Raw genomic sequence first — 56200 nt, 5'->3', positions numbered from 1 at the left:
CGACCACCACGGCTGGGGCAAGATGAGCTATTACGACAGCGCCTATCACGTGCCGCTGATCATCTGCGACCCAGACCATCGGAACAGCGGCGGAACGGTCGTGACGGCCCCGACGGAAAGCGTTGACGTCACCCCGACGATCCTTGACCTTCTGGGGCTCGATATCCCCGACACGATGGACGGGCGCAGCCTGCGGCCGTTTCTGGAGGGCGCACAGCCCGCCGATTGGCGCAGCCACAGCTATTCCGAGCTGGATTTCGGCGATCCGATCAGCCCGACCCGCTGGCAGGCCGATCTGGGGCTGGACAGCGACCGCTGCAACTTGTCAGTGCTGCGCGGCGAACGGTTCACGCTTGTGCATTTCAATGGCGGCCTGCCGCAGATCCTGTTTGACCATGCAGAGGCGGGCGAGGCCCGGAACATCGCCAATGATCCGGATGCCGCGCCGATCCTGCTGGACCTATCCCGCAAGCTGATCGACCACCGGATGACCCATGCGCAAGGAAGGTTCAGCCAGACAATGATAACGCCAGACGGCGCCCGACGCCGATCTGGGCCCTAGGTAGACACCCCGCGATCGCGGGGCTTTCCGGTCATGGCGCGGCCCGGGCGTCATACTTCTGTTTCACAATCCGGGCAGACCAGCCACCGTCGGCCATCACGGCCCTGATCAGGTGGTTCGAAACGAAGGGGGAAAACAACGAACCAAAACCTTGGCGCGCCGGTCAAAAGATCAGGCCAACTGGATCGAAACTGGACCCTAATTGGACCTATCGCAAACCACCCCGCCGCTCTAGCATTCCCATGCTCGGCAAAGGGTGGGTCGCAAAGAAAACAACAGACCCGCACGAAAACCTTGTCTGACAACAGGAGAGAACATGAAGAAATATTTGCTTTCGGGCGTAGCCACGCTGCTGATACCAGCCGCCGCCTACGCCAATTGCCCGGCGATCACTCTCGCCGATATGCAGGGGGTCGCCGAGGGCGCATTCCCGCAGCAGTATAACCTTGACGAATTCGAAGCGGCTGCAGGCTGCGACATGGAATTCTCGGCCAACCCGGACGCGGCGGCCCTGAACGCCCGCATTCAGGGCAACGGCGACCTGCCCGCTGTGGAAGACCGCTTGCCGTCGAACCCGCTTGTCATGGTTCCCTATGCCAGTGTCGGCCGCTACGGCGGGACGCTTGACGTTCTGTCAAACGCGACCGAAGCAGGCACCTCGGACTTCCTGTCGGTTCGGCACGTGAACCTTGTGCGCTATTCCGACGACCTTCAGACCATCGTGCCGAACGTGGCGGAATCCTGGGAATGGAACGACGACTTCACCCAGCTGACGTTCCACCTGCGCGAAGGCCACAAATGGTCGGACGGCGCCCCCTTCACCAGCGCAGACGTGAAGTTCTGGTACGACAACCTGCACATGGATTCGAACATCTTCGAAACCTGGAAGGACTATGTCACCGTCGCGGGCGAACGGATGACCGTCGATACGCCGGATGAAACCACGGTGGTCTTCAACCTGCCCGCGCCGAAGCCCGGCCTTCTGGCCCACTTCGCCACGCACTTCGGGCAAGGGTTCCAGCCGCGGCACTTCCTTGGCCAGTTCCACCCCGACATCAACCCGGACGCGGACGCCTATGCCCAAAGCCTCGGGTTCGAAAATGGCTATGACGCCATCAAGGCCTACTGGGGCAACTCGGACTGGACCGACACGCCAACCCCGATGCTGTCGCATCCCGACATTGCCGACAGCCTGCCCAAGGCAACCCTTCCGACGCTGGAAAGCCACATCTACGTGACGGACACCACCGAAGGCCGTCACCTTGTCGCCAACCCCTACTTCTTCCAAGTTGACCCGACCGGTCAGCAGCTTCCCTACATCTCGGAACAGGACGAAGTTTACATCAACGACAACGAGGTCCGTATCCTGAAGCTGGTCAACGGCGAAGTGGACTATAAGGCCCAGTCGCTACAGCTTGCCTCGGCCCCGATCCTTCTGGAAAATCAGGAATCCGGCAACTACACCATCGACCTGCGTCCTGAAATCACCATCGGCGCCTTCGGGTTCAACGTCACCCATGACGATCCGGCCCGCCGGGAAACCTTTGGTGACCTGCGGTTCCGCGAAGCGATGTCTGTCGCGATCAACCGTGACGAGTTGAACGAGGTCGGCTTTTTCGGCCTTGGCACCCCGCAGCAATATGTCGGCTTCTCGCCGCTGCCCGCCTTCATCGACGAGGCATGGCTGTCCTACAAGGCGGAATACGATCCCGCCGCAGCCAATGCCCTGCTTGATGACATGGGCATGGTCGATACCGACGGCGACGGGTTCCGCGAAATGCCCAATGGCGAGAAGCTGGTTCTGAACATGAACTTCTCGACCCAAGGTATCGCGGGCCAGACCGTTGAACTGGTCGCCCAATACTGGGCCGATGTCGGCATCCAATCGGTCGTGAAGGAAGTGACCCCGGACGAATACCGGTCGGCACAATCGTCCAACCAGCTTGACGTGGTGATGTGGCGCAAGTCGCAGCCGCTGGCCATCGTTTTGGGCAACAACGAACTGTGGGTGCCGCCGTTCGAAAACTACTTTGGCGTCCGCAACGGGATGCTCTGGGCCGAATGGGTCGACAGCGGTGGTGCGTCTGGCGTGGAACCGCCGGAATACGTCAAGCAGCTGATGGCCGACATCAACGCGTTCCAGTCCGCCGCTCAGGGCAGCGCCGAATTCGAAGCGCTTGGTCAGAACCTCGTCAAGAACATGGTCGAGAACCTGTTGTTCATCGGCACGGTGCAGGCACCGGCCCCGATGTATCACCACAACAGCCTGCAGAACTTTGCAGACTTCAAGACCCACTCCTACGAGTACTACCGGACCTACCCCTATCGGGCGACCCAGTGGTGGCTTGACGAATAAGGCCCCGGCCTTGTCAACTTGAACCCGCGGCGGGCGACCTGTTTCGCCCGCCGCCACCAAGGCCGAAACCGGCCAAACCGACAGGGGACACGGGGCGCGCAGATGCTTCAATTCGGAAAATTCGTGGCGACACGCGCCAGCATGGCGATGATCACGCTGATCATCGTGTCGCTTGTCGTCTTCACCCTGATGGAGCTGGTGCCCGGCGACTGCGCCGAACGCTACCTCGCCTTCAAGAACACCCAAGGGTCCGGCATCTCGGTCGAGGATATCGAGGTGGAACGCCAGCGGCTTGGGTTGGATCGACCCTTCATGGAACGTTGGGTCAGCTGGATCGTTGGCGCCTTCCAGGGCGAATTCGGCGACAGCTGTATCTTGCGGGTCAACATCGCCCAGCTTCTGGGCACGAAATTCTGGCTGTCACTGTCGATCTGCCTTGCCTCTCTCGTGCTGGCCTATGCCATCGCGATTCCGGTCGGCATGATCTCGGCGGCGACCAACAACCCCTACCTCAACAACACCCTGCGGATCGTCAGCTACCTCGGCCTTGCCATGCCGAACTTCCTTCTGGCGCTGGTGATCATGCTCGTGTCGACCGTCTGGTTCGGGGAAACGCTGACTGGTCTTTTCTCAAACGAATTCCGCGACGCGCCCTGGGGCTGGGACAAGTTCGTCGACCTGATGAAACACGCGTGGCTGCCGATCTTCATCCTTGGCTGGTCGGCCACCGCCTTTGCCCTGCAAACCGTCCGCGCCCTGATGTCCGACGAGGTGGGCAAACTCTACGTGACCGCCGCCGCCGCGCGTGGGGTCCATGGCCGCAAACTGCTGTGGCGTTACCCGGCCCGGCACGCGCTGGGGCCGATCGTCAACAGCCTTGGCTTTGACCTGAACCGTATCTTCAACGAACTGCCCATCGTGGCGCTGATCCTCGTGCTGACCGATGCAGGCGCGCTACTGATCGAGGCGCTGGCGCGGTCCAACGATCAGCAGCTTGCCGGAGCGATCATCTTTCTTCTCACCGCGTCCATCGTGACGCTGAACTTCCTGACCGACGTTCTGCTGGCCGTGCTTGATCCGCGCGTCCGCAAGTCCATCATGCGGTGACCGAAATGACTGACCAGACCACCGACACCCCGCAATTCGGCGCCGACCAGAAGGCGAAAGAGGCCTATTTCACCGCGTCCCAGCGACAGCTGATCTGGGCCCGCTTCAAGAAGCAGCGGTCGGCCATGATCGCGGCCTGGGTTCTTGTGGCGCTTCTTCTGTCCGGGATCTTCGCACCCTTCCTGTCCCCCTACGATCCGACCATCGCGGGCCGAAACAAGGACTATACCAACGGCGCGCCCCAGATCCCGCAGTTCTGTGACGATGCGGGCTGTTCATTCCGCCCCTTCGTCTACGGGGTCACGCGAGAACGGTCGATAGCCACCAACTTCCGCTGGGTGACCAAGATCGACCCCGAACAGCGCCACTACATCTATTTCTTCGAGGAGGGCTGGGACTACAAACTGTTCGGGATCATCCCGATGGACACGCACCTGTTCGCCACAAGGTCCGAAGGCGGGTTCGTCCATATCTTCGGGACCGATGCCAGCGGCAAGGACATCTTCAGCCGGACGCTGCACGCGATCTGGACCTCGATGCAGGTGGGGACCATCGGGGTCTTCATCGCCTTCGTTCTGGCGCTGATCATCGGCGGCATATCCGGTTATTACGGCGGCTGGATCGACAGTATTATACAAATGATCACCGACGCGGTCCGAACCGTCCCTGCAATCCCACTGTTCATGGCGGTCGCCGCCTTCATGCCTCCTGAAATGACGGCAGAGGCGCGGTTCTTCTACATATCCCTGATCCTCGGGCTGATCGGCTGGCCGACACTTGCCCGGCGGGTGCGGACCCATCTTCTGACCGAACGGAACCAGGAATATGTGCTGGCCGCGCAACTGTGCGGCGCGCGGCCCGGCCACGTGATCCGCAAACACCTTCTGCCCAGCTTCACCAGCTACATCATCGTCGATCTGGTGATTTCCTTCCCCTATATGGTGCTGTCCGAAACGGCGCTGTCCTTCATCGGGTTGGGGCTGAAGGACCCGGTCAACAGCCTTGGCGTCATGCTGCAGAACGTGACCTCGGCCGATGTCCTTCTGAACTATCAATGGTACTTCATCCCGGTGATCTTCTTCATCGCCCTCGTGATGGCCTTCGTCTTCTTGGGCGACGGGCTTCGGGATGCTGCAGACCCCTATTCGGACACGCACAAATGACTTCACTGATCGACGTAAAGAACCTGACGCTGCGGTTCCACACCGACGAGGGGCTGGTGAAGGCCGTGGACGACGTGTCCTTCTCGCTCAAGAAAGGCGAGGTGATGGGGCTGGTCGGCGAAAGCGGATCGGGAAAGTCGGTGACCGCCAAGGCGCTGATGCACCTGAACGCCCGGAACGCTGTCTATGACGAGGGCAGCAAGATCACCCTGCACACCGACGACCACGGAGAGGTGGACGTTCTGTCGCTCAAGCGGCCCGCCGATATGAAAATCGTCCGGGGCGGGGCGATCTCGATGATCTTTCAGGAACCGATGGCCAGCTTCGCCCCCGCGATCACCATCGGCAGCCAGATGATCGAACAGTTGATGCTGCATTCCGACATGACCAAGGCGCAGGCCAAGGCGCTGTCCATCGAAATGCTGGACCGGGTCGGGATCTCGGACCCGGCGAAACGGATCGACCAGTTTGCCTTTGAACTGTCGGGCGGGATGCGGCAGCGGGCGATGATCGCCATGGCCCTGTCGACCAAGCCCAAACTGCTGATCGCCGACGAACCGACGACCGCGCTGGACGTGACCATTCAGGCGCAGGTCATCGACCTGATGAAAGACCTCGTGAACGAATTTCACATGGGGATCATCTTTATCACCCATGACCTTGGCGTCGTGGCGCAGACTGCCGACAAGGTCTGCGTCATGTATCTGGGCCGGGTGGTCGAGGAAGGCCCGGTGCGCGAGGTGATCCGAAACCCCAAACACCCCTACACCCGCGGGCTGATCGCCGCCCTGCCCCAGCTTGACGATCTTGACGCGCCGCTGGTGCCGGTTCCGGGCGATATCCCCTCGCCGCTGGAACGCCCGTCGGGCTGTGTCTTTCACACCCGTTGTCAGGAACTGGTGGGCGACATGTGCAAGGCCCGCCTGCCGCAAGATATCTGGGTCGACCCGGACCACCGCGTCGCCTGCCATCTGCACGATCCGAAGGAGACCGGGAAATGACCGATGACATCCTGATTTCCGCCCGCGACCTGACCGTCGGCTACCAGATCGGCAAGGGCATCTTCAACAAGACCATCCTGAACGCCGTGAACGGCGTTTCGCTGGATATCGAACGCGGTTCATTCTTCGGGCTGGTGGGCGAATCCGGCTCGGGCAAGACCACGCTGGGCCGGGCGCTTCTCAAGGCCGCACCGATCACCGGCGGTCATGCACGCTACACCGACGGCGAGGTCGACTACGACCTCGCCACACTCGACGGCCCGGCATTGAAGGACTACCGTAAGCGGGCACAGCTGATCTTTCAGGACCCCTATGCCGCGCTGTCGCCCCGGATGACGGTGCGGGACATCATTGCCGAACCGCTCGAGGTGATGGGCCTGACCAAGGGCCGGGCCGAAACCGACGAACGCGTGCGCGAGATCGCCGCCAAATGCCGTCTGAACCTTGAACACCTGCGCCGCTTTCCACACGCCTTTTCCGGCGGGCAGCGGCAGCGGATTTCTATCGCGCGGGCACTGGTGGCCGGGCCGCAGTTCATCGTGGCCGATGAAAGCGTCGCCGCGCTGGACGTGTCGATTCAGGCGGATGTTCTGAACCTGCTGAAACAGCTTCAGGCCGATCTGGGCCTGACCTTCCTGTTCATCAGCCACGACCTCTCAGTCGTTGCCCACACCTGCGACCATGTGGCGGTGATGTATCTGGGGCGGCTGGTGGAAACCGCGCCGACGCGCAAACTCTTCGCCGCGCCGCGCCACCCCTACACAAAGGCGCTGTTCTCGGCGATCCCCTCGCTTGACCCCGACGACCGGGGCAGCGCGCAAAAGCTGACCGGGGAAATCCCCTCGCCCCTGAACCAGCCGCCGGGATGCAAATTCCACACCCGCTGTCCCAACGCGATCGACCGCTGCCGGAGCGAGGAACCATCGCTTGAAAACACCGGCGACGGGCATAGCGTCAGCTGCCACCGCTGGCGCGAATTGCTGGAGGCTGTCCCGGCCTGAGACTGGTAGGGTGGGTCAGGACCCACCTTACATCCAGCCCCGCCGTCGTAAGGTGGGTTTCAACCCACCGTGATGGCGTCGGCGATCCGCTGGGCCAGCCTGCGGGCGACCTCATCCTTGCCCATGCGCGGCCAGTCCTCGGCCCCTTCGGCGGTGATCAGCGTCACCGCGTTTTCCGTCCCGCCCATGATCCCGGTTTCCGGGCTGACATCATTGGCGAGAATCCAGTCACAGCCCTTTCGCGCCCGTTTCGCCGTGGCGTGGCCGATCACATCGTCGGTTTCGGCGGCGAACCCCACGACCAGACCGGGCCGCCCGTCGGTCATCTGGCTGACGGTGGCAAGAATATCCGGGTTCTCGGCAAATTCGAGGGTTGGAAGCCCCTTGCCGTCCTTCTTGATCTTGCTGGCCGAGGCACTGGCCACCCGCCAATCCGCCACGGCGGCGGCAAAGACTGCGGCATCGGCAGGCAGCGCAGCCTGCACCGCCTCCAGCATCTCGCGGGCGGTCTGCACCCGCACGACCCGCACGCCCTGCGGCGGCGGCACATCGGCCGGGCCGGTCACGAATGTCACCTCTGCCCCCAGCGCCGCGAGGGCAGCGGCAATCGCCGTGCCCTGCGCCCCGGATGACCGGTTCGCGATATAGCGGACCGGGTCGATCGGTTCATGCGTCGGGCCAGAGGTCACAAGGATATGCTTGCCCTTCAGCGGTCCAGCGGCCAGCGCAGCCCCGATTGCCGCCACGATTTCCAGCGGTTCGGCCATCCGCCCCGGCCCATATTCGCCACAGGCCATGTCGCCTTCGTTCGGGCCAACGGTCAGAACCCCGTCGCCGCGCAGCGTCGCCAGATTGCGCTGTGTCGCAGGGTGGTCCCACATCCGCACGTTCATCGCGGGCGCGATCAGCACCCGTTTGTCCGTGGCCAGCAACAGGGTGGACGCCAGATCATTCGCCAGCCCGCCCGCCATCTTGGCCATTAGGTCCGCCGTGGCCGGGGCCACCACCACAAGATCGGCGGACCGGCTCAGTTCGATATGGCCCATCTCGGCCTCTGACGTCAGATCAAACAGGGCATCATGCACCTTGACCCCGGCCAGCGCCGACACCGACAGGGGCGTGACGAACTCTGCCCCGGCCTTTGTCAGAACGGGCGTGACGGCACAGCCGCGTTCCTTCAATCGCCGGATCAGGTCCAGCGATTTGAAGGCGGCGATGCCGCCACCGATGATCAGAAGAACGCGCTTTCCCTGCAACATGGCCGGTATCCTTGACTAGGTTCGGCCAAACTTAGGCACTGCAAGGGTGAAGGGCAATCAGCCTTGGGAAAACACCGCGCAGGGGTCTTCGCGATCAACCGGCGGGGCGACAAGAACGCGGTCGAAGGGCCGGTCGCCCCCGGACAGCGGGCCTTCGATCTGCCCGATCGCCTCCACCTCCAAATCGGGCGCGGCCAGTGCCAGCAGGGCGGGCACCCCCCAATCGGTCCGGGCATGTCCATTGCCGGTGATCAGGACAACCGGGGTGCCGTGGGCCTCTACCGCCTGCAGAACCGCTCGCGCCAGAACCGCGTCCCGGAACCGCTGCGCCTCGACCATGCCGGGCAGCATCTCGGGCGGCAGGGCGTCGCAATGGGCCTCGGCCTGCCCCGCCTCGCGCGCGGCCTGCTCTGCGGGATCAAGCGGGTGGTCGAGCCCGAACCGCGCGGCATCTGGTCCGAAGACCGCCGCCGCTCCTTCCGAAATCGCGCGCCGCACCTCGGCCCGTGGCGCGCCGCCTGCGACAATCGGGGCCGAGCCTACGGCATCGAAGACCGGCTGATAGATGTCGAAGGCGGGCCAGCCACTGTCGGCCCAACCTATCGCCTCAGGATCGACCCGGCCCATCTGAGCAATAATCGCGGCCTGCTCCGGCAAAATCATCTCGAACACGACGGCCGAGGGCGACAGATCGCGGATCATTTCGGCCTGTGTCAGGTGATGCGTGGGATTGTCATGCACCTCGCCGATGATCACCACGTCCTGGGCCCCGGCCAGTCCGGCCGAAAGCGCGATCACAACAGCAGGGACTAGGGACTTCATACGAGGAAGTTGAACACTTCCTTCGACTGGCCCTCAAGCGATTTGCGCATCTTGGCAAAGGCCGCAACCTCCAGCTGCCGGATGCGTTCCTTCGACAGGCCCATCTCCTCGCCCAGACTTTCAAGCGTCCGGGGATCATCGCGCAACCGGCGTTCCCGCAGGATGAACCGCTCCCGATCGTTCAGCGCCGACATGGCCGTCAGCAGCCATTGGCGCAGGGTTTCAGTGTCATGGGCATGTTCGACACGGTCTTCGGTCGCAGGACCATCATCCTCGATGGTGTCGATCCATTCGCGCCCCTCGTCATCGGTGGACTGCGTCGCGTTGAGCGAGAAGTCAGACCCACCCAAACGCCCCGACATCATCTCCACATCCGCCACGCTGACGCCAAGTTCCGCCGCGATGCGGTCATGCAGGACATCGGTCGAAAGCTCCTCTCCCGTCGCCATCGCCTCGCGTTCGATCCGAGCCTGCACACGGCGCAGGTTGAAAAACAGAGACTTCTGCGAGGAGGTAGACCCGGTGCGCACCATCGACCAGTTGCGCATCACGTAGTCCTGAATCGACGCCTTGATCCACCAGACCGCATAGGTCGAAAACCGCACGCCGCGATCCGGGTCGAATTTATCCGCCGCCTTCATCAGGCCGAGGCTCGCCTCCTGGATCAGGTCGTTCATCGGCGCGCCGTAGCGTTTGAACTTGGCCGCCATGGAAATGGCCAGCCGCATATAGGCGGTGATCAGGCGATGCAGGGCCTGTTCGTCCCTTTGGTCGCGCCAGGCATAGGCCAGCGCCGCCTCTGTTTCCGCGTCCAGCAGTTCGGCTTTCATCGCCGCCCGCGACATTCTCCGGTCATTTCCCATATCGAGTGCCATTCTTCGCGCTCCCCCGCTGTTTCGCTGGCCTGTCTCGTGCTAGTCACAGGGTGTTACGCAGGGACATTTGGCCCGGATCAATATTTCTGACCAATTCACACAGGGATTTCAGGGGCGGACATGGTGGAAACAACCCGCTGGTTCTGGGTCCGGCACGGCCCGACACACGAGGACGGTTTCGTCGGCCAACGCGACGTGGTCCCCGACCTGTCCAACCATGCCGCGATCGGGCGGATGTCGGCCTTTCTCCCCTTCGGTGCAGTCATGCTGACCTCAACTCTGCGGCAGGCCTCTGCCACAGCGCTGCGCCTTGGGGCGGGGCGCGCGCCCCTGACCATGGCGCCAGAGCTGCGCGAATTCGACTTTGGCGACTGGGACGGGATCACGGCGGCCGAGGCGGCGGAAACAGACCCGGAGCTGTCTGCGGCCTTCTGGGAAACCCCGGGCATGGCGGCGGCCCCGAATGGTGAAAGCTGGAACCGCGTGGCGCTGCGGGTGAACATGTTCATCGACCGGGTGAACATGGCGCATAAAGGCAAGGACATTGTCGCCGTGTCCCACATCGGCGTGATCCTCGTGGCCCTGCAGCGGGCGCTTGGCAACCGACCCGACGAGGCGATCAAGATGCATGTGAACCCCCTTTCAGTGACCGAAATGACGTTTGCGGGCGGGGGCTGGCGCGTTGGGCGGATCAATCACCATCCGTGATGGGCACCCCAACAAATGATCGTTTCCAGTGTTGCGCGGACCGCCACTATGGTCCGGCCAAAGCAATCGGAGACGGATCATGAGTGACGAGACTTTCATCGGCGACCGCAGCTATTCCAGCTGGTCGTTGCGCGGCTGGCTGATGTACCACGCCTTTGGCATCGACCATCGGTTCAAGATGGTGGGGCTTTATTCCGGCACCATGCAGGATGACCTTGCCCCCTTGGGAATTGCCCGGACTGTTCCCGCCGTGCGGACCGACGCCGGCGTGGTTTTGACCGACACGATCTCAATTGCCGAAACGCTGGTCGAACGGAACCCGGACGCCGGGCTGTGGCCCGCCGATCCCGCCGCCCGGGCGATGGCCCGGAACCTCGTTGCGGAAATGCATTCGGGCTTTGGCGCACTGCGGGGGGATTGTCCGATGAACATTCGCACTTCTTGGGCCGACTTTGCCCCATCCGACGCGGTGCGGCGCGACCTTGCCCGGATCGAACAGCTTTGGGCACATGCCCGTGACCACTTCGGCGGGGATGGCCCGTGGCTTTTCGGGGCCTATTCGCTCGCCGATGCATTCTACGCCCCGGTCGCGGCCCGGATCGCAGGTTATGGCCTACCGGTCAGCGAGGCCGCGGCAGCGTATGTTGCGGCCCATCTGGCCCATCCGTCCTTCCGCCGTTGGCGGGCGCTGGCCCTAACCGAAACCATCGAGCCCCCGCAATACCAGCTGGGCCTGGCAACGCGGGACTGGCCCGGCCCAGTTCCCCTTGCGGCCCATGCGGTCGAGGGCACGGACAGCGAAAACACCGTATGCCCCTATTCCGGCGATCCGGTCACCCATGTGATGGAACTGGACGGGCGGCAGTTCGGGTTCTGCAACGCGCATTGCCGCGCCAAGACCATCAACGACCCCGAAGCCTTCCCTGAATTCATGGCCATTTACCATTCGTAAACCAAAGCCCCGTTAACCATTTCATAGGACGTGGTTAACGGGGACGGTCATGGGCGCGATCACCTATACGGTGGCATTCGAAGGGGTAGAGGCCCGGCTGGTCGAGGTGCAATGCGCCGTCAGCCCCGGCATGCCCGCCTTTGCCGTGGTCGGCCTGCCGGACAAGGCGGTGTCGGAAGCCCGCGAACGGGTCCGCGCAGCGATCAACGCGCTGGGCATATCGCTGCCCTCGTCCCGGATCACCGTGAACCTGTCGCCCGCCGACCTGCCCAAGGAAGGATCGCATTTCGACCTGCCCATCGCGCTGGCGCTTCTGGCCGCGCTCGACATCCTGCCCAAGGACATGGTCAGCGAAACCGTGGCGCTGGGGGAATTGTCGCTGGACGGGACGCTCGTGCCCGTCACGGGTGCCCTGCCCGCCGCCATGGCCGCCGCCGCCGAAGACCGTCGTCTGCTGTGTCCCAAGGGCGTCGGCGCCGAAGCCGCCTGGGTCGGTGGGACCGAGGTGATCGCGCCTGCCTCTCTGTCCGAAACGATCCGCCATTTCACGGGGCAGGCCCCACTGTCCCCCTCTGAACCGGGCGAGGTGGCGACCACGGCGGGCGGGCGCGACCTGCGCGATGTGAAGGGGCAGGAACGGGCGAAACGGGCATTGGAAATCGCCGCCGCCGGACGTCACCATATCCTGATGGTCGGGACGCCCGGATCTGGTAAATCCATGCTGGCCGCCCGCATTCCCGGCATCCTTCCACCCCTGACCGCGGCCGAGGCGCTGGAGACCTCGATGATCCACTCCATCGCTGGCTTGCTTGACGAAGGCGGGATCAGCCGCACCCGACCGTTCCGCGAACCGCACCACACCGCGTCGATGCCCGCCATCGTCGGCGGCGGGCGCGGCGCGAAACCGGGCGAGATCAGCCTTGCCCACAACGGTGTGCTGTTCATGGATGAATTCCCTGAATTCCCCCGGACCGTTCTGGAAACCCTGCGCCAACCGATTGAAACCGGCGAGGTCATGGTCGCCCGAGCCAATGCCCATGTCCGATACCCCTGCCGGTTCCTTCTGGTGGCCGCCGCGAACCCCTGCAAATGCGGATATATGTCGGACCCGGCCCGCGCCTGCGCCCGCGTTCCACATTGTGGCGAGGATTACCTTGGCCGTATTTCCGGCCCGCTGATGGACCGCTTCGACCTGCGGGTCGAGGTGCCCCCCGTGGCCTATACCGACCTTGACCTGCCCGCGTCAGGCGATGCGTCCGAAACGGTCGCCGCGCGGGTCTCGGCCGCGCGCGACGTGCAAACGGCGCGGTTCAAGGGACAAGAAGGGATGCGGGTGAACGCCGATCTGGAAGGGCAGGCGCTGGAAGAGGCCGCAACCCCCGACCCGGAGGGCAAAGACCTGCTTGTGCGCGTGGCCGAGAGATTCGGGCTGTCCGCGCGGGGCTATCACCGGGTGCTGCGTGTCGCCCGCACCATCGCCGATCTGGACGGGGCGGACACCGTGCGCAAACCCCATGTGGCCGAGGCGGTCAGTTACCGGCTGGCGCTGTCGAAGGAGGTCTGAACAAAGGCCCCCACCCGGCGCAGCGCTGCCCGCGCCTCTGGCACCCAGGCCGCGCCCATGTGCCAGCCGTGTGGCGCGCCATCCCAGGTTTCCACCTGAACCTCGCCACCAGCGTCACGCAGGCGGTTGGCCATTCGGTATGTGTCGTCTTCCAGAATTTCCGGGCTGCCCACCTGCAACAGAACCGGGGGCGGGTTGGGAAAATCCGCGAACAATGGCGACGCGCGCGGGTCATCCGCCGACGCCCCATCCAGATAGGCCGCCGCCGCCTCTTTCATCCGATGCGCCGGAAGAACCGCATCGGCACGGGCGTTCTTGCCAATGCTGTCGCCTGAAAGGCTCAGGTCCGTCCAGGGCGACAGGGCGAACGCCCCCGCAGGTGGTGTTCCACGCCCGCACAGCGTTGCCAGAAGGGCCAGCATCAGCCCACCGCCCGCGCTGTCGCCCCCCAGCACGATCCGGTCGGGAGACCAGCCACGCGCAATCAGGTCGTCCCACGCGGCAAGGGCATCGTCATGCGCCGCCGGAAAGGGCGCGTCCTGCAACAGCCGGTAATCCTGCGCAAAGACCGGCACCCCGGCATACCCCGACAACCGGGCCAGCATCGGGCCGTGGGTAATGCCCGACCCGGCGAAATAGGCGCCGCCGTGAAGGTAAAGGATGACGCGGGTCGCATCGGTCCCCGGCCCGGCAATCCAGTGTCCCGGCCTGCCGCCCAAGGGACGGGGCAAATGCAGGGACAACGGCGGATACCCCCCGGCCAGCGCCGCCAGCCGGTCGATCCGCGCCCCATCGCGGGCCGGGTCCGTCACCCGCGCGAACAATGGCTTCAGCGTCAGCCGGTTGCCAAGGGCGTAGAGTTTCAGGCGCAGGGACATCAGGCCCGCCGCGCCTCGATCGACTGCCAGATCTTTTCGGCAATATTGGTGCCGTCGAACCGCTCCAGCTCCTGAATACCGGTGGGCGAGGTCACGTTGATCTCGGTCAGCCAGTTGCCGATCACGTCGATCCCGACAAAGACCTGGCCCTTGTCTTTCAACAGCGGCCCGATCCGGGCGCAAATCTCGCGGTCCCGGTCGGTCAGGGCGACCTTTTCGGGCCGCCCGCCCACATGCATGTTCGACCGGGTTTCACCCTGCGCCGGCACCCGGTTGATCGCGCCCACGGGTTCGCCATCGACCAAGATCACCCGCTTGTCGCCCGCGCTGACATCGGGCAGGAATTTCTGCACGATCAACGGTTCGCGGTTGATGCCCGTGAACATCTCGTGAAGCGAGGCGAGGTTCCCGTCGGATGAGGTCAGCTTGAACACCCCCGCCCCGCCGTTTCCGTAAAGCGGTTTGAGGATGATATCGCCATGCTTGGCCCGGAAGGCGCGCAGCGTGTCCAGATCGCGGGCAATCGCGGTGGGCGGGGTCAGGTCCGGGAACTGCAGCACCAGCAGTTTTTCGGGATAGTTCCGCACCCAGAACGGGTCGTTCACGACCAGCGTGCCGGGGTGGATCATGTCAAGGATATGGGTCGTGGTGATATAGCCCATGTCGAAGGGCGGGTCCTGCCGCAGCCAGACAACGTCATAGTCCGACAGGTCGACCTCCTGTTCCTCGCCCAGCCGGAAATGGTCGCCTTTCACCCGCTGCACGGTCAATGGCCAGCCGCGTGCGGTCACCCGGCCTTCCTGATAGGCCAGCCGGTCGGGGGTGTAGTAGAACAGCTCGTGCCCCCGCGCCTGCGCCTCTTCGGCGATCCGGAAGGTGCTGTCGGCGTCGATGTTGATCGGCGCGATCGGGTCCATCTGTATGGCAACCTTAAGCGGCATATCCGCGGTCCTTTCACTTGGTTGCCTGATACATGGCGCATGGGCGGCGGCGGTTCAATGGCCCAGCGCCCGGCCAGTCAGTCGAACCAGACCGCGTTTTCGATCACCCGCACCGCGCCTGTCCTGTCGACCAAGGCAAGATCAAGCCGCATCGGGTTCAGCAACCCGCCCTCACGCCCGCCCAGAAATTCCTGCGCGGCAAGGACGATCCGTTCGGACTGGCGGCGGGTGTAATGTGCCTGCGCCGCCTCGAAGCTACGCGATGTCTTGATCTCAACGAAGACATAGGATCGCCCGTCATGGCAGATTAGGTCGATCTCGCCCCCCCTGCCGCGCCAGCGCCGCGCGATTTCGCTGGCCCCCGCCCGGTCGTAGTGGCGGGCGACGATATCTTCGGCGGCAAGCCCGGCCAGATAGCTGGTCTTGCCCTTGTCGCGGCGCGTTCGTCCAACCGGATCGGCCAGCGCCCGTCGCGGCGCGTAGTCGTGGAACAGGTCGTCCTGCGTCACCCGTCGTCCTCTTTCCCGAGGCTGAGGGCAAGCTGATAGATCTGCCGCCGGGGAAGGCCCATCGCCCCTGCCACAGCGGTGGCCGCATCCTTCACCCGCATGGTCTGCATTGCGTCACGCAAGGCCGCCTCGATATCCATGTCCTCGACCACGCGGGCCCCGGCCCGGCCGACAAGGACGACGATTTCACCCTTCACCGACCGCCCGTCAAAGGCATCGGCAAGTTCGGACAGGGTGCCGCGGCTGATTTCCTCGAATTTCTTGGTCAATTCGCGGGCCACGACGGCATCCCGGTCATTGCCTAAGATTTTACACATCGACACTAACAAGTCGTGAACGCGCTTTGGCGATTCATAAAAGACGATGGTGAAGGGCAGATCGCGCAGGGCGGCCAGTTCGGTGTCCCGTTGCGTCGCACCGGACGGCAGGAACCCGGCGAACAGAAACCGGTCGGTCGGCAGGCCCGACACCGCCAGCGCGGTCAATACGGCCGAGGCACCGGGGGCCGCGATCACATCCAGCCCCGCCTCGATCGCCGCGCGGCCCAGTTCATAGCCCGGATCGGCAACAAGTGGCGTGCCCGCTTCGGAGACATAGGCGACGGATTGCCCGGCGGACACCTGCCCGATGATCCGGTCGGTGACGGCTTGTCCGGAATGGTCGTGAAAGGCGACAACCTTGCGCCCGTCCAGCGGAACCCCATGAATATCCATCAGTTTTCGGGCCGTCCGCGTATCTTCGGCGGCGATCACATCGGCCGAGGCAAGCACATCCAGCGCCCGGAGCGTGATGTCCCGCGCGTTTCCGATGGGGGTCGTGACAAAGTAAAGGCCCGGCGCCAGCCGCTGTTTCACGAAATTCATCCCTAGACCCTTCGCCCCCCGCCACTATGATAGACCCGCATCTGGCCCAGGGGACGGGCCGCGACAAGGGGAGTAGTGTGTCGATGTTTGCCTGTTTGTCCGCCGCCCGCAAGGTGGCCGCCCGAATCCTTGCCCTGACCGCCTTGGTCTGGCTTGCCGCCTGTGAACCGATCCCGATGGGCGGTGGCGGCCCCAGCATCAACACGTCGCGCCCGGTGCAGGTCGCGCTTCTGGTTCCTGCGGGGTCCGGAAATTCGTCCGACGCCTTCCTGGCGCAGAACTTTGAAAACGCGGCCCGCATGGCGATTGCGGACCTTCAGGGCGCGCAGATCGACCTGCGTGTCTACAACACCGGGGCCGATCCTGCGACCTCCGCCGCCGTGGCGACCCAGGCTGTGAACGACGGGGCCAAGATCATCCTTGGCCCGCTCTACGCCGAATCCGCCAATGCCGCCGGTCTGGCCGTGGCAAACCGGGGCATCAACGTGCTGGCCTTTTCGAACAACACCGCGATTGCCGGCGGCAACGTTTTTGTCCTTGGACCGACCTTTGAAAACACCGCAAACCGTCTGGCCCGCTACGCCGTGGCCCAGGGCGATGACCGGATCACCATCGTCCATTCCGACGACATCCCCGGCATTGCCGGGCGAGACGCCATTGCCAGCGCGGTCAGCCGCGCCGGGGGAACGGTCGCGGGCGTCGCATCCTACCCGCTGTCGCAGCAGGGTATTCTAAACGCGGCTCGCGGCATCGTGTCGACCACCCGGTCGAACGGGGGCGAGGCGATCTTCATGACCGCCGGGGTGAACGCCGACCTTCCGATCCTTGCCACGGTTCTTCCCGAAAACGGGCTGAACCCGGCGGAAACCCAGTATATCGGCCTGACCCGTTGGGACAGCCTGCCGCAGACCTTGGCCCTTCCCGGTGTTCAGGGCGGTATTTTCGCCGTGCCGGACACCACCATGCAGGCTAACTTCGAAGCCCGCTATGCCACTGCCTACGGTGGCGCCCCCCATCCGCTGGCCGGGCTTGCGTATGACGGGATCGCCGCCATCGGCGCGCTGGTCGCAGCAGGCAACAGCGATGCGCTGACCCGGACCGCGCTGACGCAGGCGCAGGGATTCCAGGGCACATCGGGCATTTTCCGGCTGAACGCCAATGGCACCAACACCCGCGGGCTGGCGGTGGCCACGATCCAGAACAATCAGGTGGTAATCCTTGACCCTGCTCCCAGAGCCTTCGGCGGTGCCGGTCTCTAGCGCCGCAGCCCCTTTGGACGAAACCATTGATGCGCCGGGCGGGCTGATCTGCCCGGCGCAGGGTATTTTTGACCGCGCCGCGGTTGAGGCAGGTCTTGCCACCGCCTTTGACGCGGCAGAGGACAACCGGGCCAAGCGGCAGGCCACCGTTGCCACCCTCTCCGATGCGCTGAAGGCCGGACGCGCCACCATTGCAACGGCCCTTGCGACAGACCCGTTCAACGCCCGCGCTGCAATCCGCAGCTATGCCTGGCTGACGGATCAGGTGGTGATGACGGTCCTGATGGTCGCGCGCGACCACCTGCACCCGCTTGCCAACCCGACCGAGGCAGAGCGCTTGGCGCTGGTCGCGGTCGGCGGCTATGGCCGGGGCGAGATGGCCCCGCAGTCCGATGTCGATCTGCTGTTCCTGACCCCCTACAAGATCACCCCCTGGGCCGAGAGCCTGATCGAAAGCATGCTGTACATGCTTTGGGACCTGAAACTGAAGGTCGGGCATGCCAGCCGCACCGTGAAGGATTGCATCCGCATGGGGGCCGAGGATTACACGATCCGGACCGCCCTGATCGAAGCCCGCTTTCTCGACGGCGACGAAACCCTGTTCGCGACGCTTCGCAAACGGCTCTGGTCCGAGCTGTTCAAATCCACCGCCGGGGAATTCGTCGAGGCGAAACTGGAAGAACGGGCCGAGCGGCATCGCAAACAGGGTGGCCAACGCTATGTGGTCGAACCGAATGTGAAAGAGGGCAAGGGCGGGCTGCGCGACCTGCAATCGCTCTACTGGATCGGCAAATACGTCCATGGCGTGCGCGAGGCCAAGGAACTGGTCGGGCGCGGCGTGTTCACCGCCGACGAATACGCCACCTTCCGCAAGGCCGAGGATTTCCTTTGGGCGGTTCGCTGCCAGCTGCACCTTGTGACCGGCCGGGCGCAGGACCAGCTGACCTTCGACCTTCAGGTCGAGGTGGCGGACAGGATGGGATACCGCGACCATGGCGGACGCCGCGCGGTCGAGCACTTCATGCAAGAGTATTTCCGCCAGGCCACCCGCGTGGGCGAACTGACCCGCATCTTCCTGACCTCGCTGGAAGCAACGCACACGAAATCCGCCCCGATGCTGCAACGGCTGCTGCGCCGCAAGCGCAAGGCCCGGCCACCCTATGCGATCAAGCACAACCGCCTGACGGTCGAGGATGAAAAAGGGTTCCTTGCAGACAAGGTCAACATGCTGCGCATCTTCGAAGAGGCGCTGCGCACGGGGACATTGCTGCACCCGGATGCCATGCGGCTGCTTGCCGCCAATCTGGACAAGATCGACGATGACCTGCGCAGCGACAAGGAAGCCATCCGCATCTTCCTTGACCTGATGCTGAAACACGGCAATCCCGAACGTGCCCTGCGCCGAATGAACGAACTGGGGGTGCTGTCGGCCTTTATCCCCGAATTCGAACCCATTGTCGCGATGATGCAGTTCAACATGTATCACAGCTACACCGTGGACGAGCACATCATCCAATGCATCAGCCACCTTGCCCAGATCGAACGGGAAGAGCTGATCGAGGAATTGCCGGTCGCCAGCGGCATCCTCAAGCGCGGGATCAACCGCAAGGTTCTTTACGTCGCCCTGCTGCTGCATGACATCGGCAAGGGCCGGGACGAGGATCATTCGGTTCTGGGTGCCCAGATCGCCCGCAAGGTGGCCCCGCGTCTGGGCCTGAAGCAAAAGGAATGCGATACGGTCGAATGGCTGGTGCGCTATCACCTGCTGATGTCCGACACGGCACAGAAACGCGATATCGCCGAACCCCGCACCGTGCGCGATTTCGCCAAGGCGGTGAAATCCGTCGAACGGCTGGACCTGCTGACCGTGCTGACCGTCTGCGACATCCGGGGCGTCGGGCCGACAACCTGGAACAACTGGAAGGCCATGCTGCTGCGGGGGCTATACAAGGAAACCCGCGCGGCCCTTGAAAACGGGTTGGAAGACCTCAACCGCGACACCCGCGAAAACGAGGCCCGCAAGGCCCTGCGCGAGGCGCTGACCGATTGGGACGCCAAGGATCTTCGCACCGAAACCCAGCGCCACTACGGCCCCTACTGGCAGGGTCTTCCGGCGGCGGCGCATGTGGTCTTTGCCCATCTCCTGCGCGGCATCACGGATGACGAGATCCGCATCGACATCACGCCGGACGCCGATAGGGACGCAACCCGCGCCTGTTTCGCCATGGCCGACCATCCCGGCCTGTTTTCGCGGATGACCGGCGCGCTGGCGCTGGTCGGCGCGAACGTGGTGGACGCCCGCACCTATACCTCCAAGGACGGCTATGCGACGGCAATCTTCTGGATTCAGGATGCCGAGGGCCACCCCTATGAAACGGCCCGCCTGCCCCGTCTGCGACAGATGATCGAACGGACCCTCAAGGGCGAGGTCGTGGCGCGCGAGGCGCTCAAGGACCGGGACAAGATCAAGAAACGCGAACGCGCCTTCCGGGTGCCGACCTCGATCACCTTCGACAACGAAGGGTCCGAGATCTACACCATCATCGAGGTCGATACCCGCGACCGGCCCGGCCTTCTGTATGACCTGACCCGGACCCTTGCGATCAGCAACGTCTATATCGCCAGCGCGGTGATCGCGACCTATGGCGAACAGGTGGTCGATACATTCTACGTCAAGGATATGTTCGGGCTGAAATTCCACGCGGAATCGAAGCGGGCCACGCTGGAAAAGAAACTGCGCGAGGCGATCACAGCCGGGGCGGAACGGGCGACAAGCTAGGGACGCGCTTTTCTCCTTGGACCGGACCGGGCCAAGACGGTAGGAAGGCCCATGGTAATTGGGGGCAGAGCAACCCGTGGCGAAACAGATCCGACTTGTATCCGGTTTCCTGACCGTGGGGTTCTGGACCCTGATCAGCCGCCTTCTGGGGTTCGTGCGGGACATTCTGATCGCCGCCTATCTTGGGACAGGCCCGGTGGCAGAGGCGTTCCTGATTGCCTTTTCCCTGCCCAACATGTTCCGCCGCTTCTTTGCCGAAGGGGCGTTCAACATGGCCTTCGTCCCGATGTTTTCCAAACGGTTGGAAGCGGGCGAGGACGCCCAAAGCTTTGCCCGCGATGCCCTGTCGGGGCTGGCCTTCATCCTTGTGATCTTTTCGGTCGTGGCCCATTTCGCCATGCCCTGGCTGGTGATTGCCATGGCCAGCGGATTTCTGGGCGACGAACGGTTCGATCTTGCAGTTCACTTCGGGCGGATCGCCTTTCCCTATATCCTATTCATCTCGATCGCCGCGCTACTCTCGGGCGTGTTGAACGCGACGGGGCGGTTCATGGCGGCCGCCGCCGCGCCGGTGCTGCTGAACATCCTGTTCATCGGGGCAATGGCGCTTGCCTCGGCCATGGGCTGGCCGGTGGGGGATACGTTGATCTGGGCCGTGCCGCTGGCCGGGATCGCCCAGATGGGGCTGGTCTGGATCGCCGCGCGCCGGGCCGGGTTCGACCTGCGCCCCCGCCGCCCCCGGATGACGCCCGAGTTGAAGCGGCTGGCGATCATCGCCGCCCCCGCCGCCCTTGCCGGGGGAGTGATGCAGGTGAACCTGCTGATCGGGCGGCAGGTGGCCAGTTTCTATGATGGGGCGGTGGCATGGCTGTCCTATGCGGACCGGCTGTATCAGCTTCCGCTTGGCGTCGTTGGGATCGCGGTCGGGGTTGTCCTTCTGCCCGACCTGTCCCGACGCCTGCGAGCGGGTGACACCGAGGGCGGCCAGAACGCCTATAACCGCGCGTCCGAGATGTCGCTGGCCCTGACAATCCCTGCCGCTGTGGCGCTGGTGGCGATCCCCGTCCCGCTGGTCAGCGTATTGTTCGAACGCGGGGCCTTTGGTACGGACGACACCATGGCCACGGCTCTGGCGGTGGCGGTCTATGGCATGGGGCTTCCGGCCTTCGTGCTGCAAAAGGTGTTGCAGCCTTTGTTCTTTGCCCGCGAAGATACGCGCACGCCTTTCTACATCGCCCTTGTTGCGCTTGCGGTGAACGCCGGGCTTGCCATCGGCCTGTCCCCGCTCATCGGTTATCTGGCCGCGGCCATCGGAACGACCATCGCCGGTTGGTCGACCGTGGTGATCCTGTGGCTTGCATCGCGCGGGATGGGGCCCGCCGCGCAGACCGACGCGCGGTTCCGGCGGCGGTTCTGGCGGATCTGCCTTGCCTCGGCGGTGATGGGGGCGGCGCTGTGGTGGCTTGCCGCTGCGCTGCAACCGTTCCTCGGCGCGGCAGGCACCCGCTATGGTGCGCTGGCGGTCCTCGTCACGGTCGGGATCGTGGTTTATTTCGGCGTCGGCCACCTTGTCGGGGCGTTCCGTCTGGGGGATTTCCGGCGCGCGCTGCGCCGCTAGGGTGGGTTGAAACCCACTTTGCCCGTGCTGACCTGCGAAAGTTGGGTCTTGACCCATGAAACCTAGCGCTGGCGAATACGGGACAGGAAATGCGTCCAGCCGCCCGGCCCCAGAATGGGCGAGGCGACCAGCCCGACGACGAAGCCGGTTACATCCGCCTGCCAATGCGGGATCGAGCCGAACATCAGCCCGAACACAAGTTGCAGCCCCAAAAGCACCCCGATCAGCCGGAAGGCCAGCCAACGGCTGCCCCCGTCCTGCCCGGCCCGCAGCCACTGGACATAGGTGAATCCACCGATCAGCCCGTAAATCGCCGGGTAGGCCCCGACCAGGGGCATCTGTGGGTGGCTGGCAAACAACCCATGCGCCACCGCCCCGGCCAGTGTCGCCAGCAGCATCAGGACGATCAGCGACAGCGCGCTCCACGCATCGCCAAGAAATTTTCCCAGCGCAAGCAGCATAACAGCGGCAAAGGCCGCATGGGTCAGGCCAAGGTGCACGAAGGGATAAGCGACGAAACGCAGCAGCATGTCGAGGCTGCGGTCCGCACCGGACACGACCCGATCCAGCACCACCGGCGACACGGCAAACCGTTCCACAAGGTCCAGCCGCCAGCCCAGCGCACCCGGCTGCGGCAGGACCCCGGACCCTGCAAGGGTCAACACCCCTTCGACCCCGATCACCGCGAAGACGAGGATCAGCACCACCGGTGGAATGCTGTTGAACGGGCTTTCGTATCTTGTCTCTTCGTCCATTCCTGCCCCCTGCCCCGCGCCCTTGTGGTTGACGCCCTTTGCGTCCCTAGCTAAGCCAGCCGGGACCTGAAATCCAGACACTCCGCGTGGCCCCCATGACCGAAACGACCTTTACCCCCCGTGTGTTTTCCGGGATCAAGCCCTCCGGCGGGCTGACCCTTGGCAACTACCTTGGCGCGATCAAGCGGTTCGTCGGCATGCAGGGCGGCGCGTTCGAGACTGTCTATTGCGTGGTAGACCTGCACGCGATCACGGTCTGGCAGGACCCGGCCGAGCTGCGGACCGCCACGCGCGAAGTTGCGGCGGGCTACCTCGCCTCGGGTATCGACCCGGAACAATCCATCCTGTTCAACCAAAGCCAGGTCAGCCAGCACGCGGAACTGGGCTGGATCTTCAACTGTGTCGCGCGGGTGGGCTGGATGAACCGGATGACCCAGTTCAAGGAAAAGGCCGGCAAGAACGCGGAAAAGCAATCGCTGGGCCTTTATGCTTACCCGTCGCTCATGGCCGCCGACATCCTGCTGTATCACGCAACCCACGTCCCCGTGGGCGAAGACCAGAAACAGCATGTGGAACTGACCCGCGACATCGCGGCCAAGTTCAACCATGACTACAAGGTCGATTTTTTCCCGCTGACCACCCCGGTCATCGAAGGGCCCGCCATGCGGGTAATGAACCTGCGCGACGGCACGAAGAAGATGTCGAAATCGGGCGAGTCTGACATGGAACGGATCAACATGCTCGATGATGCGGACACGATCGCGAAGAAGTTCAAGAAGGCCAAGACCGACCCGGAACCGCTGCCTGAAACGCTGGACGGGCTGGCCGACCGGCCCGAGGCGCGCAACCTTGTCGATATCTACGCCGCCCTGACCGATCAAAGCCCCGAGGCGGTGATCGCGGAATACGAGGGTGCAGGCTGGGGCCGGTTCAAACCGGCGCTGGCCGATCTGGCGGTCGAAAAGCTCGGCCCGATCTCGACCGAGATGAAGCGGCTGATGGACGACCCCGCCGAGATCGACCGGACGCTGGCCCGCGGCGCCGAACGCGCCCGCGCCATCGCCGCGCCGATCCTTGAACAGACCTACGACATCGTCGGAATGCTGCGCGGCTGAGGCCGGGTGAAGGTGGGTCAAGACCCACCATTCGCCTAGGGCGCCTTAGCCAGAGCCGCGTCGATATCCGCCGCGCTGTGCCGGTTCAGCACCTGCTCGTGGTCAGCGCCCCAGGCCCGGTTCACGATCCGGCCGCGTTTGACCGCCGGACGGGCATCAATCTCTGTCGCCCAGCGCATGACATGGGCGTAACTGGTCACATCCAGAAACTCGGCCGCGTTGTAGAGCCGCCCGAGCGCCAGTTGCCCAAACCACGCCCAATTGGCCATATCCGCAATCGTATAGCGCTCTCCGGCAAGGAAGGGCCGCGCGGCCAGGGTCCGGTCAAGCACATCCAGCTGTCGTTTCGCCTCCATCGCGAAGCGGTCGATGGGATATTCCATTTTTTCGGGTGCATAGGCGTAGAAATGTCCAAACCCACCACCAAGGTAGGGCGCGGCACCCATTTGCCAGAACAGCCAGTTCAGGGTTTCGGTCCGCTCCGGACCTTCGGGCGCCAGGAACGCTCCGAATTTCTCGGCCAGATGCAGCAGGATCGAACCGGACTCGAAAACCCGCACAGGCTCGGGCCCACTCCGATCCAGCAGCGCCGGGATCTTGGAATTGGGGTTCACCTCTACAAACCCGGATCCAAACTGATCGCCGGAATTGATATCGATGACCCAAGCGTCATATTCGGCGTCGCTGAACCCAGCGGCCAGAAGTTCCTCGAACATGACCGTCACCTTGACCCCGTTCGGGGTTGCCAGTGAATAGAGCTGGAACGGGTTGTCGCCTACCGGCAGGTCCCTGTCATGGGTCGGTCCGGCAATTGGGCGGTTGGTGGCGGCAAACCTGCCGCCGCTTTCCTTGTTCCACGTCCAGACCTTCGGCGGGGTATATGGGGTCGGTTCACTCATGAGTATTGGCCTGCAAATGTGCTACTGTCACCGCACAACCTAATGGTCCGGTAAGCAGTTTCAATCGACGTCGTCGCAGGTAGCGCTGTGCATTTTTGAACCGACCAAGTTCAATAATCTGGAATTTGTGCGCGAAAAGAGAACGGCTATGTTGGCGGCGAAAGGAAATCAACATGACAACACCCATCACCAAAGCCCCGGCGGCGACGCGCATCGGGCATGTTCACCTCAAGGTCTCCGACCTCGAACGATCGATCCAGTTCTATACCGAGATTCTCGGGCTGGACCTTGTGCAACGCTATGGGTCCGGCGCGGCCTTTCTCTCGGCTGGCGGGTATCACCATCATATCGGCCTGAACACATGGGAAAGCGCCGGGGGCACGCCGCCTCCACAGGGGCACACGGGGCTGTATCACACGGCATTCCTCTATCCGGATCGGCGGTCGCTGGCCGAAGCATTGCTGCGGGCGGCCCGGGCGGGCGTTCAGATTGACGGCGCGGCCGATCATGGCGTCAGCGACGCGATTTATTTCCGTGACCCCGACCAGAACGGGGTGGAAATCTACGTCGACAAGCCGGAATCAGAATGGCCCCGCAACCCCGACGGCACGCTAGCGATGGTCAACGCACGTCTGGACCTAGATGCCCTGATCGCCGAGGCGGAACCGGAACTGTCGCAGTCCTGACTCGCGGGGCTGGTCGTTTCGGTGTCGCGGCCGCCCTCCCCTCGGGTCCTGAATTCGCACCTGGTGCCGGACAGTCTTGCCAGCGCGACCTGACGCCCGGGCCGTCCCGCCCGGGCGATTTCCACATCTGGACCTTCCGGCATCCTGCGCCTACCGTTCGCGAAACGAAAGGATGGGCTATGGCGGTCGGCACAGAAATTCACACCTACTTCAACGGCGCATGGCACGCGGGCGACATCCCGGTGATGCGGGCGGCAGACCATGGCAGCTGGCTGGGCAGTACGGTGTTCGACGGGGCCCGTTGGGTCGATGGGCTGGCCCCCGATCTTGATGCGCATTGCGCCCGCGTGAACCGTTCGGCTGAGGCGCTGATGCTGACGCCCACCGTATCAACCGACGACATGGTCCAGATGGTGATGGAAGGGGTGCGCCGCTTTGCCCCCGGCACCGCCGTCTATATCCGTCCGATGTATTGGGGTATCCACGGCGACCCGACCGCGATCATCCCCGGCCCCGAAGAAACCGGCTTTGCCATCTGCCTCGAGGCGATCCCGATGGCCGGCCCGGACGCCACGACGACCCTGACCACGACCCGGTTCCGCCGCCCGGTTCTGGAAAGCGCCGTGGTCAACGCAAAGGCCGGCTGTCTTTACCCCAACAACGCCCGGATGCTGGCCGAGGCGCGGGCAAAAGGCTTTGGCAATGCGCTTGTTGCCGACGCGATGGGCAATGTCGCTGAAACCGCCACCGCCAATGTCTTCATGGTCAAGGACGGCGAGGTCTTTACCCCCATCGCCAATGGCACCTTCCTGTCCGGGATCACCCGCGCCCGCCACATCAGCAACCTTGCCGCTGACGGGGTCCGGGTAAACGAAACCGTCCTGACCTTCGATGATTTCCGCGATGCTGACGAGGTGTTCCTGTCCGGGAATATGTCCAAGGTGACCCCGGTCACCGCCTTCGACGACCGGCAGTATCAGGTCGGCCCGGTCACCCGCCGGGTGCGCGAGATGTATTGGGACTGGGCGCGCAGCGCAGGTTAGAAAGGCACGAACCATGCCCCTGGCGCTTGCCCGGCAGCTTGGAACCCTTGGGGCGACCGCCCTTGTCGGGTCGCTGGCGGCGGTTGCGGTTGGCATTCCCGTCCCCCTGCTTACTGGGCCTGCCCTTCTGGGCACGACCCTGGCGCTGATCGGGCTTGGGCAACCCTTTCCGGTCTGGCTGCGCAATGTGGTCTTTCTACTGACCGGGATCACCATCGGGGCGGGCGTGTCCCGCGACAGCCTGTCGGCCATCGCCACATGGCCCCTTGCCTTCGCGATCCTCGGGGTGTCGCTGGTGGTGATGATGCTGGCCGCGCAGGCCGTCATCCGGCGTGGATTGGGAACCGACCGATCCACCGCCCTGCTGGCCGCCACCCCCGGCCACCTGAGCTTTGTCATCGGGTTGGGCGAGGATCTGGGGGCCGACAGCCGGATCATCGTCGTAGTGCAGGCGGTGCGGCTGCTGGCGCTGACACTGCTGGTTCCCTTTGCGGCCGGCCTTGCCGGGATCGACACGGGGCCGGGATTGGCCCTGCCCGGGCAGGCGTTTCACGAAATGACACTGGTTCAGACGGCGGCCAGCGTGGTGACGGCCACGCTTCTTTACCCGCTGGTCCGACGCACGGGCGTGCCCGCCCCGGTGCTGATGGCGGGGATGGTCGTGGGCGCGGCAGCCCGACTGTCCGGGCTGGCCCCCGGCGGGCTGTCCCACTGGATCAGCTTTCCGGCGTTGGCGCTGATCGGCACCCTGATCGGCAGCCGCTTTGCCGGTATCCGGCTGGGCGAATTGCGTCGCTACGGCGCGGTCGGTCTGGGTGCCACGCTTGTCATCGCGGCCACGGGGTTTGTCGCCGCGGCCCTTGCCGCCGGTCTGGTGGATATGCCCCTTCTGCATGTCCTTGTGGCCTTTGCGCCGGGTGGTCTGGAAGCCATGGCCGTGATCGGGGTGGCGATCGGCGCAAACCCCGGATTCGTCGCCGCCGCACATGTTCTGCGGCTCTTGATCCTGTCGGCATTGGTGCCGACCCTGCTGGCCCGCGGTGCCCGGCGCGGCACCGGGTGACGCGGATCTTGCCCATCCTGTCGCGGCCACTTGTTGCCAGCCCGCCGCCCATGCGCCAATATCCACCAGAACCGAAACGGAGATACCAATGCGCAAGTTCCTCGTCGTGCTGGATGACAGCCGGGAATGCCTGAACGCCATGCGCTTTGCCGCCATGCGCGCCGCCCGAACCGGCGGCGGGGTGCAAATCCTGTCGGTCATCCCCCCCGATGAATTCAATCACTGGATCGGTGTGGGCGAAATCATGCGGGAAGAAGCCCGCGAACGGATTCACGCCCATTTCGAGGTTTTTGCCAAGTGGATGCGGGACAAGCAGGGAGTCGATCCCGAGCTTGTGATCCGCGAGGGCGAACCCGTGCCGGAAATCCTGTCCCAGATCCGCGAGGACGATGAGATAGGCGTTCTGGTCCTTGGGGCCGGAACCGACAAGAAGGGCCCCGGCCCGCTGGTGTCCCAACTGAGCCGGGAATCGGGGAGCCTGCCTGTCCCCGTCACCATCGTTCCGGGCGAACTGTCCAAGGAAAAGCTCGAAGCAATCACCTGAACCATTGTGTGGCGCCATCTCTGAACGGTCAGGTTGAGCGAGGTCAAAGCGCGGTTCCCGCGCCCGTGCAAGACTTTGCCCGCAAGGAGAAGGAAGTCCACCATGCCCGCCGCCGCCACGAAAGACGCATTGTGCAATGTTGCCAGGAAAGAGTTCGCCAAGCTTGAGGCGCTGCTCGACACTGTGCCGGAAAGCGCGCGACTGGCCGCCGATCCAGAAGCAGAGGGAACGACGCTCAAGGATATCGTAGGTCACCGGGCCGCCTGGATCGACCTTTTCCTTGGTTGGTATTCCGCGGGATTAAAGGGCGGGCCAGTCGAGATCCCTGCCCCGGGCTACAAGTGGAACGCGCTGAAACGCTTCAACGCCGATCTGCGCGCTTCGCAGGCCGGTATGAGTTGGGAAGAAGCGCGGGCGCTGCTGCGCGCCAATCACGGACGCCTGTTGGATTTCATCGACGGCCACGACAATGCCGCGCTTTATGGCGCACCGATGCGGGGCGGCGGTAATGCCTGGACCACGGGCCGCTGGGCCGAGGCGGCGGGGCCGTCACATTACCGCTCTGCCGCGAAATACATCCGGGCGCGGCTGCGCAGCCTGCAGGTTTAGAACCGTTCCAAACCTTGACTTGCACCGGGTGCAGGCGCATATCGGATATCTGACAGAAAAGGTTGGCCCGCTATGTTCATTCAGACCGAAAGCACCCCGAACCCCGCCACGCTCAAGTTCCTGCCGGGACAGACCGTGCTGCAGACCGGCACCGCCGATTTCCCCTCGACCGAGGCCGCGGAGACATCGCCGCTGGCGCAGCGGATCTTTGCCGTCGCTGGCGTGACCGGCGTGTTCTTCGGGTCGGATTTCGTGACCGTGACCAAGGCGGACGGCACCGAATGGGACCATCTGAAACCGGCGATCCTTGGCGCGATCATGGAGCACTTCCAGTCCGGCGCGCCGGTGATCAGCGGCGAGGGCGCCGCCCCCGCCAGCGGTCATGCGGATCATAGCGGCGAAGACGGCGAGATCGTTGCCCAGATCAAGGAATTGCTCGATACCCGCGTCCGCCCCGCCGTGGCGCAGGACGGGGGCGACATCACGTTCCACGGGTTCGACCGTGGCATCGTCTACCTGCACATGCAGGGCGCCTGCGCAGGCTGCCCCTCGTCGACCCTGACGCTGAAAATGGGGATCGAGAACCTCCTGCGCCACTACATCCCCGAAGTGACCGAGGTTCGGCCCGTCGCGGCCTGATCCCATGTCCAGCGACAAGATCGAGGTCGAGAACGTCAATACCCCGGGTCAGGTGACCCGGGTCGACGCCGCGAAATATGGCGCGATGAAATCTGCGATGCTGACGGTCATGACCGGGGCAGACCCGATGACCGCATCCGCGATCAAGGAGGCCGCAAAGGCCCATCTTCCCGACGATCTGTTTCCCGGTGGCGCGACATCCGGCTGGTGGCAGAAATGCGTGCAGCTCGATCTTGAAGCGAAAGGCGTGGTGCAACGCCACGCAACGAAACCGCTGACCTTCTCACTGGCATGAGCGACCCGACGATCCTGGCCTTCGACACCTCGGGGCCCTATTGCGCCGCCGCGCTGCTGCACCGGGGTCAGATGTCCACCCGGATCGACGATATGGCGCGCGGGCAGGCCGAACATCTTATGCCGATGCTGGAGGAAGTTCTGGCCGCCGCCGGGATCGGCTGGCACAATCTGGACGCAATCGGCGTGGGCACCGGTCCGGGCAATTTCACCGGCATCCGTATCTCGGTCAGCGCTGCGCGCGGGCTTGCGCTGGGGCTGGGGATACCGGCGGTCGGCGTAACCGGGTTTGACGTGTTGCGGTTGTCGGACGAAAAGGGGTCGCTGGCGATCCCGGCCCCCCGCGATCAGGCCTATCTTATGATCCGCGATGAGGCGCCGCGCCTTGTTTCGGCTGCAGATGTTCCCGCCGGGACGTTGACGCTCGACATACTTTCAAATGAAGAACGGATCGCCCGCATCGCGGAAATCGCGGCCAATCGGTGGGCTGAACCGTCGCTGCCGCGCCCTGCCCCGCTCTATATCCGGCCCGCCGATGCAGCACCGGCCCGCGACACGGGGCCGGTCCTGCTGTCATGACACTTGCCGCCGATCTGGCCGCCACCCACGCGTTGGCCTTTGCACCCGAACGGGGATGGACAAAGGCAGAGTTCGAAACGCTTCTCGCCGATACATCCACCCTTCTGACGGGCACGCCGATGTCCTTTGTTCTGGGGCGGATCATCCTGGACGAAGCCGAAATTCTGACCCTTGCCACACACCCGGACAAGCACCGTTCGGGCCTTGCCCAAGAAACCCTGTCAGACTTTGAAACGGCCGCCGCAGCGAAGGGGGCGGCACATGTGTTTCTTGAGGTCGCCGAGGACAACAAAGCCGCCCGCGCGCTCTATGCCAAGGCAGGCTTTGCGATGGTCGGAAGGCGCGCCGGTTACTACGCTCGCCAAGGGTCCGCACCAGTCGCCGCGATGATTCTGCGAAAGACGATCTAACGAAGGTCGGCGGGACCGAATCGCTGCCGGGCTGTGGTGTTTCCCGGCCATCCTTCACAGATGTGACCAAGGCCCTGTCAGGCACAAACGAAATTGCATGTTTTTTCTGACTAATTGGTCAAATATTTGCATGCCGCGACGGAAATCCTGTTGACCGGGCAGATTCTTCCCGCGCTAAATTGACTCTGGCACGCAAGATGTCTGTTACTTGGCGACAGGGCCGGAACGGTTCCGGCTGGCTTTGCCAAGAAAAACAAAACTGGGAGATCCATATGAGCCTCATGCAGAAATTCCTCGGCGCGACCGCTGCCCTTGCCCTGACGACGGGCGCGGCGCTGGCCGACCCGGCGATCATTTTCGACCTTGGTGGCAAGTTCGACAAATCCTTCAACGAAGCCGCCTTCAACGGTGCGCAGCGTTGGGCCGATGAAACCGGCGGCAGCTATGCCGAGTTTGAAATCACGTCGGACGCGCAGCGCGAACAGGCGATCCGCCGCTTTGCCGAAGCCGGCAACAACCCGATCGTCATGGCCGGTTTCTCCTGGGCGACGTCGCTGGAAACCGTGGCCCAGGACTACCCCGACACCAAATTCGCCATCATCGACATGGTGGTGGATCAGCCGAACGTGCGGTCGATCGTGTTCAACGAACATGAAGGGTCCTACCTTGTGGGCATGATGGCCGCGATGGCCTCGGAAACCGGCACCGTCGGCTTTATCGGTGGCATGGACATCCCGCTCATCCGTCGCTTTGGCTGCGGCTATGCGCAGGGCGTGCTGGCCGTGAACCCCGATGCCACCGTCATCGCCAACATGACCGGCACCACCCCCGCAGCCTGGAACGACCCCGTGAAAGGAACCGAACTGACGCTGGCCCAGATCAGCCAGGGCGCTGATGTGGTCTATGCCGCGGCTGGCGGCACCGGCGTGGGCGTTCTGCAAGCCGCAGCGGACGAGGGCATTCTGTCGATCGGCGTCGACAGCAACCAGAACTACCTGCACCCGGGTCAGGTGCTGACCTCGATGATGAAGCGGGTCGACAATGCCGTCTATGAAAGCTTCACCGCGGGTATGGAGCTTGAGGCCGGCTTCAACGTGATGGGCATTGGAAACGGTGGCGTCGGCTATGCGCTGGACGACAACAACGCCAGCCTCGTGTCGGCCGAAATGCAGGCCGCCGTGGATGCCGCCGCTGCCCAGATCACCGCGGGCGAGCTGATGGTCCACGACTACATGTCCGACGAATCCTGCCCGGCCATCGACTTCTGATCGGCCCACCAGGTTCGACGTGAAAATGGGGCCGCGCTGAGAGATCGGCGCGGCCCTCATGCACCAAGGCCCCGGCAGAGGGCCGTCAGGGAGACACCAGTGATGAGCGAGACCGCACCCGCCATCGAACTGAAAGGCATTTCCAAAGCCTTCGGTCCGGTGCAGGCGAACAAGGATATTTCGATCCGGGTCATGCCGGGCACGATCCACGGGATCATCGGCGAAAACGGGGCCGGGAAATCGACGCTAATGTCGATCCTCTACGGGTTCTACAAGGCCGACTCGGGCGAGATCTTCATCAACGGAAAGAAAACCGTCATCCCCGACAGCCAGGCCGCGATTTCCGCAGGGATCGGCATGGTGTTCCAGCATTTCAAGCTGGTCGAGAATTTCAGCGTACTTGAAAACGTGGTCCTTGGGGCCGAAGACGGCGCCCTGTTGCGCCCTTCGCTGGCCAAGGCCCGCACCGAACTGAAGGCGCTGGCCGAAGAATATGGGCTGAATGTGGACCCCGATGCCAAGATCGAGGAAATCGGCGTCGGCATGCAGCAGCGCGTGGAAATCCTCAAGGCGCTTTACCGGCAGGCCGAGATCCTGATCCTTGACGAACCGACCGGCGTTCTGACCCCGGCCGAGGCGGACCAGCTGTTCCGCATCCTTGGCCGCCTGCGGGAAGAGGGCAAGACGATCATCCTGATCACCCACAAGCTGCGCGAGATCATGGATATCACCGACACCGTTTCGGTCATGCGGCGGGGCGAGATGACAGCCACCGTCAAGACCGCCGAAACCAGCCCGCCGGAACTGGCCGAGCTGATGGTTGGGCGCAAGGTACTGCTGCGGGTCGACAAGACCCCGGCCCAACCCGGCGACCCGATACTTGAAGTCAAGAACCTGAACGTCACCGACAGCACCGGGGTTCAGCGTCTAAAGGATGTGTCGCTGACCATTCGCGCCGGGGAGATCCTTGGCATCGCGGGGGTGGCAGGCAACGGGCAGTCCGAACTTCTGGAAGTTCTGGGCGGCTACCAAACTGCGACCGGCGAAATCAGGATGAACGGTGAACCAATCGACCTTTCAGGCCGGTTTGCCGACGGGCAGACGCGACGCAAACGCGGCATCGCCCATGTCCCCGAAGACCGGCAGCGTGAAGGGCTGATCATGGATTTCGCGGCTTGGGAAAACGTGGCCTTCGGCTATCACAACGACCCGAAATACCAAAAGAACGCCCTGCTCATGGACAACGCCGCGATCAAGGCGGACACCGAAAAGAAGATGGAAACATTCGACGTGCGCCCGCCCAACCCGATGCTGGCGGCCAAGTCGTTTTCCGGTGGCAACCAGCAAAAAATCGTGGTCGCCCGAGAGGTTGAACGCAATCCCGACCTTTTGCTTATCGGCCAACCGACCCGCGGGGTCGACATCGGCGCGATCGAACTGATCCACAAACAGATCATCGCGCTGCGTGATCAGGGGAAGGCGATACTGCTTGTGTCCGTTGAACTGGACGAAATCATGTCCCTGTCCGACCGGATCGTCGTGATGTTCGATGGCAAAATCATGGGCGAACAGTTGCCCGACCAGACAAACGAAAAAGAACTTGGGCTACTCATGGCCGGTGTGGAAGAGGAGGCTGTCTAATGGAACCGATGCCCCGCTGGGCGGACATTGTCCTTGTCCCGGCCATCTCTCTTGTCTTGGCTGCGATCATTTCGGTGATCATCTTCATGATCATCGGCCAGAACCCATGGGAGGCGCTGACCCTGATGGTCGGCGGCGCCTTCGGGTCGTCCGAGGACTTTGGCTACACACTGTTCTACACGACAAACTTCCTTTTTACCGGGCTTGCGGTGGCCGTTGCGTTCCATGCGTCACTCTTCAATATCGGCGGTGAAGGGCAGGTCCTGTTGGGCGGCCTTGGGGCCGCTCTGGTCATTCTATTCGTTCCTTGGCCCCACTGGACTCTTGCGCTGATCGGGGCCGGGGCAACCGCTGCGGTTTTCGGGGCCCTGTGGGCCGCGATTCCGGCATATCTTCAGGCGCGACGTGGAAGCCACATCGTTATCACGACGATCATGTTCAACTTCATGGCGTCCGGGCTTCTGGTCTACATGCTGGGCGAAGTCCTGCGCCCTGCCGGTGAAATGCAGACCGCGACGGCGGTCTTCCCCGAGGCAACTCACCTGCCGTCGCTGCAGGACATCTTTGGGGTATTCGGCATCGAGGCCTTTGGGCGGTCGCCTGCCAACATTTCGATCTTTCTTGGGCTGATTGCCGCGGCGGGGGTCTGGGCGCTGATCTGGCACACTCGACTGGGCTATGAAATCCGGTCGTTCGGAAAATCGCAAAGCGCGGCGGCCTATGCCGGTATCAGCCCGGTGCGGATCACCATGATCACCATGCTGATTTCAGGCGCGCTGGCCGGGTTCATGGCGATTAACAACTCGATGGGGATCAACACACCCCAACTGGTCGACAACGCCTCGGGCGGGGCCGGGTTCATCGGAATCGCCGTCGCCCTGATGGGGCGGAACCATCCAGTCGGGATCATCATCGCCGGCCTTCTGTTCGGTGCGCTTTGGCAGGGCGGGGCCGAACTTTCGGCTGCGACCAGTGTCCCGGTGCAGATGGTCGTCATCATTCAGGCGCTGGTCATCATGTTCACGGGGGCGCTCGACAACATGGTGCGCCGCCCCCTCGAAGGTCTGTTCCGGACCATGCAGAAGCAAGGATAAGCAGATGGATACCTATTTCACTCTGGTCCAGCTGGCCGACGCATCGGTCCGAATGGCAATCCCGCTGCTGCTGGCCTGTCTTGCCGGGTTGTTCTCGGAACGGGCAGGAATCTTCGACATCGGGCTTGAAGGCAAGATGCTGGCGTCCGCCTTCCTTTCGGCCGCAATCGCCTATGTCACAGGCTCGGTCTGGCTTGGGCTTGGCGCCGGGATTCTGGTGTCGGTCTTTCTGTCGGTCATTCACGGCCTTGCCTCGATCACCTTTCGGGGCAACCAGCTGATCTCGGGCGTGGCGATCAACTTTTTCGCGGCGGGGATCACCGTGGTTATCGCACAGGGCTGGTTCGCCCAGGGCGGCCGCACGCCGTCGCTGTCGGGCGATGCCCGGTTCAACGGCATTAACCTTCCCGGTGCCTTGACCCGCATTCGGGACAAAATGCAGGCCAGCCCCGGCATGCAATTCTATTCCGAATTCATCTCGGGCCATGCGATCCTTGTCTACATCTCATTGCTTATCGTGCCGCTCAGCTGGTGGGTGCTCTACCGGACGCGGTTTGGCCTGCGCCTGCGGGCGGTCGGTGAAAACCCGGCTGCGGTGGATACAGCCGGCATCTCTGTCACCCGGCTTCGGTTCTCGGCGGTGATCATCTGCGGCATCCTGTGCGGGATCGCCGGGGCCTACCTTTCGACGGCCGTTCAGGCCGGGTTTACCAAGGACATGACCGCCAACCGGGGCTTCATCGCGCTTGCCGCGCTGATCTTTGCGAAATGGCGCCCATGGCCAGCGCTATGGACCTGCCTGCTGTTCGGCCTGTTCTTCGCAATCGACACCCGGTTCCAGAATATCGAGGTCGATCTGTTCTGGATCGTTGCTCTCCTCCTGGGGGGCTCCGCGGCCCTTATCGGCTATGTTCTGCGCAAGGACCTGGTGGATAAGCTTGTCCTTGGCGGGCTGGCGGCCGTTCTGATCGCGGTCGCGTTGGGGGCTTGGGTTTCCAGCGGATCGGCTGAAGGCATGACACTTGGCAGTGCATTGTGGGAAACCGTGAAGGTTCCGTCCCAGTTCATCCAATCCCTGCCCTATATCCTTGTTGTGGTCGTGCTTGCCGGTTTCGTGGGCAAGGCCATCCCGCCGCGCGCGGGCGGAGAGCCCTATGTCAAAGAGCGCTGATATCGCCGACCTGATCCGGGAACGGGTCGGGTCGGAACCGGTTCGTCTTGGTCTGGTCCTCGGGTCCGGCCTTGGCCACCTTGCCGGCGCGGTCGAGGGGATTGCCATTCCCTATTCCGAGCTGCCCGGGTTCCCGCACGCGGGCGTCAGCGGCCACAACCCGAACCTTGTGATCGGCACGCTGGAAGGGGTGCGGGTCGCTGTGTTCGGTGGGCGGGCGCATTACTACGAAAAGGGTGACCCGTCGGCCATGCGCACCCCACTTGAAGTGCTGCGCGAACTGGGCGCGGAAATGATGATCGCCACCAATGCCGCAGGATCGCTGCGGCCCGACATGGCGACCGGGTCCATCATGTGCCTGTCCGACCACATAAACTTTTCCGGGCTGAACCCGCTGATTGGCGAGCCGACCGACAGCCGCTTTGTCCCGATGACCGAGGCCTACGATTCCGAAATGCGCGCAGGCCTGGTCGCGGCGGCTGCCGAGGACAAGGTGCCGATGGCACAGGGCATCTACGCCTGGTATTCCGGCCCGTCCTTCGAAACCCCGGCGGAAATCCGGGCGATCAAGATGCTGGGCGCGGATGCGGTGGGTATGTCCACCGTGCCAGAGGTGATCCTTGGCCGGTTCCTCGGGCTGCGCTGTGCGGCGATCTCGACCATCACCAACATGGCCGCCGGGATGAGCAGCGAAAAGATCAGCCACGAACATACCAAGGCAATGGCGCCGCTGGGCGCGGCCAAGCTGGAAAAGGTGCTGCGGCGTTACCTGCGGGGCCTGTCATAAGTCCAGATTCGCGCAACGGCACGGTCCAGCGCAGGGATTCACGGGGTTTTCCCCGACCCGTGACCGCCGGGCATTTGACACCGGCGGCGGAAAGGCGTTGTTTGGGACAAACCCCGCGTAGACAATTGACCTGACATGCAAATCTACCTCCCCATCGCCGAGGTTTCGGTCGATTTCTTCCTGATCCTTGGATTGGGGGGCTTGGTCGGCGTGCTGTCGGGGATGTTCGGCGTGGGCGGGGGGTTCCTGATTACGCCCTTGCTGTTCTTCGTCGGCATCCCACCGTCGGTCGCCGTTGCAACCTCGGCCAACCAGATCGTTGCGTCCTCCGTCTCCGGGTTGATGGCCCATGTCAAACGGCGCGGTGTGGATTTCTGGATGGGGGCGGTTCTGCTGGTGGGCGGCCTGATCGGGTCCGGACTGGGCGTCTGGCTGTTCAACATGCTCAAGGCGCTGGGGCAGGTCGACCTTCTGGTCAACCTTTGCTACGTCGTCTTCCTCGGCATCGTTGGTGCCCTGATGCTTGCCGAAAGCATCCGGGCGATGATCCGCGCATCGCGCTCGGGCGGCGCTCGGGCGAAACGGCACAAGCACAACTGGGTGCATAACCTGCCGCTCAAGGTAAAATTCCGGGTGTCAGGCCTTTATATCTCGGTCGTTCCCCCGCTGCTTGTCGGGATGCTCGTTGGGGTGCTGGCCGCCGTGATGGGGGTTGGCGGCGGGTTCATCATGGTCCCGGCGATGATCTATCTGCTTGGGATGCCGACCAAGGTCGTGGTCGGCACTTCGCTGTTCCAGATCATCTTTGTCGCGGCCTTCACCACCTTCCTGCATGCGGTCACGAACCATACCGTCGATATCGTCCTTGCGGTCATCCTGCTGATCGGGGGCGTGGTCGGGGCACAGATCGGCACCCGGATCGGTGTCAAGATGAAGGCGGAACAGCTTCGGATCCTTCTCGCCGCGCTAGTCCTTCTGGTCTGCCTCAAACTGGCTTTTGACCTGCTGATCACCCCGTCAGAGCTGTACTCTCTCGCCGACGCGGGAGAGCACTGATGGCCCGGCTTCTTGTCTTCCTTCTGCTTCTCGCCCTGCCCGCGCAGGCCGAGCGCGTTGTTCTGGGCCTCAGCCAAGACGAGGTGGCCATCACCGCGAATTTCACCGGATCCGAAATCCTGATTTTTGGCGCAGTTCGGCGCGAGACCCCGATGCCATCGGACAGCACGCTTGGGGTGATCGTCACCGTCTCCGGCCCGTCCCTGCCCGTCACCGTGCGGCGCAAGGAACGGCGGCTGGGGATCTGGGTCAATACCGACGCGGTCGAAGTGGACGCGGCGCCGTCTTTCTACGCCGTCGCAACCTCGGCCCCGCTGGAAGACATTCTGACCCATGTTGAAGACCTGCGCCATTCCGTGTCGATCCCCCGCGCCATCCGCTCCGTCGGGGCGGACATCAGCGGCACCGAAGACTTTACCGAAGCCCTGATCCGCATTCGCGCCGCATCCGACAGCTACCAGCTCTTGCAAGGCGCGGTCGATCTGGAGGAACAGACCCTGTTCCGGACCGAGGTTGTTCTACCGGCGAACCTGACGGAAGGTGACTATGCCACCCGGATATTCCTGACCCGCAACGGGAGGGTCATCGACGAATACCAGACCGTGATCCCGGTCAATAAGGTGGGGCTGGAACGCTGGCTTTATGAACTGTCGCGGGACAATGCCCCCGTCTACGGGGTCATGGCGCTTCTCATCGCGATCCTCGCGGGGTGGGGGGCTTCTGCCGCCTTCGCGCTGTTGCGGCGGTAGGGGCGACGGTGGGTCAAGACCCACCTTACGCTGGCGGTCGTGTTCAGCCTCGGCCTACATAGGGCATCTTCGTCGCCATGATCGTCTGGAACAGCGTGTTCGCCTCGGGCGGAAGCGCGGCCATTTGCCAGACCGCTTCGGCCACATGGGCCACGTCAAAGCTGGGCGGTTCCGGCTGGCCCTCGGCCCGGGCGCGTTCGGCGATCCCGGCCAGCAGGTCGGTCATGGCATTGCCGATGTCGATCTGGCCGCAGGCGATCCCAAAGGCCCGCCCGTCCAGCGCCAACTGCCGGGTCAGCCCGGTGATGCCGTGTTTCGTCACCGTATAGGTCACCGCCCCTTCTCGCGGCACGTGGGCCGAGATCGACCCATTGTTGATGATCCGCCCGCCCAGCGGGTCCTGTCGCCGCATCTGGCCAAAGGCCGCGCGGGCGCAATAGACCATGCCGCTCAGGTTCACGCGCACGGCCTTGTCCCAATCCGACAGGGGCACCTCGTCAATCGGGGCGGCGGGCGTGAAGATGCCCGCGTTGTTGAACAGGACGTCAATCCGGCCCGCCCGCGCGGCAAAGGTGTCAAAGGCAGCCTGCACCGCCGCCGGGTCGCCCACGTCGGCGGGCAGCACCACCGCCCCCTCCTGCCCCGCGGCCATCTCGTCCAGCACCTCGGCCCGACGAGCCAAAAGCCCCACCCGCCAACCGCCCGACAGAAACCGCTCCGCCACGGCCTGTCCAATCCCGGCGCTGGCCCCGGTGACGATGATGGATTTCATGCCTCAAGCTCCTCTGCCGTCAGTTCCAGCGCCGCTGCGGGCGCGCGCAGATCATCCACCCGCAGCGTATCGGTCGGGCGGGCCAGACGGTTGCGGACGACCCAGCGCAGTTGCGTTTCGGCCCGTGTGATCGCCACATAGGCCAGCCGTTTCCACAGCGGTTGGCCGGCTTCGACCCGGCCCATGCGGCTTGCGGCGTAAATGTCGGGGGCAAAAACCTGCACCGTGTCCCACTGCGACCCCTGCGCCTTGTGGATCGTCACCGCCGCGCCATGCAGGAACACCGCGCCCATGCGGGCGGCGAAGGGGATGAAGGGTTCCTCATCCTCTTCCTGGCTTTCGATCTTCACGATGGAGGCGGCCGAGACCTGCGGGTCTTCCGCGCCCATGACATGCAGCCGTGAAAAGCCCGGTTTGCGGCCCGGCCCGAGATAGACCACCTGCGCGCCCTTGATCAGGCCGCGCGCCTCAAGATCCAGCCGCTTCTTGCGGTGTTTCAGGGGCAGTTCGATCCCGTCGCAGATCAATGGTTCACCGGGCAGCAATTCATCTATCGGCGCGCCATAGGCGGCGCGGAAGGCGTGGATCAGGCGGATCCGCGTGGCATTGCGCCAGACCAGCACTGGCGACCGGGCCATCAGATCGCTCTTCACCCGTTCGGCCCAGACCACGCGATCGTCCGTCCGGGCAGCCTGTTGCACCATCTGTTCGAAACCGTGGAAATCCAGCTGCGGATCGGCCAGCGCATGGGCAAGGTCGAGAATCGGGTTGTCGGCCTCTTGCCGGTGGACCCGATGCAGTTCCAACCGCCGGTTCTCGGGCAGTTGCTCGAAGACCATCCCGCCTTCGGATTGGACCGGCGGCAACTGTGCCGGGTCGCCGAACAACAGAAGCGTCGGAAAAATTTCCTGAAGGTCCTCGAACTGGCGCTTGTCCAGCATCGAGCTTTCATCGACGAACCCGATATCCAAAGGATCTTCGCGTCGCTTCCATCCGGTGATGAAATCCGACCCGCGCAGCCCCGCCGCGGCAAGCGCCGCCGGGATCGACGTATGGGTCTGATAGCTTTCCCAGGCACGGTCCAGCGCCACATCGGTCAGCCCTTCGATGCTGGGTCGTTCCCCCTGCCCGGCCAGCCATTCCGCGACCTTTTCGTATTCTGGGTCATAGACCGGGGTATAGAGAATGCGATGGATGGTCGTTGCCGGAACGCCTCGGTTGCGCAACACGCTTGCCGCCTTGTTGGTCGGGGCAAGAATGGCCAATGTCCGGCGGTCCTTGCGGCGCTTGCCCTCCCAATCGCCCGACACGATGTCGACGCCCGCCTCTTTGAGCGCCTTGGTCAATTCGGCCAGAAGCAGCGTCTTGCCGGACCCGGCCTTGCCAATGACCGCCAAAACGGCCGTCTGATCGGATCGCGGTGGGGTCAGAAGACTGTCGTCCAGGTCCACGCCGCTGCCCCGCAACAGCTCGGCAATCGTGTCCCAGGCCTGTGCCTGATCGTCAGAAAATGTAAGTGCGGTCGCGGTCATGGCGCGACCCTACAGGGGCGCGCCAGACAGGACCAGATGCGTCACGCGGTTCTTGCCAGTTCGGGGCGGACCGAATGCCCAAACGACCGCGCGAACCAGGCCTCGGACAGGGCCGAGGACAGACCCGCCCGGCGGATGACCCGCGCCCGCGCCTCGGGCGAATAGGACCACAGGCCAAGGCTGATCCGGCCCATGCCTTCCCCCTCGGCTCCCAGAACCTCGGGCGAGGCGCCGATCATCCTGTAGATGCGCACCATGCGGGCGTCGAAAATGCCAAGGAAATGATCCACGGCAAAGGCCCGCATCAACTCGCCACCACCCAGCATCAGCGCCGCCGCCACCTTGCCATCCGCCTCGGGAGAGAGGCAGAACCGTGTGCATTCCCAGACATGAGGAGAGGCGATTTCCGCGCCTCCCAGATGCCCGAAATGATCGCGCGCCATCGTCCGCCCGGTGGTCGGCAGAAACCGCATGGACCCACCGTGGGTGCCGTCGGCCTTTTCCCACATGACATAAAGCGGGTTCAGAGCGTCATAGTCATCCCGCTCGAACCCCTGATCATCAACCGACACGTCCCACCCAAGGCGGTCCTGAAACTGGATAGCCCGGTCCCTGAACATCGAAGCGGCCAACCGAGGGTAGTTATCAAGGTCCGTTCCATAGACATACCGCAGCATCATCCAATCCTTTCGCCAGCCATCCCGAAGAACAGACTAAGGCGAAAATGGTTAACATCGGCCAACGGCGGCGTGACGGTTGGGTTAACGAAAGGCTACTCGGCGGCGTTTGCGGCGGGCCGGGCGGATGGGACACTGCCCCGTCCGGGCCAATCGCCGGTTGCCGCGCGGGCGCTGCCGCCTACGACGATAAACCCTTCGGTCAGGGCACGGGCAACAGCATGTGTGGTATTCAACGCATTCAGTTTGAACCGCGCGCTTTCGATATAGGCCCGCAGGGTGTGTTCCGAGATGTCCAGCATTTCCGCCACCTGTCCGCGCGCATATCCCATTGCCAAGAAAGTAAGCGCGTCGGTTTCACGGGGCGACAGCTGTTTTACCGGTGACGGTGAACGGTTCTTTTCGAACTCAAGGGCCTTCTGGTTGAAGAAATGCGCCACGAGGATCAAAGATCGCTGGTTTTCCTGTGTAAAATCAGCCCAGGTTTCATCATCGCAACTGTGGGAAACAGTGAACAGGGCGAATTGCCCATTCGGACCCCGAATTGGGATGGAATAGCCTTGGTTCCCGACCCCGTGGTCGATGGCGTCCTGACGAAGGGCGCGGGCGGCCTTGCCGCTCCAGTCAAGACGCTTCCAGTCGACAGGGTGGAACCGGCTGAAACACCCCAGAACAACCGGGTCGGTCCGCAGATAGTCCCGGTCGACATAACGTTGCACCCATTCCGGGCTATAGGTTCCGCAACCGTATTGTTCACCATCGGCACTGACCCAATGATATACGATATGGTCAACGGCGAACTTGTCGCGCAAATCGACGATCAGCCCCTGTAAATCGTCAAGCCCCGCGGCCTGTTCCAAGCTGCGCAGGAAATCGTCCAAATCTGTTCCCATCACCCACCACCTTTAGCGGCGCCCCCATCGTGGTGGTCTCAATCTCGGTTCGGGCGACTTCGGTGGTTTCGTCCAGTTGATCGGCCAAAGTGTCCAGGCCATTCATCCGGGCGAATGTCTTCAGGTCTTCCAGAACGTCGATGATCCACTCATTTCCCATGGGATAGCCTCGTGAGTAAGGGTTAACGTTTCCTTAACAACCCATGGTAGCACGCCAAAGGTAAAAGAAATATTCGCCAATCTTATCCCCCCAGAAATGGGGGGAGGGCGAATTCTCAAGCATTTGATTCAAAAAGGGGCGCGGTCCTCGTGAACCGCGCCCCCAATTCGCTGTCTGCCGGTCGCTACTGCCGCGATTCGGCGATCACATCCTCGAAGGTGCGGATGCCCGGACGCGGGCTTTGGACCAGCACCGCCATGTTGCCCGGCTTGTGTTCGTTGCGCAGCATCTTGGTATGCGCCTGTGGGATCTCATCCCAGCCGAAGACCTCGGACATGCAAGGGTCCAGACGACGCTCGACCATCAGACGATTGGCGCTTGCGGCCTGCTTGAGGTTGGCAAAGTGCGATCCCTGAAGGCGCTTCTGGTGCATCCACATATAGCGGACATCGAAGGTGCAGTTGAACCCGCTGGTTCCGGCGCAGATCACGACGATCCCGCCCTTCTTCACGACCAGCGTCGAGACCGGGAAAGTTGCCTCGCCCGGATGTTCGAACACCATGTCGACGTTGATGCCCTTGCCGGTGATGTCCCAGATCGCCTTGCCGAACTTGCGGGCCTCTTTCAGCCATTCATTGTATTCGGGGCTGTTCACCGTCGGCAGTTGGCCCCAGCAGTTGAAGTCCTTGCGGTTGATGACCCCCTTGGCCCCCTGATCCATGACGAACTGGCGCTTGGATTCATCGGAGATCACCCCGATTGCATTGGCGCCGGCGGTATTCGCCAGTTGGATCGCATAGGACCCGAGCCCGCCCGACGCGCCCCAGACCAGAACGTTCTGACCGGGCTTCAGCTCGTGCGGGTGATGGCCGAACAGCATCCGGTATGCGGTGGCAAGCGTCAGCGTGTAGCAGGCGCTTTCTTCCCAGGTCAGGTGCTTGGGGCGCGGCATCAGCTGCTGCGCCTGCACGCGGGTGAACTGCGCGAAAGACCCGTCCCCGGTCTCATAGCCCCAGATGCGCTGGGTCGGGCTGAACATCGGGTCGCCGCCGTTGCATTCCTCGTCGTCACCATCGTCCTGGTTACAATGGATGACGACCTCATCCCCGACCTTCCAGGTCTTCACCTTGTCGCCCACGGCCCAGACGATGCCCGACGCATCGGACCCCGCGATGTGATAATCCTGCTTGTGCACGTCAAAGGGGCTGATCGGTTTGCCAAGGCCCGCCCAGACGCCGTTATAATTGACGCCGGCGGCCATCACGAGAACCAGCACCTCGTGGCTGTCGATCATCCAGGTGTCGACAACCTCTTTCTGGAACGAAGCCTCAGGCTCGCCATGACGTTCGCGCCGGATGGCCCAGGCGTACATCTTTTCCGGCACATGGCCGAGCGGCGGGATTTCCCCGATCTCATAGAGGTCCTTTTTCGGCGCGCTGTAGGTCGCAGCGGGGGTCGTTTCGTCGAGGGCCATCTGTTTCTCCATCGGCTTTCGGGCACCATTTTGCCGCGCCGCAGAATCGGCGCTACACCGCAGAGATATTATTCATCGCGAAACAATGCAATCGCGAATACCTGCATTTTTGTAATTTTATTACTGCCGCACCGCAGCGTCACTTTCCGCGGCCTTCGGGACTTTCCCCGTCCCTGACTTGAAGTGATGCGCGATCGAGGCCGCGTAATAGGCCAACACGTCCTCGGCCCCGTCCTCCACAAGGATGCGCCCGTCTTCTTCGCGAACAAGGCCCCTTTGAAACAGGATTTCCAGCGCGTCATGGGTCACCGTGCGGGCGTCCCGGCGCGGCACCGTGACCCCATTGGACCGGAACATATCAATTGCGCTTTGGGCCGCGACCTTTAGCGCCCCGCGCTCGGTCACGCCCTGAAGGATCATCCGGGCCACCAGCGGCACCGGCATCACCGGCACCACCGCCCGGATCCGGTCCATCAATTCGGCGGCAACGGCCGATGTCACCTCCTCCGGTTTCCCGGCCCCCGCAAAGGTCGACAGACGCAAGGGCTGCCCAAACCCGACCGAGGCCGTGCCAAATCCCTTGAACCGGAAGGTGACCCGCTGCCACAGATGGCCCAGAACCGCCCGCACCACGGTGCCAAGCGGCGGCCGGAACCGGCGCACCCCGGTCTTGTCCGCCTTGATCAGAAACCGGTCTTCCAGAACCCGGTCATAGTTCAGCGCCACGGGGACAAAGATCACCTCGCGCCCACCGGGCGACCAGGATTCAACAATGTAGCTTAGCAAGCCCAGCTTTGGCTCCATCACCCGTCCGGTGACCGACAACCCGCCCTCGGGGAACATGGCCTGCGTCACCCCGCCCTGCGTGGACAGTTGGACATAACGGGCCAACACCCGGCGATACAGCGCGCCCCGCGATTTGCGACGGATAAAGTAGGCGCCCATGGACCGGATCACCGCCGACAGCGGCCAGACCCGCGCCCATTCGCCAACCGCATAGGACAGGGCCGACGCCCGCGACACCAGATAGGTCACCAGAACGTAGTCCATGTTCGACCGGTGGTTCATCACAAAGACCACGGCGGCATCCGCGTCGATGTCTTCCAGCGCATCCCGGTCAAACGCCCCCAGTCGAATGCGGTAAAGCGACCGGGACAGCCAGCGTGCCAACCGCGTGCCCACGGTGAAATAGGCGGTCGCGGAAAACCCCGGCACGATCTCGCGTGCGTAGCGGCGGGCCTTTTCGAAGGCGACGTTCTCGGGAACCCCTTCCTCGGCAGCATAATCCACAATGGCCTGACTGACCTCGGGGTCATAGATCAGCCGCTGGATCATGTCATAGCGGCGGGCCAGCTTGAACGGTTCGATCGGGCGAGCCAGCCGTTCGTTCAGCCGCGCGATGACCTTCTCTGCCCGGCGGCGAAAGAACCAACGGACCGACGGAAACAGGAAATGCGATGCGAAGGTCACCCCGGCGAACAGCAGGATCAGCAGAAAGAACCAAAGGGGCAAGGTGATCGTCTGGGACATGCACCGCGACCTTGGCAGGCTTCGCAAGAATGGTAAATCCCGTCATGCCGCAACGCAGCGAATTGACAGCGCCACAAAATGTCCGCTAGACCTTCGCTTGCGAAATAAAATTACCGAACCTGATTCACGAGGCCCGCCCATGTCGCAGATGCAGAAAGACCGCCCCTGGCTTTTCAGAACCTACGCCGGGCATTCGACGGCCTCTGCCTCTAACGCGTTATATCGCGGCAACCTTGCCAAGGGGCAGACGGGCCTTTCGGTGGCTTTCGATCTGCCCACGCAGACAGGATATGACAGCGACCACACGCTCGCACGGGGCGAGGTCGGCAAGGTCGGCGTTCCGGTTTGTCATCTGGGGGACATGCGGGCGCTGTTCGATCAGATCCCGCTGGAACAGATGAACACCTCGATGACGATCAACGCGACCGCGCCCTGGCTTCTGGCGCTCTATATCGCTGTGGCCGAGGAACAGGGCGCCGACATTTCCGCGCTTCAGGGCACGGTTCAGAACGACATCATCAAGGAATACCTGTCGCGGGGCACCTATATCTGCCCGCCAGAACCGTCCCTGCGAATGATCACGGATGTCGCGGCCTACACCCGAGAACACCTGCCCAAATGGAACCCGATGAACGTCTGTTCCTACCACTTGCAAGAGGCGGGCGCGACGCCAGAGGAAGAACTTGCTTTCGCCCTTGCCACTGCCATTGCTGTTCTGGACGACCTGAAACAGAAAGTCCCGGCAGAGGCGTTTCCGGCCATGGTCGGACGCATTTCCTTCTTCGTGAACGCGGGCATTCGGTTTGTCACCGAACTGTGCAAGATGCGCGCCTTTGTCGAATTGTGGGATGAAATCTGCCGCGACCGCTATGGCGTGGAAGAAGAGAAGTTCCGCCGCTTCCGATATGGGGTGCAGGTCAATTCCCTTGGGTTGACCGAACAGCAGCCCGAAAACAACGTCTACCGCATCCTTCTGGAAACGCTGGCCGTGACCCTGTCGAAAAACGCCCGCGCCCGCGCCGTTCAATTGCCAGCCTGGAACGAAGCGCTTGGCCTGCCCCGCCCGTGGGACCAGCAATGGTCGCTGCGGATGCAACAGATCCTCGCTTATGAAACCGACCTGTTGGAATTCGGCGACCTGTTCGACGGCAACCCCGCCGTCACCGCCAAGGTCGAAGCGCTGAAGGACGGCGCGCGCGCCGAACTGGCCCAGATCGACGCGATGGGCGGCGCGGTCAAGGCAATTGACTACATGAAATCGCGGCTGGTGGACTCGAACGCCGCACGCATCGCCAATATCGAATCTGGCGAAACCACCGTTGTCGGCGTCAACAAATGGCAGCAGGGCGAACCCTCGCCACTGACTGCGGGCGACGACGCGATCATGACCGTCGACGCGGCAGCCGAGGCGGATCAGCTCGCCCGCCTTGCCGCGTGGAAGGCCGGTCGGGATGCGGGCGCGGTCGCCCGGGCACTGGCCGATCTGCGCGCCGCTGCCCTATCGGGCGAAAACGTCATGCCCGCCTCGATCGCCTGCGCCAAGGCAGGCGTCACGACCGGCGAATGGGCCGAAGAAGTGCGCAGTGCGTTTGGCCAGTACCGTGCGCCAACCGGCGTGTCCCCGAACCCATCGAACCGGACCGAGGGGCTGGACGACATCCGCGCCCGCGTGGACGAGGTTAGCCGCAAGCTGGGCCGCAAGCTGAAGTTCCTTGTCGGCAAGCCGGGTCTGGACGGCCATTCCAACGGCGCTGAACAGATTGCCGCCCGCGCCCGCGACGTGGGCATGGACATCACCTATCAGGGCATCCGCCTGACCCCGGACGAAATCGTAGCCCAAGCGGCAGAGGATGACGCGCACGTGGTCGGCCTGTCGATCCTGTCCGGATCGCACCTGCCGCTGATCGCCGAAGTTCTGGAAAAGATGAAAGCCGCCGGGCTGGGGCATGTCCCGGTCATCGCGGGCGGGATCATTCCCGAAGATGACGCCGCCAAACTGCGCGCGATGGGGGTGGACCGGGTCTACACACCGAAGGATTTCGAATTGAACCGGATCATGGCCGATATTGCCGATCTCGCCGAACCAAAGGCCGTAGCTGCCGAATAGCGGCATTCTTCACTGTATTTTCAGCCCTGAATTGCAAAATTCAGGGTTTCACGGCATTTTTGTTTTTGGTTGGTGATTTCTGTGGCACGAGTTCCGAATGGATTTCCAAGGAGCGAGAATATGAAATTCAATCTGAAATCACTCAGCCGCAAGGAGCTTGAGAAGCTTCGGGCCGACGTGGACAAGGCCCTTGCGAAAGTGGCCGACCGGGAAAAGAAACTGGCGCTGGAAGCCGCCGAGAAGGCCGCGCGCGATTTCGGTTTTTCCCTTGAGGACCTGACCGGCGCGGAAGCACCGAAAAAGCGGGGCCGCAAACCCAAAGGCACCAAGGCCCCGAAGGTCGCCGGTGTGGCAAAATACGCCAACCCTGCCGACGCCAGCCAAACCTGGACCGGCAAGGGACGACAGCCGCAATGGTTCAAGGACGCGATCGCAGGCGGGACCGACCCGTCGACGATGGAACTTTAATCCTCCATCAAGCGCATCAATTCCTCGACCGAATAGACCTCCTGAATTTCCCCGTTGAGCCCCTTGTAAAACCCGGGCGCAACGGGGAGACAGGCGACCCCGCAAATCTGGCGCACCTCGCGATTGCGGGTATCAACGTACCAAAGCCGCCCACCGGGGGTGGACACGTATCCATTCAGGTAAAGGGCCGCATCGCTGCGATAGTCAGTATCGCTGGGGACCTCGTTGATATAGCCCACATCGAATGCCCCGTGGGTATGATAGGATGCGACCGGGGCGAAATTCTCGGGTATTTCCGAATAACAGGTGGCCTGCGTCCCGGGTGACGGATCGGTCGCCGTCAGGACGCCCCGCGCATCATATCCGATAAACCCGCAATACTCGCGCCGCTTGGCAAAAGACGGGGCCTGCAACGCCCGCAGCGTTTCCCGGGCAAGCTCCATTTCCGCAAGATCCTGCGCCCAGAGATTTGCTGGAAACAACAAAAGGACCCACAAGAATCTAGTCATTGGCATTTCCCTGACTTGGCCTTACCCCTGTCAGGATAATCAAAATAACAAAGGAGTCATCCCAATGACCGTTCATATCGGGGCACAGCCCGGCCAGATCGCAGAAACCGTCCTGATGCCCGGCGACCCCTATCGCGCCAAATGGATCGCCGAGACATTCTTGCAGGACGCCGAATGCATCAATCAGGTGCGCGGAATGCTGGGGTTCACCGGAACATGGAACGGCAACCGCGTGACCGTGCAGGGATCGGGCATGGGGATGCCCTCCTTTTCCATCTACGCCAACGAATTGATCCGTGACTACGGCGCCAAGACCCTGATCCGGATCGGGTCCTGTGGCGGGATGCAGCACCACGTCAAGGTCCGGGACGTGATCATCGCCATGACCTGCACCACCATGTCGACCCCATCCCGCGGCATCCTACGTGACCTGAATTTCGCCCCCTGCGCCGACTACGGTCTTCTGGCCGCCGCGGTCGAGGCGGCGAAATCCGTCGATGTGACGACCCATGTCGGCAACATCTATTCCTCGGACACCTTCTATGACGAACGCAACGATCTTCAGGAACAGATGATCCGACACGGGGTTTTGGGGGTCGAAATGGAAGCGGCAGAGCTTTACATCCTCGCCGCCCGCCACAAGGCCCGCGCGCTGGCCGTCTTCACCGTGTCCGACCACCTTCTGACGCATGAGGCCCTGCCCAGTGAAGACCGCGAAAAGACCTTTGGCGATATGGTCGAGATCGCCCTAGAGGCCGCCTTCGCCTGACGAGCGCAGCCAATCCGCAACCCGCGCCACGGCAGACCCCGGGCGCGGGGGGCGGGCAAAGCCCAGCCGCAAATCCCGATCCAGCCGCACACGGCCCGGCAAGGGCGCGACAAGGGCGCCGCTGTCCAGATGCCGTTCGACCAACGCCCCATGCGCCATCAGCACCCCCGCCCCGTTCACAGCCTCTTCGACCGCAAGCGCGAACAGAGAATGCACAGGCCCGCGCGGCACCAGACCGGGCGCATGTTTGGCGGCCCAGATCTGCCAATCCCGGGACCAGACCGCATCGGACAAGCAGGGCACTGACGACAGGTCGGACGCCGCCCTAATGTGCCCGGCCAGGGATGGGGCGCAGACGGGAAATATCTCGTCCCGCGCGACCACGACACCGCCCGCGGACCCATAGAACAATGTCATGTCATAGGGCGCCCGTTTCAGGTTCGGCGGCCGCTCCATCGCGGTGATCGACACCGACAGGCCGGGGAAAGCCGCCCGCAGACCCGGCAGGCGCGGCGACAGCCAAAGCTGCGCCACCGCCGGCAGGGCCGCAATCTGGACAACCTGTGGCGCCGCCTCGGCCCGCAAGGTCTGCACCACGACACCCAAACTGTCGAAAGCTTCGGACAGCGCGGGCAAGCAGCGCGCGCCCAACGCGGTCAGCTGCACCCCCTTGGCCTGCCGCTCGAACAGGGACGCGCCCAGATCGGCCTCCAAGCCCTTGATATGGGCGGTGACGGCGCCGGGGGTCACGCCCAATTCCTCGGCTGCCGCCGCGAACCCGCCCAGCCGCGCCGCCGCCTCGAAGGCGCGCAGGGCATTCAGCGCGGGCAAGCGCATGGGGGGCGGGGCAAGGGTCATGGCATAGCCTTAATTTTTCTAACCCTAAATTTTCAGAAAACTGATTTGCGGGCAAGCCCTCCCCCGCCGATCCTGTCCCCAACGAAAAGGAGCCCGCCATGATCCACCTTGCCCGCCGCCCCTGGGTGCCCGCCAAATGCGAAACCCGCGTTCAGGACATCGCCGCCACCGCCTCTGCCCCCTCTGCCACCGTCGCAGACCGGATCGAGGCGCTGATCTCCGAAAACGACCGAATCCACACCAAGGCCTGCTTCAACCTCAACCCCGCCACGAACGTGATGAACCCCAAGGCAGAGGCGGTTCTGGCGCGTGGTCTGGGGTCGCGACCCTCGCTCGGCTATCCGGGCGACAAATACGAAATGGGCCTGCAAGCGATCGAAGAGATCGAGGTGCTGGCCGCCGAGCTGGCCTGCGAGATCTTCGGCGCGCGCTATGCCGAAATCCGGGTGCCGTCGGGGGCCATCGCCAATCTCTATGGCTTCATGGCGCTGGCCAAACCCGGCGACGTAATCATCGCGCCGCCCGCCGCGGTCGGCGGCCATGTCACCCACCACGCCGACGGCTGCGCCGGTCTTTACGGGCTGCAAACCCACCCCGCCCCGGTAAACGCGGACGGCTACACCGTCGATCTGGCGGCACTGGAAAAGCTGGCGGTGGAGGTGAAGCCCAAGATCATCACCATCGGCGGCTCGCTCAACCTCTTCCCCCATCCGGTGCGCGAAATCCGGGCCATCGCCGACAAGGTCGGGGCCAAGGTCCTGTTCGACGCGGCCCACCAATGCGGGATCATCGCGGGCGGGGCATGGGCCAACCCGCTGGCCGAAGGTGCGCATCTGATGACGATGAGCACCTATAAATCCCTCGGCGGCCCGGCTGGCGGGCTGATCGTGACCAACGACGCCGACATCGCCCAGCGGCTGGACAGCATCGCCTTTCCGGGGATGACCGCAAATTTCGACGCCGCGAAATCGGCCGCGCTGGCGCTCAGCCTGCTGGATTGGCGGGATCATGGCCGGGCCTATGCCCGGGCGATGATCGACACCGCGCAAGCCTTCGCGGCAGAGCTGGACCGGCTGGGTATCCCCGTTTTCCGGGGCGCAGGCGGCTTTACAACCTCGCACCAATTCGCGGTTCTGGCCGCCCCCTATGGCGGCGGGCAAGCGGCGTCAAAGACCCTCGAAAGGGCGGGGTTCCTTGCCTGCGGCATCGGCCTGCCAGTCGAGGAGGTTCAGGGCGACATGAACGGGCTGCGGATCGGCACGCCGGAACTGGTGCGCTGGGGTGTCACGGTCAAGGATATCCCCGCCATCGCGGCGCTGGTGGCCGAGGCACTTCAGGCCAACGACTCGGCCGCCATTGCCCCCCGCACTGCAGAACTGCGCGGCTGGTTCGACCGGCTGCACTACGTCAACGGCTAGAGCATGTCGTGTTCAATTGAATTCACCTGCCCGGGCGAACGCGTTGCGCTGTGCAAACGCTGCCTCGCCCGGGTTGGTGAATGCTTGAACCCGTTTACCGCGACACGCTATAGAATCTACCGCCCGTGGCTGCGGTCATAACCGTTGACCGCGGGCGGCTCCCACCCCTCCAGCGCGGCGGGGTCCGGTGTCCAGACCTCCATCTTCAGAGGATAGCAGGCCGCCGTGTCCGACGAATGTTCCGACGAACAATCGCCACCGGGACAGGCGCTCTGAACCGCCAGAAGGTCGATCTCGGCGAAGAACTCGATATGGTCGCCCGGGCGGACCGGGCTGGCCTTCATGAAATATTGCCCCGTGTCGCGGGTGAACCCGGTGCACATGAACACGTTCAGCACGTCATGCACATGGGCCTCCGCCTCGGACAGGGTCAGCCCCCGCGCATCAGCCAGCGCGCGGGTCAGGTTGGAATGGCAGCAGTAGTGGTATTGGGTGCCCGACAAAAGGTTTCCGGTATAGGGGTCGCAGCGGGTGCCGATCACATCATGCACCGACCCGCCAAAGGCATCGATCCCATACCAGCCCAAACTGTCCGCCGTCACCGTCGCCATCGGACGCAGGGTCGGAAAGTTGGACCAAAGCCGATCGCCCGTGGTGACATGAGTGCCATGCAGCGCACGGGTCTTGCCGGAATAGAACCGCTCTGACAGGTCGTGCAGATTAAACAGGTTCAGGTCGCCGACCTGCGGGCCCTCCACGCTTTCGATGCGCAGGAACGACCCGGCGGGCACCTCGATACTGGCGGCATCGCGGGCGGGAACGATCACCTCATCCAGCTTCCGCGCCGTGGCGCGGGCCACCGCGTAAAGACCCATCTCCGGCACTGGCAGCGTGTCGGTCGGATAGCAGATCACCGGGGCAACGGCCCGGCGGGCTGCGGCATCAGCGGGTTCGGTCATGGGTTCGGGCCTCCGGTCTTGGGCGCGGCCAGATCACCCCGGCACGGCAGATTTGGCAAGGGCGAACACCCCCTTCTTTGGGTCCATAAATATCCCCGCCGGAGGCACCCGCCAAATGCAGAAGCGACGCCGCCGGGGTCCGGGGCGTCGCTGTGCCGATTTCAGAATAGAAACGCGCGGAAGCGCACCTCTTAACAGCCGCTCCTAGACGTGACGCTCCACCATCATCTTCTTGATGTGCGAAATGGCCTTGGCCGGGTTCAGACCCTTCGGGCAGGTCTTGGCGCAGTTCATGATCGTGTGGCAGCGGTACAGCTTGAACGGGTCTTCCAGCTGATCCAGCCGTTCGCCCGTCGCCTCGTCCCGGCTGTCGATCAGCCAGCGGTAGGCGTGCAGCAGCGCGGCCGGCCCAAGATACTTGTCGCCGTTCCACCAATAGGACGGGCAAGAGGTCGAGCACGAGGCGCACATGACGCATTCATACAGACCGTCCAGCTTCTTTCGGTCCTCGATCGACTGGCGCCATTCCTTGGCGGGGCGGTTGGTCTTGGTTTCCAGCCAGGGCATGATGCTGGCATGCTGGGCGTAGAAATGGGTCAGGTCGGGGATCAGGTCCTTGACCACCGGCATATGCGGTAGCGGGTAGATCTTGATATCGCCCCGGATCTCGTCCGTGCCGAAGATACAGGCCAGCGTGTTGCGCCCGTCGATGTTCATCGCGCAGGAGCCGCAGATGCCTTCCCGGCAGGACCGGCGGAAGGTCAGGGTCGGGTCGATCTCGTTCTTGATCTTGATCAGCACGTCCAGAACCATCGGGCCGCAGCTGTCCATATCCACCCAGTAGGTATCCAGACGCGGGTTCTTTCCGTCGTCGGGGTTCCAGCGGTAAATCTGCACCTTGCGCAGGTTCTTCGCCCCTTCGGGTTTCGGCCATGTCTTGCCCACCGTCATCCGGCTGTTCTTGGGAAGCGTCAGTTGGACCATGTCTCAGGCTCCTGCCTTGGTTCGTTCGTTCAGGTCAGCGCCGCGGTGGCGCAGGCAATGGTGGCGTCGCTGTTCAACAGCGACTGGGTCAGCGCCAGCGTGGCGTCCGGGTCTTCGTTCGCCGCCAAGGTGGCAAGTTCGGCCTCCGAAGCGCTGTCGATGATGCAGCCGGTCAGGGCCTCGCCCACCGGGCCGGGGGCCTGCGCCTGCACCAGCGGCGACACCACCGCGCGGGCCTGATCATCGACAGAGGCGTTGGCCTCGCCATCAAGCGGTGCGGCGGCGACCTCCGCCGGCGCCTCGAATGCCGCGGTGTCCACCGCCGGGGCCGCATCCTCGGCCCCATCCTGCATCGCGCAGCCCGCGACGGTAGCGGCAAGGGCTATGGACAAGAACAAACGCATCGGAACTCTCCTTACAGGTCTGGTTGGCGGGTCGGGATCTGCCCGCCGGTCCGGCTTTGGTAGCATTCGGCGTAGACCGCCACCGGATCACGCCCGGCAAGGTAATCCGCGCTCAGCCCGATCTCGGCCCCGACGAAGGGGCCGGAATTGGAATTCGCGCCGATCGTCACGCGGCCGGTCGGCCCGGCGGCCTCGCGGGCCCGCTCGGAACAAACTTCATGGGCGCGTTCCGGCGACATCGGCTGCGGGGTGCAGGCGGCGGCCAGCAGCGGCAGGGCAAGAATGACAACCAGCCCGCGCATCAGAAGGTCCGCGCCTTGGGGGCGATGGTCTTCAGGCTGATCCCACCCTGATCCTCGGTGGTCAGCGGGTCGGTGATCACCGGACGATAGGACAGGTCCACCTTGTTCCCCTCAACACGGGAAATCGTATGGACGCGCCATTTCTTGTCGTCGCGTTCGGCGTAATCCTCATGCGCATGGGCGCCCCGGCTTTCCTTGCGGGCCTCGGCGCCCACGATGGTGGCCAGCGCGTTCGGCATCAGGTTGGTCAGTTCCAGCGTTTCCATCAGGTCACTGTTCCAGACCAGCGACCGGTCGGTGACCTTCAGGTCATCCAGCTTGGCCGCCACGGCGGTCATCTTCTCGACCCCCTCCTTCAGCGTCTTGTCGGTGCGGAAGACGGCAGCATCGGCCTGCATGGTCTTCTGCATCTCAAGGCGCAGTTCGGCGGTGGGCACGGTGCCATTGGCATGGCGCAGCCCGTCGAACCGATCAAACGCCTTGTCGACGCTGGCGGTGTTCGCGGTCGGGACGGCGCTGGACCGGTCCACCACGGCCCCGGCGCGGATCGCGGCGGCGCGGCCAAAGACCACAAGGTCGATCAGGCTGTTGGACCCAAGGCGGTTCGCCCCGTGAACCGACGCGCAGCCCGCCTCGCCCACGGCCATCAGGCCCGGGACCACGGCATTGGGGTCTTTCTTGGTCGGGTTCAGAACCTCACCGTAATAGTTCGTCGGCACCCCGCCCATGTTGTAATGCACGGTCGGCAGAACCGGGATCGGTTCCTTGGTCACGTCGACGCCCGCGAAAATCTTCGCGCTTTCCGAAATCCCCGGCAGGCGTTCGGCCAGCGCCTCGGCGGGCAGGTGGTTCAGGTTCAGGTGAATGTGGTCGCCATTGGCACCCACGCCCCTGCCCTCGCGGATTTCCATGGTCATGCAGCGGCTGACATAATCACGCGGGGCAAGGTCCTTGTAGTTGGGCGCATAGCGCTCCATGAACCGTTCGCCTTCCGAGTTGGTCAGATAGCCGCCCTCGCCGCGCGCGCCTTCGGTGATCAGGCAGCCCGCGCCATAAATGCCGGTCGGGTGGAACTGGACGAATTCCATGTCCTGAAGCGGCAGACCCGCCCGCGCCACCATCCCGCCGCCGTCGCCGGTGCAGGTGTGGGCGCTGGTCGCGCTGAAATAGGCGCGGCCATAGCCGCCGGTCGCCAGCACCACCATCTTGGCATTGAAGACATGCATGGTGCCATCGTCCAGCTTCCAGCAGACGACACCCTGACACACGCCATCGTCCGACATGATCAGGTCGATGGCGAAGTATTCGATGAAGAACTCGGCCTTTTCCTTCAGGGACTGGCCATAAAGCGTATGCAGGATCGCGTGGCCGGTCCGGTCGGCGGCGGCGCAGGTGCGCTGCACCGGCGGGCCTTCGCCGAACTCGGTCGTGTGGCCGCCGAACGGGCGCTGATAGATCTTGCCCTCTTCGGTCCGGCTGAACGGCACGCCGTAATGCTCCAGCTCGTAAACCGCCTTGGGTGCCTCGCGGGCAAGGTATTCCATCGCGTCGGTGTCGCCCAGCCAGTCGGACCCCTTCACGGTGTCATACATGTGCCATTGCCAGCTGTCCGGGCCCATGTTGCCAAGGCTGGCGGCGATGCCGCCCTGTGCCGCAACGGTGTGCGACCGGGTCGGGAAGACCTTGGTCACGCAGGCCGTGCGCAGCCCCTGTTCGGCCATGCCGAGGGTGGCGCGCAGACCGGCCCCGCCGGCCCCCACAACGA

The 56200-nt window shown here is 63.6% G+C and carries 56 protein-coding genes (2 of these 56 only partly in view); 33 read left to right on the top strand and 23 right to left on the bottom strand.

Going from position 1 to position 56200, the window contains the following annotated elements:
- The 6 genes from U3648_RS02005 to U3648_RS01980 all read left to right on the top strand — a co-directional run.
- Positions 1–562, top strand: the end of a protein-coding gene (locus U3648_RS02005) for a sulfatase-like hydrolase/transferase (protein WP_420857563.1). It extends 953 nt beyond the left edge of the window; the window shows 562 of its 1515 coding nt (coding positions 954–1515); its start codon lies off the left edge, out of view; it ends in the stop codon at positions 560–562.
- A 316-nt stretch (positions 563–878) separates the two neighbouring features.
- Positions 879–2918, top strand: a complete 2040-nt coding sequence (locus U3648_RS02000; protein WP_420857562.1) for an ABC transporter substrate-binding protein — start codon at positions 879–881, stop codon at positions 2916–2918.
- Positions 2919–3020: 102 nt separating this feature from the next.
- Entirely contained in the window at positions 3021–4025 is a 1005-nt protein-coding gene (locus tag U3648_RS01995) for an ABC transporter permease (RefSeq protein ID WP_420857561.1), read from the top strand.
- A gap of 5 nt (positions 4026–4030) precedes the next feature.
- Positions 4031–5188 carry an ABC transporter permease gene (locus U3648_RS01990; RefSeq protein WP_420857560.1) on the top strand — a complete coding sequence of 386 codons (1158 nt, stop codon included), beginning with the start codon at positions 4031–4033 and terminating at the stop codon, positions 5186–5188.
- Positions 5185–6189 carry an ABC transporter ATP-binding protein gene (locus U3648_RS01985; protein ID WP_420857559.1) on the top strand — a complete coding sequence of 335 codons (1005 nt, stop codon included), beginning with the start codon at positions 5185–5187 and terminating at the stop codon, positions 6187–6189. The genes U3648_RS01990 and U3648_RS01985 overlap by 4 nt, the downstream gene beginning before the upstream one ends.
- On the top strand, positions 6186–7190 hold the full coding sequence (locus tag U3648_RS01980; RefSeq protein WP_420857558.1) for an ABC transporter ATP-binding protein: 1005 nt from the start codon (positions 6186–6188) through the stop codon (positions 7188–7190). The genes U3648_RS01985 and U3648_RS01980 overlap by 4 nt, the downstream gene beginning before the upstream one ends.
- A 59-nt stretch (positions 7191–7249) precedes the next feature.
- On the opposite strand, the gene coaBC is transcribed toward U3648_RS01980, so the two are convergent.
- Genes coaBC through U3648_RS01965 form a run of 3 tightly spaced genes read right to left on the bottom strand, consistent with a single transcriptional unit; the run spans position 7250 to position 10146 of the window.
- Entirely contained in the window at positions 7250–8449 is a 1200-nt protein-coding gene (gene coaBC / locus U3648_RS01975; protein WP_420857557.1) for a bifunctional phosphopantothenoylcysteine decarboxylase/phosphopantothenate--cysteine ligase CoaBC, read from the bottom strand.
- A gap of 57 nt (positions 8450–8506) precedes the next feature.
- Positions 8507–9271 carry a ChaN family lipoprotein gene (locus U3648_RS01970; protein ID WP_420857556.1) on the bottom strand — a complete coding sequence of 255 codons (765 nt, stop codon included), beginning with the start codon at positions 9269–9271 and terminating at the stop codon, positions 8507–8509.
- Positions 9268–10146 (bottom strand): RNA polymerase factor sigma-32, encoded by an 879-nt coding sequence (locus U3648_RS01965; RefSeq protein ID WP_420857555.1) that lies wholly within the window; start codon positions 10144–10146, stop codon positions 9268–9270. The genes U3648_RS01970 and U3648_RS01965 overlap by 4 nt, the downstream gene beginning before the upstream one ends.
- Before the next feature lie 120 nt (positions 10147–10266).
- Between U3648_RS01965 and U3648_RS01960 the strand changes: the two genes are divergently transcribed.
- The 3 genes from U3648_RS01960 (at position 10267) to U3648_RS01950 (ending at position 13370) form a co-directional block, all read left to right on the top strand.
- On the top strand, positions 10267–10854 hold the full coding sequence (locus U3648_RS01960; protein ID WP_420857554.1) for a histidine phosphatase family protein: 588 nt from the start codon (positions 10267–10269) through the stop codon (positions 10852–10854).
- 79 nt (positions 10855–10933) lie between these two features.
- A complete protein-coding gene (locus tag U3648_RS01955; RefSeq protein WP_420857553.1) occupies positions 10934–11806 on the top strand; it encodes a glutathione S-transferase C-terminal domain-containing protein in 873 nt (290 codons plus the stop codon).
- A 49-nt stretch (positions 11807–11855) separates the two neighbouring features.
- On the top strand, positions 11856–13370 hold the full coding sequence (locus U3648_RS01950; RefSeq protein WP_420857552.1) for a YifB family Mg chelatase-like AAA ATPase: 1515 nt from the start codon (positions 11856–11858) through the stop codon (positions 13368–13370).
- Here the strand turns inward: U3648_RS01950 and U3648_RS01945 are convergent.
- The 4 genes from U3648_RS01945 to rsmI all read right to left on the bottom strand — a co-directional run bounded on the left by U3648_RS01945 (position 13340) and on the right by rsmI (position 16561).
- Positions 13340–14248, bottom strand: a complete 909-nt coding sequence (locus U3648_RS01945; protein WP_420857550.1) for an alpha/beta hydrolase — start codon at positions 14246–14248, stop codon at positions 13340–13342. The two genes, U3648_RS01950 and U3648_RS01945, sit on opposite strands and share 31 nt — an antisense overlap.
- Positions 14248–15189 (bottom strand): glutathione synthase, encoded by a 942-nt coding sequence (gene gshB, locus U3648_RS01940; protein ID WP_420857548.1) that lies wholly within the window; start codon positions 15187–15189, stop codon positions 14248–14250. The genes U3648_RS01945 and gshB overlap by 1 nt, the downstream gene beginning before the upstream one ends.
- A gap of 77 nt (positions 15190–15266) precedes the next feature.
- A complete protein-coding gene (locus tag U3648_RS01935; RefSeq protein ID WP_420857699.1) occupies positions 15267–15653 on the bottom strand; it encodes a YraN family protein in 387 nt (128 codons plus the stop codon).
- A gap of 41 nt (positions 15654–15694) precedes the next feature.
- Positions 15695–16561, bottom strand: coding sequence for a 16S rRNA (cytidine(1402)-2'-O)-methyltransferase (rsmI, locus tag U3648_RS01930; RefSeq protein ID WP_420857547.1), 867 nt, complete (start codon positions 16559–16561; stop codon positions 15695–15697).
- A gap of 83 nt (positions 16562–16644) precedes the next feature.
- On the opposite strand from rsmI, the gene U3648_RS01925 reads away from it, so the two are divergent.
- The 3 genes from U3648_RS01925 (at position 16645) to murJ (ending at position 22217) form a co-directional block, all read left to right on the top strand.
- Positions 16645–17820: a penicillin-binding protein activator gene (locus tag U3648_RS01925; RefSeq protein ID WP_420857698.1), complete on the top strand. Its 1176-nt coding sequence runs from the start codon at positions 16645–16647 to the stop codon at positions 17818–17820.
- The gene (locus tag U3648_RS01920) at positions 17780–20599 is read left to right on the top strand and encodes a [protein-PII] uridylyltransferase (RefSeq protein ID WP_420857546.1); all 2820 of its coding nucleotides are present in this window, start codon (positions 17780–17782) and stop codon (positions 20597–20599) included. The genes U3648_RS01925 and U3648_RS01920 overlap by 41 nt, the downstream gene beginning before the upstream one ends.
- Positions 20600–20675: 76 nt before the next feature.
- Positions 20676–22217 (top strand): murein biosynthesis integral membrane protein MurJ, encoded by a 1542-nt coding sequence (murJ, locus tag U3648_RS01915; RefSeq protein WP_420857545.1) that lies wholly within the window; start codon positions 20676–20678, stop codon positions 22215–22217.
- 62 nt (positions 22218–22279) lie between these two features.
- Here the strand turns inward: murJ and U3648_RS01910 are convergent, their stop codons facing one another.
- Positions 22280–22972, bottom strand: coding sequence for a rhomboid family intramembrane serine protease (locus U3648_RS01910; RefSeq protein ID WP_420857544.1), 693 nt, complete (start codon positions 22970–22972; stop codon positions 22280–22282).
- Positions 22973–23067: 95 nt separating this feature from the next.
- Here U3648_RS01910 and trpS point away from each other — a divergent pair, with 95 nt between their 5' ends.
- The gene (gene trpS, locus U3648_RS01905; protein ID WP_420857543.1) at positions 23068–24087 is read left to right on the top strand and encodes a tryptophan--tRNA ligase; all 1020 of its coding nucleotides are present in this window, start codon (positions 23068–23070) and stop codon (positions 24085–24087) included.
- Positions 24088–24122: 35 nt separating this feature from the next.
- Here the strand turns inward: trpS and yghU are convergent, their stop codons facing one another.
- Positions 24123–24986 carry a glutathione-dependent disulfide-bond oxidoreductase gene (gene yghU / locus U3648_RS01900; RefSeq protein ID WP_420857542.1) on the bottom strand — a complete coding sequence of 288 codons (864 nt, stop codon included), beginning with the start codon at positions 24984–24986 and terminating at the stop codon, positions 24123–24125.
- Positions 24987–25159: 173 nt separating this feature from the next.
- Between yghU and U3648_RS01895 the strand changes: the two genes are divergently transcribed.
- The 16 genes from U3648_RS01895 to U3648_RS01820 all read left to right on the top strand — a co-directional run bounded on the left by U3648_RS01895 (position 25160) and on the right by U3648_RS01820 (position 38619).
- Positions 25160–25672, top strand: a complete 513-nt coding sequence (locus U3648_RS01895; RefSeq protein ID WP_420857541.1) for a VOC family protein — start codon at positions 25160–25162, stop codon at positions 25670–25672.
- A gap of 179 nt (positions 25673–25851) precedes the next feature.
- Entirely contained in the window at positions 25852–26715 is an 864-nt protein-coding gene (locus U3648_RS01890; protein WP_420857540.1) for a branched-chain amino acid aminotransferase, read from the top strand.
- Between the two features lie 13 nt (positions 26716–26728).
- A complete protein-coding gene (locus U3648_RS01885) occupies positions 26729–27778 on the top strand; it encodes an AbrB family transcriptional regulator (RefSeq protein ID WP_420857538.1) in 1050 nt (349 codons plus the stop codon).
- An 88-nt stretch (positions 27779–27866) separates the two neighbouring features.
- Positions 27867–28322, top strand: coding sequence for a universal stress protein (locus U3648_RS01880; protein ID WP_420857536.1), 456 nt, complete (start codon positions 27867–27869; stop codon positions 28320–28322).
- Positions 28323–28424: 102 nt separating this feature from the next.
- Positions 28425–28931, top strand: a complete 507-nt coding sequence (locus tag U3648_RS01875) for a ClbS/DfsB family four-helix bundle protein (RefSeq protein WP_420857535.1) — start codon at positions 28425–28427, stop codon at positions 28929–28931.
- A gap of 72 nt (positions 28932–29003) precedes the next feature.
- The gene (locus tag U3648_RS01870; RefSeq protein ID WP_420857534.1) at positions 29004–29570 is read left to right on the top strand and encodes a NifU family protein; all 567 of its coding nucleotides are present in this window, start codon (positions 29004–29006) and stop codon (positions 29568–29570) included.
- Positions 29571–29574: 4 nt separating this feature from the next.
- A complete protein-coding gene (locus U3648_RS01865; protein WP_420857533.1) occupies positions 29575–29865 on the top strand; it encodes a DUF6958 family protein in 291 nt (96 codons plus the stop codon).
- Entirely contained in the window at positions 29862–30443 is a 582-nt protein-coding gene (gene tsaB / locus U3648_RS01860; protein WP_420857532.1) for a tRNA (adenosine(37)-N6)-threonylcarbamoyltransferase complex dimerization subunit type 1 TsaB, read from the top strand. Before U3648_RS01865 ends, tsaB begins: the two co-directional genes overlap by 4 nt.
- Positions 30440–30853 (top strand): GNAT family N-acetyltransferase, encoded by a 414-nt coding sequence (locus U3648_RS01855; RefSeq protein ID WP_420857531.1) that lies wholly within the window; start codon positions 30440–30442, stop codon positions 30851–30853. Before tsaB ends, U3648_RS01855 begins: the two co-directional genes overlap by 4 nt.
- A gap of 272 nt (positions 30854–31125) precedes the next feature.
- A complete protein-coding gene (locus tag U3648_RS01850) occupies positions 31126–32121 on the top strand; it encodes a BMP family lipoprotein (protein ID WP_420857530.1) in 996 nt (331 codons plus the stop codon).
- Between the two features lie 102 nt (positions 32122–32223).
- Complete coding sequence (locus tag U3648_RS01845) at positions 32224–33762, top strand: ABC transporter ATP-binding protein (protein ID WP_420857529.1); 1539 nt, start codon at positions 32224–32226, stop codon at positions 33760–33762.
- Positions 33762–34856: an ABC transporter permease gene (locus U3648_RS01840; RefSeq protein ID WP_420857528.1), complete on the top strand. Its 1095-nt coding sequence runs from the start codon at positions 33762–33764 to the stop codon at positions 34854–34856. The genes U3648_RS01845 and U3648_RS01840 overlap by 1 nt, the downstream gene beginning before the upstream one ends.
- Positions 34857–34860: 4 nt before the next feature.
- Positions 34861–36027, top strand: a complete 1167-nt coding sequence (locus tag U3648_RS01835) for an ABC transporter permease (protein ID WP_420857527.1) — start codon at positions 34861–34863, stop codon at positions 36025–36027.
- The gene (locus tag U3648_RS01830; protein WP_420857526.1) at positions 36011–36814 is read left to right on the top strand and encodes a purine-nucleoside phosphorylase; all 804 of its coding nucleotides are present in this window, start codon (positions 36011–36013) and stop codon (positions 36812–36814) included. Before U3648_RS01835 ends, U3648_RS01830 begins: the two co-directional genes overlap by 17 nt.
- 135 nt (positions 36815–36949) lie before the next feature.
- On the top strand, positions 36950–37870 hold the full coding sequence (locus U3648_RS01825) for a sulfite exporter TauE/SafE family protein (protein ID WP_420857525.1): 921 nt from the start codon (positions 36950–36952) through the stop codon (positions 37868–37870).
- Complete coding sequence (locus U3648_RS01820; protein ID WP_420857524.1) at positions 37870–38619, top strand: TIGR02186 family protein; 750 nt, start codon at positions 37870–37872, stop codon at positions 38617–38619. Before U3648_RS01825 ends, U3648_RS01820 begins: the two co-directional genes overlap by 1 nt.
- A 43-nt stretch (positions 38620–38662) precedes the next feature.
- Here U3648_RS01820 and U3648_RS01815 read toward each other — a convergent pair whose 3' ends face one another.
- From U3648_RS01815 to U3648_RS01785, 7 genes are all read right to left on the bottom strand, one after another.
- Positions 38663–39391 (bottom strand): SDR family oxidoreductase, encoded by a 729-nt coding sequence (locus U3648_RS01815; protein WP_420857523.1) that lies wholly within the window; start codon positions 39389–39391, stop codon positions 38663–38665.
- Positions 39388–40923 (bottom strand): ATP-dependent DNA helicase, encoded by a 1536-nt coding sequence (locus tag U3648_RS01810; protein WP_420857522.1) that lies wholly within the window; start codon positions 40921–40923, stop codon positions 39388–39390. The genes U3648_RS01815 and U3648_RS01810 overlap by 4 nt, the downstream gene beginning before the upstream one ends.
- A 41-nt stretch (positions 40924–40964) precedes the next feature.
- Positions 40965–41600, bottom strand: coding sequence for an acyl-homoserine-lactone synthase (locus tag U3648_RS01805; protein WP_420857521.1), 636 nt, complete (start codon positions 41598–41600; stop codon positions 40965–40967).
- A 95-nt stretch (positions 41601–41695) separates the two neighbouring features.
- The gene (locus U3648_RS01800) at positions 41696–42493 is read right to left on the bottom strand and encodes a helix-turn-helix transcriptional regulator (RefSeq protein WP_420857519.1); all 798 of its coding nucleotides are present in this window, start codon (positions 42491–42493) and stop codon (positions 41696–41698) included.
- A complete protein-coding gene (locus tag U3648_RS01795) occupies positions 42438–42653 on the bottom strand; it encodes a hypothetical protein (protein ID WP_420857518.1) in 216 nt (71 codons plus the stop codon). Before U3648_RS01795 ends, U3648_RS01800 begins: the two co-directional genes overlap by 56 nt.
- A 184-nt stretch (positions 42654–42837) precedes the next feature.
- A complete protein-coding gene (ccrA, locus tag U3648_RS01790) occupies positions 42838–44127 on the bottom strand; it encodes a crotonyl-CoA carboxylase/reductase (protein WP_420857517.1) in 1290 nt (429 codons plus the stop codon).
- 120 nt (positions 44128–44247) lie between these two features.
- Positions 44248–45657 carry a 1-acyl-sn-glycerol-3-phosphate acyltransferase gene (locus U3648_RS01785; protein WP_420857516.1) on the bottom strand — a complete coding sequence of 470 codons (1410 nt, stop codon included), beginning with the start codon at positions 45655–45657 and terminating at the stop codon, positions 44248–44250.
- Between U3648_RS01785 and U3648_RS01780 the strand changes: the two genes are divergently transcribed.
- Together U3648_RS01780 and U3648_RS01775 are read left to right on the top strand one after the other, a co-directional pair.
- Positions 45656–47764, top strand: a complete 2109-nt coding sequence (locus tag U3648_RS01780) for a protein meaA (RefSeq protein WP_420857697.1) — start codon at positions 45656–45658, stop codon at positions 47762–47764. The two genes, U3648_RS01785 and U3648_RS01780, sit on opposite strands and share 2 nt — an antisense overlap.
- A gap of 120 nt (positions 47765–47884) precedes the next feature.
- Entirely contained in the window at positions 47885–48232 is a 348-nt protein-coding gene (locus U3648_RS01775) for an H-NS histone family protein (RefSeq protein ID WP_420857515.1), read from the top strand.
- Here the strand turns inward: U3648_RS01775 and U3648_RS01770 are convergent.
- Positions 48229–48741, bottom strand: coding sequence for a DUF4329 domain-containing protein (locus tag U3648_RS01770; protein WP_420857514.1), 513 nt, complete (start codon positions 48739–48741; stop codon positions 48229–48231). The genes U3648_RS01775 and U3648_RS01770 overlap by 4 nt on opposite strands.
- 64 nt (positions 48742–48805) lie before the next feature.
- Between U3648_RS01770 and deoD the strand changes: the two genes are divergently transcribed.
- Entirely contained in the window at positions 48806–49510 is a 705-nt protein-coding gene (gene deoD, locus U3648_RS01765; protein WP_420857513.1) for a purine-nucleoside phosphorylase, read from the top strand.
- On the opposite strand, the gene U3648_RS01760 is transcribed toward deoD, so the two are convergent.
- Positions 49490–50347, bottom strand: a complete 858-nt coding sequence (locus U3648_RS01760) for a LysR family transcriptional regulator (RefSeq protein WP_420857512.1) — start codon at positions 50345–50347, stop codon at positions 49490–49492. The genes deoD and U3648_RS01760 overlap by 21 nt on opposite strands.
- Before the next feature lie 119 nt (positions 50348–50466).
- Between U3648_RS01760 and U3648_RS01755 the strand changes: the two genes are divergently transcribed.
- Positions 50467–51786: a serine hydroxymethyltransferase gene (locus U3648_RS01755; protein ID WP_420857511.1), complete on the top strand. Its 1320-nt coding sequence runs from the start codon at positions 50467–50469 to the stop codon at positions 51784–51786.
- 116 nt (positions 51787–51902) lie between these two features.
- Here the strand turns inward: U3648_RS01755 and U3648_RS01750 are convergent, their stop codons facing one another.
- From U3648_RS01750 to sdhA, 5 genes are all read right to left on the bottom strand, one after another.
- Positions 51903–52745 (bottom strand): urea carboxylase-associated family protein, encoded by an 843-nt coding sequence (locus U3648_RS01750; RefSeq protein WP_420857510.1) that lies wholly within the window; start codon positions 52743–52745, stop codon positions 51903–51905.
- A gap of 204 nt (positions 52746–52949) precedes the next feature.
- Entirely contained in the window at positions 52950–53729 is a 780-nt protein-coding gene (locus U3648_RS01745; protein ID WP_129679027.1) for a succinate dehydrogenase iron-sulfur subunit, read from the bottom strand.
- 29 nt (positions 53730–53758) lie between these two features.
- A complete protein-coding gene (locus U3648_RS01740; protein WP_420857509.1) occupies positions 53759–54133 on the bottom strand; it encodes a hypothetical protein in 375 nt (124 codons plus the stop codon).
- A gap of 11 nt (positions 54134–54144) precedes the next feature.
- On the bottom strand, positions 54145–54435 hold the full coding sequence (locus tag U3648_RS01735; RefSeq protein WP_420857508.1) for a hypothetical protein: 291 nt from the start codon (positions 54433–54435) through the stop codon (positions 54145–54147).
- On the bottom strand, positions 54435–56200 hold the 3' portion of the coding sequence (gene sdhA / locus U3648_RS01730) for a succinate dehydrogenase flavoprotein subunit (RefSeq protein WP_420857507.1). It continues 40 nt past the right edge of the window; only the last 1766 of its 1806 coding nucleotides appear in the window; the start codon falls outside the window, past its right edge; it ends in the stop codon at positions 54435–54437. The genes U3648_RS01735 and sdhA overlap by 1 nt, the downstream gene beginning before the upstream one ends.

Origin of the sequence: Marivivens marinus, assembly GCF_035969385.1 — a bacterium.
Lineage (GTDB): Bacteria > Pseudomonadota > Alphaproteobacteria > Rhodobacterales > Rhodobacteraceae > SELP01.
This window is presented reverse-complemented; position numbering and strand designations above follow the sequence as displayed.

Excerpts from the sequence above, each read along its gene's own strand:
- yghU (WP_420857542.1), bottom strand. The coding sequence starts at position 24,986 with ATGAGTGAACCGACCCCATATACCCCGCCGAAGGTCTGGACGTGGAAC.
- U3648_RS01825 (WP_420857525.1), top strand. The coding sequence starts at position 36,950 with ATGCAAATCTACCTCCCCATCGCCGAGGTTTCGGTCGATTTCTTCCTG.
- U3648_RS01845 (WP_420857529.1), top strand. The coding sequence starts at position 32,224 with ATGAGCGAGACCGCACCCGCCATCGAACTGAAAGGCATTTCCAAAGCC.
- U3648_RS01810 (WP_420857522.1), bottom strand. The coding sequence starts at position 40,923 with ATGACCGCGACCGCACTTACATTTTCTGACGATCAGGCACAGGCCTGG.
- tsaB (WP_420857532.1), top strand. The coding sequence starts at position 29,862 with ATGAGCGACCCGACGATCCTGGCCTTCGACACCTCGGGGCCCTATTGC.
- U3648_RS01960 (WP_420857554.1), top strand. The coding sequence starts at position 10,267 with ATGGTGGAAACAACCCGCTGGTTCTGGGTCCGGCACGGCCCGACACAC.
- U3648_RS01815 (WP_420857523.1), bottom strand. The coding sequence starts at position 39,391 with ATGAAATCCATCATCGTCACCGGGGCCAGCGCCGGGATTGGACAGGCC.
- U3648_RS01990 (WP_420857560.1), top strand. The coding sequence starts at position 4,031 with ATGACTGACCAGACCACCGACACCCCGCAATTCGGCGCCGACCAGAAG.
- U3648_RS01745 (WP_129679027.1), bottom strand. The coding sequence starts at position 53,729 with ATGGTCCAACTGACGCTTCCCAAGAACAGCCGGATGACGGTGGGCAAG.
- U3648_RS01995 (WP_420857561.1), top strand. The coding sequence starts at position 3,021 with ATGCTTCAATTCGGAAAATTCGTGGCGACACGCGCCAGCATGGCGATG.
- U3648_RS01835 (WP_420857527.1), top strand. The coding sequence starts at position 34,861 with ATGGATACCTATTTCACTCTGGTCCAGCTGGCCGACGCATCGGTCCGA.
- U3648_RS01875 (WP_420857535.1), top strand. The coding sequence starts at position 28,425 with ATGCCCGCCGCCGCCACGAAAGACGCATTGTGCAATGTTGCCAGGAAA.
- U3648_RS01755 (WP_420857511.1), top strand. The coding sequence starts at position 50,467 with ATGATCCACCTTGCCCGCCGCCCCTGGGTGCCCGCCAAATGCGAAACC.
- U3648_RS01910 (WP_420857544.1), bottom strand. The coding sequence starts at position 22,972 with ATGGACGAAGAGACAAGATACGAAAGCCCGTTCAACAGCATTCCACCG.
- U3648_RS01870 (WP_420857534.1), top strand. The coding sequence starts at position 29,004 with ATGTTCATTCAGACCGAAAGCACCCCGAACCCCGCCACGCTCAAGTTC.
- U3648_RS01885 (WP_420857538.1), top strand. The coding sequence starts at position 26,729 with ATGCCCCTGGCGCTTGCCCGGCAGCTTGGAACCCTTGGGGCGACCGCC.
- U3648_RS01865 (WP_420857533.1), top strand. The coding sequence starts at position 29,575 with ATGTCCAGCGACAAGATCGAGGTCGAGAACGTCAATACCCCGGGTCAG.
- U3648_RS01795 (WP_420857518.1), bottom strand. The coding sequence starts at position 42,653 with ATGGGAAATGAGTGGATCATCGACGTTCTGGAAGACCTGAAGACATTC.
- U3648_RS01840 (WP_420857528.1), top strand. The coding sequence starts at position 33,762 with ATGGAACCGATGCCCCGCTGGGCGGACATTGTCCTTGTCCCGGCCATC.
- U3648_RS01800 (WP_420857519.1), bottom strand. The coding sequence starts at position 42,493 with ATGGGAACAGATTTGGACGATTTCCTGCGCAGCTTGGAACAGGCCGCG.
- rsmI (WP_420857547.1), bottom strand. The coding sequence starts at position 16,561 with ATGAATTTCGTGAAACAGCGGCTGGCGCCGGGCCTTTACTTTGTCACG.
- U3648_RS01965 (WP_420857555.1), bottom strand. The coding sequence starts at position 10,146 with ATGGCACTCGATATGGGAAATGACCGGAGAATGTCGCGGGCGGCGATG.
- U3648_RS01760 (WP_420857512.1), bottom strand. The coding sequence starts at position 50,347 with ATGCGCTTGCCCGCGCTGAATGCCCTGCGCGCCTTCGAGGCGGCGGCG.
- U3648_RS01830 (WP_420857526.1), top strand. The coding sequence starts at position 36,011 with ATGTCAAAGAGCGCTGATATCGCCGACCTGATCCGGGAACGGGTCGGG.
- U3648_RS02000 (WP_420857562.1), top strand. The coding sequence starts at position 879 with ATGAAGAAATATTTGCTTTCGGGCGTAGCCACGCTGCTGATACCAGCC.
- U3648_RS01820 (WP_420857524.1), top strand. The coding sequence starts at position 37,870 with ATGGCCCGGCTTCTTGTCTTCCTTCTGCTTCTCGCCCTGCCCGCGCAG.
- U3648_RS01740 (WP_420857509.1), bottom strand. The coding sequence starts at position 54,133 with ATGCGTTTGTTCTTGTCCATAGCCCTTGCCGCTACCGTCGCGGGCTGC.
- U3648_RS01895 (WP_420857541.1), top strand. The coding sequence starts at position 25,160 with ATGACAACACCCATCACCAAAGCCCCGGCGGCGACGCGCATCGGGCAT.
- U3648_RS01775 (WP_420857515.1), top strand. The coding sequence starts at position 47,885 with ATGAAATTCAATCTGAAATCACTCAGCCGCAAGGAGCTTGAGAAGCTT.
- U3648_RS01970 (WP_420857556.1), bottom strand. The coding sequence starts at position 9,271 with ATGAAGTCCCTAGTCCCTGCTGTTGTGATCGCGCTTTCGGCCGGACTG.
- U3648_RS01855 (WP_420857531.1), top strand. The coding sequence starts at position 30,440 with ATGACACTTGCCGCCGATCTGGCCGCCACCCACGCGTTGGCCTTTGCA.
- U3648_RS01890 (WP_420857540.1), top strand. The coding sequence starts at position 25,852 with ATGGCGGTCGGCACAGAAATTCACACCTACTTCAACGGCGCATGGCAC.
- U3648_RS01985 (WP_420857559.1), top strand. The coding sequence starts at position 5,185 with ATGACTTCACTGATCGACGTAAAGAACCTGACGCTGCGGTTCCACACC.
- U3648_RS01805 (WP_420857521.1), bottom strand. The coding sequence starts at position 41,600 with ATGCTGCGGTATGTCTATGGAACGGACCTTGATAACTACCCTCGGTTG.
- U3648_RS01955 (WP_420857553.1), top strand. The coding sequence starts at position 10,934 with ATGAGTGACGAGACTTTCATCGGCGACCGCAGCTATTCCAGCTGGTCG.
- deoD (WP_420857513.1), top strand. The coding sequence starts at position 48,806 with ATGACCGTTCATATCGGGGCACAGCCCGGCCAGATCGCAGAAACCGTC.
- U3648_RS01770 (WP_420857514.1), bottom strand. The coding sequence starts at position 48,741 with ATGACTAGATTCTTGTGGGTCCTTTTGTTGTTTCCAGCAAATCTCTGG.
- U3648_RS01980 (WP_420857558.1), top strand. The coding sequence starts at position 6,186 with ATGACCGATGACATCCTGATTTCCGCCCGCGACCTGACCGTCGGCTAC.
- U3648_RS01880 (WP_420857536.1), top strand. The coding sequence starts at position 27,867 with ATGCGCAAGTTCCTCGTCGTGCTGGATGACAGCCGGGAATGCCTGAAC.
- ccrA (WP_420857517.1), bottom strand. The coding sequence starts at position 44,127 with ATGGCCCTCGACGAAACGACCCCCGCTGCGACCTACAGCGCGCCGAAA.
- U3648_RS01925 (WP_420857698.1), top strand. The coding sequence starts at position 16,645 with ATGTTTGCCTGTTTGTCCGCCGCCCGCAAGGTGGCCGCCCGAATCCTT.
- U3648_RS01850 (WP_420857530.1), top strand. The coding sequence starts at position 31,126 with ATGAGCCTCATGCAGAAATTCCTCGGCGCGACCGCTGCCCTTGCCCTG.
- U3648_RS01735 (WP_420857508.1), bottom strand. The coding sequence starts at position 54,435 with ATGCGCGGGCTGGTTGTCATTCTTGCCCTGCCGCTGCTGGCCGCCGCC.
- U3648_RS01785 (WP_420857516.1), bottom strand. The coding sequence starts at position 45,657 with ATGTCCCAGACGATCACCTTGCCCCTTTGGTTCTTTCTGCTGATCCTG.
- gshB (WP_420857548.1), bottom strand. The coding sequence starts at position 15,189 with ATGCCGCTTAAGGTTGCCATACAGATGGACCCGATCGCGCCGATCAAC.
- U3648_RS01750 (WP_420857510.1), bottom strand. The coding sequence starts at position 52,745 with ATGACCGAACCCGCTGATGCCGCAGCCCGCCGGGCCGTTGCCCCGGTG.
- trpS (WP_420857543.1), top strand. The coding sequence starts at position 23,068 with ATGACCGAAACGACCTTTACCCCCCGTGTGTTTTCCGGGATCAAGCCC.
- coaBC (WP_420857557.1), bottom strand. The coding sequence starts at position 8,449 with ATGTTGCAGGGAAAGCGCGTTCTTCTGATCATCGGTGGCGGCATCGCC.
- U3648_RS01950 (WP_420857552.1), top strand. The coding sequence starts at position 11,856 with ATGGGCGCGATCACCTATACGGTGGCATTCGAAGGGGTAGAGGCCCGG.
- U3648_RS01945 (WP_420857550.1), bottom strand. The coding sequence starts at position 14,248 with ATGTCCCTGCGCCTGAAACTCTACGCCCTTGGCAACCGGCTGACGCTG.
- U3648_RS01780 (WP_420857697.1), top strand. The coding sequence starts at position 45,656 with ATGCACCGCGACCTTGGCAGGCTTCGCAAGAATGGTAAATCCCGTCAT.